Origin of the sequence: Nocardia sp. NPDC019395 (genome assembly GCF_040632335.1) — a bacterium.
In the GTDB taxonomy this organism is placed as follows: domain Bacteria; phylum Actinomycetota; class Actinomycetes; order Mycobacteriales; family Mycobacteriaceae; genus Nocardia.
The window spans coordinates 346030-403700 of sequence record NZ_JBEYBT010000001.1 but is presented as its reverse complement, the minus strand read 5'-3'; the positions used below and the strand labels follow the sequence as shown (position 1 = coordinate 403700).

Sequence of the window (57671 nt, the reverse complement as noted above, 5' to 3'; positions counted from 1 at the left end):
CGATCGTTCGCCGGATGGGCATACGGGACCCCGACAATGCTCCAACGGGCCCGGATCCCGGACAGCACCGAGTCCACCGCGCCCACGGACACGGCCCACGGACACGGCCCACGGACACGGCCCACGGACACGGCCCACGGACACGGCCCGTGCACCGGATGCGGTGCACGGGCCGGTGAACTCTCGGTCAGGTGCCGAACGTGACGCGCTGCTCAGTCCGTTTTTCCGCCGGTTTCGGGCTCCGCCGAGCCGGCTGCCTCGCCATCCGCACGGCCCGAACCCAGCAATTCCTCGAGGGCGCTACGGCCGATCCGGCGGAAGGCACGCCGGGGGCGTGCCCGCTCGAGGGTCGCTACCTCCAGCGAGCCGACACCGAGGACCCGTTTCTCCTTATCCGTTCCCTCGCTCGACTGCAGCGCCGCGACCGCGACCCGGATAGCCGAAACGAGATCGAGACCTGAGCGGTAGGACTCCTTCAGTGCCGCGACGATCGGCTCCGTGGTACCACCCATCACCACGTATTCGCGCTCGTCGACGATCGAACCGTCGAAGGTGATCCGGTACAGCACCGATTCCGGCTCCTGCTCGGCGTAGCTCACCTCCGCGACGCAGATCTCCACCTCATAAGGTTTGAGCTGGTCGGTGAAGATCGATCCGAGCGCCTGAGCGTAGGCATTCGCCAGGGCCCGGCCGCTCACATCGCGGCGGTCGTACTGGTAGCCCCGCAGATCGGCCTGCAGGATCCCCGCGCGGCGCAGGCTCTCGAATTCGTTGTACTTACCGACGGCGGCGAAACCGGTGCGGTCGTACAGTTCGCTGACCTTGTGCAGGGTGGCCGACGGATTCTCCGCGACGAACACCACGCCCTCGTCGTAGGCGAGCACGATGACACTGCGGCCGCGGGCGATACCTTTGCGCGCGAGTTCGGTCTTGTCGCGCATGATCTGTTCGGCGGACGCATACAGCGGCAGGGTCATGCCCGTGCGCTCCCTTCCTCAGCGGCCTCGCGGTCGGCCGCGATACCGCGGGCGATCTCCTCCAGCCGGGATTCGGCCACCTCGACCGCCCCCTCCTCGTCGACGAGGATCGCTGTGGGATAGATCCCGCGAAGCAGATCGGGGCCACCGGTGGCGGTATCGTCGTCCGACGCGTCCACCAGAGCCTCGACGGCGATCCGCAGGGCGCGGTCGGCATCGATTCCCTTGGTGTACAGCTTCTTCAACGAGGTTCTGGCGAACATCGAGCCGGAGCCGACGGCGGTGAAACCGAACCGCTCCTCGCTACGTCCGCCGACCACGTCGTAGGAGACGATCCGGCCGGCCCGGTCCGGATCCGTGGCCTGCTGATCGAAGCCGACCAGCAGCGGCACCACGGCCAGACCCTGCATGGCGGCCGGCAGATTGTCGCGCACCATCTTCGACAGTTTGTTGGCCTTACCGTCGAAGGTCAGCGAAACACCCTCGATCTTCTCGTAGTGTTCGAGTTCCACCGCGAACAACCGCACCAGTTCGATGGCCATACCCACGGTCCCGGCGATACCGGTCGCCGAGTAGGTATCGGTGATGTGGACTTTTTCCACATCACGGCCGGCCAGCAGGTTGCCCTGGGTGGATCGCCGGTCACCGGCGATCAGCACACCACCGCGATAGGACACCGCGACCACGGTCGTACCGTGCGGTGCGATATCCCCCGCGGCACCGCCGCCGGGATTCCCGGCGGCGGTGGGCTGGCCCAGCACGTCGAATCTGTTGCTGGGCAGCAGATCCGGCGCGTTCTGGCGCAAATGTTCGGAAAAGGATGACAGGGCGTACCCCAAATGGAGACGCGTGGGGTCACCTGCGGTCACTGGCCACCTTTCTGCACGTAGGCGCGAACGAAGTCTTCGGCGTTCTCTTCGAGCACATCGTCGATCTCGTCGAGCAGGTCGTCGGTGTCCTCCGCCAGCTTCTCGCGCCGCTCCTGACCGGCGGCGTCTACGCCGTCGACGCCGTCGTCATCGTCGCCGCCCCCGGCGCGTTTGGTCTGCTCTTGTGCCATCGCAGCCGACCTCCTCTGTTTCCACCGACCGGACGCTGGTGCGTACCGGACGAATCATGAGCAACCTCGTGTGCTCGTTCTTCAACACTACCCAGCCGGGCCGACACGTAGTCGGATTACGCCTCACCTCGAGGGCGGGATCCACCGCACGCCGACCGGCGCGACGCTCAGGTGGTGAGCTGTTTAACCAGTTCAGCGGCGGTATCGACACCGTCGAGGAGCTTGCCGACATGAGCTTTGGTCCCGCGCCGGGGCTCGAGCGTCGGAATCCGTACCAGCGAATCACCGCCCAGATCGAAGATCACCGAGTCCCAGCTCGCGGCCGCGATATCGGCCCCGAAACGGCGCAGGCATTCGCCGCGGAAGTAGGCACGGGTATCGGTGGGCGGTTTGGTCATGGCGTCCAGCACCTGCTGTTCGGTGACCAGTCGTTTCATCGAGCCCCGGGCCACGAGCCGGTTGTAGAGGCCCTTGTCGAGACGCACATCGGAATACTGCAGATCCATGAGGTGCAGTTTGGGCGCCGCCCAGCCCAGCCCTTCCCGGCTGCGCATCCCCTCGAGCAGGCGTAGTTTCGCGGGCCAATCGAGCAGGTCGGCGCATTCCATGGGATCGCGTTCGAGCTTGTCCAGCACCATCGACCAGTTGTCGAGGATATCGCGCACCCGCGCATCGTCGATGCCTTGGACCTCGACGAATTTGGCGACTCGTTCGTGGTAGAGCCGCTGTATCGCGAGGCCGGTCAGTTCGCGGCCGTCGGCCAGCGCTACCGTCGCGCGCAGCGTGGGGTCGTGGCTGATGGTGTGGACCGCGGTGACCGGGCGGGCCAGTTGCATATCGGACAGGTCGGCGCCGGATTCGATGAGATCGAGGACGAGCGCGGTGGTGCCCACCTTCAGGTAGGTCGACATCTCGGCCAGGTTGGCATCGCCGATGATCACGTGCAGGCGACGGTATTTGTCCGCGTCGGCGTGTGGTTCGTCGCGGGTGTTGATGATCCCGCGTTTGAGCGTGGTCTCCAGGCCGACCTCGACCTCGATGTAGTCCGACCGTTGCGATAGCTGGAAACCGGCATTGTCCCCGGACTGGCCCATCCCGACGCGCCCGGATCCGCAGATCACCTGGCGGGAGACGAAGAACGGCGTGAGGCCGAGAATGACCGCGTTGAACGGGGTTTCCCGGCTCATCAGATAGTTCTCGTGGGTGCCGTAGGAGGCACCCTTACCGTCGACATTGTTCTTGTACAACTGCATCCGGGGCGCGCCGGGCACGCTCGAAGCGTGCCGGGCGGCGGCCTCCATGACCCGCTCCCCCGCTTTGTCCCAGATCACCGCGTCCATCGGGTCGGTGACCTCGGGGGCGGAATATTCCGGGTGCGCGTGGTCGACGTAGAGCCGGGCACCGTTGGTCAGAATCATATTCGCCGCCCCGACCTCGTCGGCATCGATAACCGGCGCCGGGCCGTTCATCCGGCTGAGATCGAAACCGCGGGCGTCGCGCAGCGGCGATTCCACTTCGTAGTCCCACCGGGTGCGCTTGGCGCGGGGCACCCCCTCGGCCGCGGCGTACGCCAGTACCGCCTGAGTGGAGGTGAGGATCGGGTTGGCCGACGGTTCGGTGGGTGTGGATATCCCGTACTCGACCTCGATACCGATGATGCGCTGCATATCATCGAGCGTAGGCGACGATTCGCATCCGGCACGTGAGCGGCGCTTCGGCCCGCACGGATGAATCATCCCCCGAGTCGTACTTTCGGTGGATGCCGGCACCGGCCGTCGGCCGCATGCTCGGGATATGACCAGCACCGCAGCCGATTCCGCGACCGCCGGATCGACGCCCCGCCCCTCTCGGCTGGTGGCGCTCGATGTGCTGCGCGGTATCGCCATACTCGGCACTCTCGGCACCAATATCTGGATCCTCACCGACCCGGAGGGCATGGTCGGTTACCTGAACCGGCTCGCCGTCGCCCCCGAGGACGGATGGATGTGGCTCGAGAAGGTGCTCCAGCAGCTGGCTCAGGGAAAGTTCCTGGGCCTACTGACCGTGATGTTCGGTATCGGCCTCGCCATCCAGCAGACCTCGGCGCAGCGGGCGGGCCGGCCCTGGCCCGGCGGGTATCCCTGGCGGGCGGCACTCCTGTTCGTGGACGGCCTGCTCAATTTCCTCCTGATCGCCGAGTTCGACGTGCTGATGGGGTACGCGGTGACCGCTGTGATCGTCGCTTTCCTGCTCGGCCGCAGCCCCCGGGCCCAGGGCCGATGGCTGATCGGCACGCTGTGCGCGCACGTGGCGATGATCGCGGTCTGGGCCCTGAGCCTCGCGGCGCGGCCACCCGCCGATCCGCGCGCGACGGAAGCGCTGGCGCCGAACCCGTACGCCGACGGCTCCTTCTGGGACCTGGTGCTGTTCCGGCTCGAGAACGCCGGCCTGTTCCGGGTCGAACCCGTGCTGATCCTGCCGTTGTCGATCGCTCTTTTCCTGGTGGGCGCCCGGCTGTTCCGGGCCGGAGTGTTCGCCCCGGCGGGCGCGCGGTTGCGCCGGCGGCTCCTGATCGCCGGTTTCGGAATCGCCGCGCCCGTCGATCTACTGCTCGGTGTGCTCGGCGGCGGAGACTGGGTGCTGATCACCCGGTATGCGCTCGCGCCGCTGGTTTCCCTCGCCATTCTGGCCCTGGTCGCCGAGTTCTACCTGCACCGGCCGCGGACCGGTTTCGCGGGCCGTCGGCTGTCGGAGGTCGGCCGGACCGCGTTGAGCTGCTACATCCTGCAGAATCTGGTCGCCGCGATCCTCTGCTACGGCTGGGGGTTCGGTCTCGCCGCGCGGTTCACCCCCGACGCCCGGGTCCCGTTCACCATCGCCACCTATCTGGTGGTCGTCCTGGTGATCACGATATTCGCCCACTACTGGTTGCGCTGGTTCGACCGGGGCCCGGTGGAGTGGCTGTGGCATATCGGCTACCAGCGCATCATGCGGTAAACTTTCCCACCAGGTAATATTGCCCATCGAGCAATCTTGTGTCATTCTGGACGTATGGCCGACGAACCGAGTCTCGGACTCCGGGAACGCAAGAAACGCGATACCCGCAAAGCACTCAGCGATGCCGCACTGGAGCTGATGTTCGAACGCGGACTCGAGAACGTGGTCCGGGAGGACATCGCGGAACGGGCCGGGGTCTCGGTTCGCACCTTCAACAACTACTTCGCCGGAAAATACGAAGCCCTGGCCTACCGGCATATCGAACGCGTCCGCCGCAGTGCCGAACTGCTACTCGCCCGCCCTGATGACGAGCCGATCTGGACGGCGCTCACCGAAGCGCTGATCGAACCCCTGCGCGACGACGGCGCGGGGGGCCCGCCCACCGCGGCCATGCTCGCCGAGACCCGGAAATTGCAGGCCGCACCCGAGATGCAGGCCGTCACGGCCAAAGCGGTCGGTGACGATCTGGTCGCCGCTGTCGCGCAACGAACCGGCACAGCTCCGGGTGATCTCTACCCGAAGCTGGTCGCCGCCACCGTCAACGCCGCTCACCTCGTCGTACTCGAGTCCTACACACAATCGGATCCACCCGTCCCGATCACGACCCTGCTGCGCGAAGCCCTGACGCAGCTGTCCCGGGGACTCCCCGAACCCGGCAACTGACACCTCCCCGTCCTCCGAACGCCTTCCGACCGCAGGCGGAATCCCTCCTGCCCACATTCGGCGCGCCCGCAGTGCGCCGTATCCCACCGCACCGATAGAGGTTGCCCCACCATGCCCGAATTCAGAACCACCGAGCACCGGCACGACGTGATCATTTCCGGCGCCGGCCCGAATGGACTCATGCTGGCCTGCGAACTCGCACTCGGCGGGATCCACCCGATCGTCCTGGATGCGCTGCCCGGGCCGAGCGACGAACCCAAAGCCAACGGTTTGGTCGGACAGGTCGTGCGGTTGCTCGATATGCGCGGGCTGTACCCGGGATTCGCGGCGGAACTGGCCCGCCGGGGGTTTCCGGGCGAGCCCGAAATCCCGCAGCCGAGCCCGCACTACATCTTCGCCGGTATGCCACTGGACCTGGCCGGAGTACCGGACAACCCGCTCTACGGCCTGCCGGTTCCGCAACCGCTACTGGTGCGTCTCCTGGCCGACCGTGCCGTCGAACTCGGCGTCGACCTGCGGTGGGGGCACCGCCTCGACGAGGTCGCCGATCACGGAGAGTCGGTGACGGTCACGGTGTCCCACGCCGGCGGCACCTATCGCCCGACCGCACGTTTCCTGGTCGCCGCCGACGGCGGACGGAGTCCGGTGCGTAAACAGCTCGGCATCGCGTTCCCCGGCCTCACCACCGGCGACCGGATCACCCGGATGGGCCACGCCGAGGTACCGGCCGAACTGCGTACCGCCGACGGCGGTATCGAGATTCCGGGAGCCGGCCGGTTCCACTTCGGTCACAACAGGATCGAGCGCGGCGGAATGTTCGTATTCGCCGAACTGATCCCCGGCACACCGATGGTCGGCGTCACCGAGTACGACGCCGATCCGGTCGCCGAGGACACACCCATGACCTTCGACGAGTTACGCGCCGGTATCCGCCGTGTCCTCGGCACGGATCTGCCGATGCGTCCGCCCGCCGGCCCGGGTCCGCACGCACTGCGCCGCACCGTCGACCAGAACACCCGGCTGGCCGAGCGTTACCGGCACGGTCGCGTTTTCCTGCTGGGAGATGCCGCCCACGTGCATTCGGCCACCGGCGGCCCGGGCCTCAATCTCGGTCTGCAGGACGCGATCAATCTGGGCTGGAAGCTGGCGAAACACCTGCGAGGCACCGCACCGGACGCACTGCTCGACACCTACGAGAGCGAACGGCGACCGGTGGCCGAACGCGTCATCCTGCAGAGTCTCGCGCAGACCGCGCTACTCGCCCCGGGACCGGAGGTCACCGCCCTGCGCGGACTGTTCGAGGAGATCATGGGTATCCCCGGGGTGTCCGGGCATATCGCACACCTGCTGGCCGGCTCGGATGCGCGCTACGATGTCGGTGACGAGCACCCACTGTCGGGGTTCCTGGTCCCCGATCTCGTGCTCGAGACCTGCGACGGGCGCCGGCGGGTCGCCGACCTGCTGCACACCGCACGACCGCTTCTCCTCGATCTGGGCGCCGGAATCTCCCTCGGCACGGCATACCGGGACCACATCGATATCGTCTCCGCCACTACGACCGATACCGATGCGGCGGCCCTGCTGATCCGGCCGGACGGCTATATCGCCTGGGCCACAAGCGAACCCAGTGACACCGGACTGCACGCGGCCTTGGCGCGCTGGGTCCGCCCGGCACGCCCTGTGGCTGCGCGGATGGGATGACGACCGGGGCAGCGGGCGTCGGAGCCGCCCGGCGGAGCGTGATCGCTCGCACGACCGTCCGCGTCCGAGGTGTCCGACACACTTACGTGCTCTGCCTGTACTCGCCGGGTACCTGCGACCATGATCGGACCGGCACCGGTCGGCGATACCGCGGGCGGTCGGCCGGCGTCCGTTACCCGAAGGGAGTGCAGGGTGGAGCCGAAGCGCGCAGACGGCGAGGCGGATACCGATACCGCCTCATCGGCGCAGGTAACCGATGTACCGCCACGGCGCCTCACGGCGATCCGGACATGGGTCGGGCCGCTGGTGGTCGTCACCGCGCTGATGGCGCTGCTGTCGACCATGTATCTGGGCTATGTCATCGACCCGGAGAAGAATCTGCACGACTTCCCGATCGCGCTGGTGAATCAGGACGACGGCGATATCCGCGACGGCACCCCGATCAATATCGGCGATCAGATCACCGAGGCGCTGACCCAGCGGGTTCCGGCGGACAAGGTCGATCTGCGGGTGACCGGTATCGGCGAGGCGCAGCGACTGCTCGGAAACGGTGAGGTCTACGGCGCGATCCTGCTGCCCAGCGATCTGTCCAAGCGGTTATCGATTCTCGGCGCCGGTGCCGTGGTTCCCGGGGATATCGAACGGCCGGCCATTACCGTGATCACCAATCCCCGCACCGGTACCTACGCCACCCAGATCGTCCAGATCGTGGCCCAGCAGGCGCTGACACAGGTCGACACCGAGGTCGGCAAACAGCTGACGGCGGCGGTCGAGGCCGAACTCGATTCCGCTCCCGCCGGTGGTACCGAGCTCACCGGCGCCGCCCGCCTCGTCCTGGCCGACCCGATCGATGTACTGATCGACCCCTACCGGCCGCTACCGGACGGCACCGGCCGGGGCCTATCGGCGTTCTTCTACACCCTGCTGGTGGTCCTGGCGGGGTTCACCGGAGCCATGATCGTGCACACGATGGTGGATTCGGCGCTGGGCTTCATACCGGCCGAATACGGACCGTGGTTCGTGCACCATCCCACCGCGCCGCATTCCCGATTGCGCACACTGCTGTTGAAATGGGGGGTGATCACGGTGGCGGCACCGATCGTTTCCGGTGTCTACCTCGGTATCGGGACACTCCTGCATATGCCGATCGACCACGCCTTGGCCCTGTTCCTGTTCACCACACTGGCGATCGTGGCCGTGGGTGTGACCGCACTCTCGATCCTGGCGGCGTTCGGTTCGGCCGGTCTGCTGGTGAATCTGGTGCTGTTCATCGTGCTGGGGCTGCCCTCGGCCGGTGCCACCATTCCGCTGGAAGCCTCCCCGCACTACATGGCCTGGCTGGCCGCGTTCGAGCCGATGCACCAGATCTATCTCGGGGTCCGCTCGATCCTCTACTTCGACGCCCACGGCAACCCCGGACTCGCGCGTGGCGTCGGGATGAGCCTGCTCGGGCTCGCCGTGGGGCTGGTACTCGGCGCGGTGACGACGTCCGTCTACGACCGGAAAGGCCTGGAACGCCGCAGCCGGTGAGCGGCCCGGGATCACGCAGCCGCTGCGCGGCCCTGATTCGCTCCACAACACCACCGTCCCGGCCACGCCGACTGCGCAAGATCGGTCAAGCAGGTCCGCGGCCCAGCAGCCAGACTCGGTAGGTGACCACCCGACGTGACCGACTGCGCGAACTGCTGGATGCCGTTCTCGACGAGGACAATGCGACCCTCGGCCAGATGGCCGCCGGCGTCTACTCGTCCCCGTTCCATTTCGCCCGGCAGTTCAGCCGCGGCACCGGTGAATCACCGGTGAGCCTGCGGCGGCGCGTGCTCCTCGAGCGGGCCTGCTGGCAACTCGGCGGCGGTGCCTCCGTGACAGAGGTGGCCATCGCTGCCGGGTACGACACGGTGGAGGGTTTCAGCCGAGCTTTCACCCGCGCCTTCGGCCATCCCCCGAGCGCCACCCCGCCACCGATGACCAAGACTCCTCGATGGCTGCCGTCGGTGAACGGGATCCATTTCCATCCCCCCATATCGCTGTGGGTAGAGGGGGAACCGAAGGGACGTTCCGATATGGACCCGACCGCGCTGCTGCTGCACCACGATCTCGACGACACCCGGCTGCTCCTGAAGGCGGCGGCCGGGTCGAGCGAGGAGCAGTACCGGCGAACGCGGGCAGGCGCGGCGACCGTACTGCCGTGGGACGGACCGGAGGATTCGATCGCCACGGCCCTCGACCATCTGATCCGGACCAAGGAGGTGTGGCTCGCCTCGATAGACGGCGCCGATACGCCCGGACACGGTGGCGACGATGTGCCCGCGCTGCTGGCACGTCTCGACGAGGTGGGACCGCGCTGGCTGGATACGATTCGCGAGATCGATCGCCGCGGCGGCTGGGGCGACACCCTGATCGACGCACTGTGTGAACCACCGGAGAGCTTCGTACTCGGCAGTGTGATCGCCCATGTGCTCACCTACTCCGCGTATCGTCGCCAGCAGGTGCGGTACTGGATGCGCGAGGATTCACCGGAGAACGACGCCCTCGGCTGGGGCGATCCGATCGACTGGCTGCGCAGACGAACGTGAGACGACCGGACGGCTCCGTTCGAACCCCGGTGACCGCGCCCGGCTAACCCGAGGAAACCGACGCGGTCCAGGAGGCGAAGGCCCTGGGGTTGCGGGTCTGCAGCAGTACGCGCCCGGGTCCGGTGAAATCGAAAACCAGCCCCTCACCCGATTTCAGTGATTGCAGGGACCGGCCGGAGACCGCTCGGCGGATGGTGAACTGTATCGAGAGATCGTAGGCAACGACGTGCCCGGTATCTACGGTGACGAGTTCGCCGGGAGCCAGATCGACGATATCGATGGCACCGAAGACCCCGACCACAACATCCCCCTCTCCGTGCGCGCGGAGGCCGAATCCGCCTTCGCCGCCGAAGAGGTTCGCGAAACCGCCCCATTGGCTCTCCACTCGCACACCGGCCGAATTCGCGATCCAGCCGCCGCGGCTGATGAAATACGGCCGGTCCGGCGATATCGGGAGCGCGAGCATGTCACCGGGCAGCGAGGGTGCCACATCGACCCAGCCACCGGCCTCGGGTGCGGTGAATGTGGAGACGAAGAACGATTCGCCCGACAGCACCGAACGTTTCAGCCCGGCGAGGATCCCGCCCTCGGCTTTGGCCTCCAGGGTCACTCCGGCCGAATGCGCCACCATGGCACCGGTTTCCACCCGCACCGGCTCACCCCCCGCCAGAACACACCGCGCCATGGTCGACGACGGATTGTGCCGCAGTTCAACTTTCATGAGCCGACACTACCGCCCCCGTGAGTCACCGTCCGATGTTCGGTCCGCGGTCCATCGAAAGGGCCACCTACCGTTGTCCGCCACGGTTTCGCGGGTGGATCCGCGGGCGTTCAGTGGCCGACCATATGCCGGGTCTGCCCCGGAAATGGCCGATATCGACCGGTTTGCCCGGTGCGGTGGGGCCCGGGTAGCCACTCGCTGTGTGTCCGGGTCACCCGGAACGCACCCGCGTTACTTCCCGGCAAACGGGAGGTGAATCAATCCAGCAATCGCAGGGCATCCGCGTCGCGGGCGACGAGCGCGCGCCCGTCGGCGGTGAAAACGATGGGACGCTGGATGAGACGCGGATGCTCGGCGAGCGCGGTGATCCAGCGTTCCCGGTCCGCGGCGGTGCGACCCCAGCCGGACATACCCAGTTCCTTGGCGATGTCCTCACCGGTCCGCGTGATCTCCCACGGTTCGGCGCCCAGCCGATCCAGGACTGCCCGCAGTTCCGCCGCGGTCGGTGGATCCTCCAGGTAGCGGCGGACCGTATACGCGGCGCCGACGGCATCCAGATGTGCCAGCGCCGCCCGGCTCTTGGTGCAACGCGGATTGTGCCAGACCTCGGCTTCCGGAGTACTCATACAGCGAGCGTAGCGGTCCGCATCTCGGTTATCGGCACCACCGGCAGATGCGGCCGTTCCGGCGCGCACCTGCCGTCGCCACCACTACATATGCATCCACTCCGGCCATACCCGCGACCACGATTCGCGTGGTTGGGCGCATTTCCACAGCGTGAGATCGCGGGTGGTGCCGAGGAACCCGAGCCGGGTGTCGACCCGCCCGATCGGTTCGAGTACGGCGAATTGGCTCCGCAGCCGGTCCTCGTCACCCCCCACGCACACCATGGTGGTCGCGGTATCGGGAGGTGCGCCGAAGTATCCGAACCCACGGGCGGGGCTGTACACCCCCGGCAAATCGTCACCCGCCAGGTGGTCCAGTGCGCCCGCCTGCCAGTAACTGTCGGCGATGACGGCAGACGCCGCCTGTTCTCGCGGCGTGAGCGAATCGTGGGCCGCGACCACCGCGGCAGCCAGCTCGGGCCACCCGAATTCACCGTAGAGCCCGATCTGGATCGCGGCCGCGGCCTCGTCCTCGGGCATGACTATGTCCTCCGGGGGCTGCCAAGGCGTCGATATGAGCACAACCAGTATCGATACGGCGGCCAGCACCGCCCCGGATCCGATGAGGACGCGTCGGCGCCATCGCGACGCGGAACGGGTCACCACCTCGGTCAGCCCGACGGCACCCGCGGCGAATATCACCCCGTACATACCGGCCACGTAGTAGATCCGGCCGCCGGATACCAGGAAGACGATAAGCAACAGCAGGGCGGTGGCACCGAGGAAGCGGTACGGCCGCAGCGAATCACGCCGCAGCAGCGCCCAGACCCCGTAGCACAGGAGCACCGCGCCCAGCACACCCGCGATCAGCACCGCCAGCGGAACGAATGCGACCGGCCCGCCGGTGGCCTGCTGCTCCTGCCGCACCGCGGCGGTCAGCGCCAGCTGCGGCCACCCGCGATCGGCCTGCCAGAGCAGCAGCGGGGCCGAAACGAGCAGTACGCCGAACCCGCCCAGCCACAGCAGCGGCCGGCGCACCAGATCACGGGGACCGAAAAACAGCGAACTGACTGCCACGGCCAGCCAGAAGAACGGGATCAGCCATTTGACCTGCATATCTACGGCCGTCGCCGCGGCCGCGACCAGGAGCAGGCCGTCGCGCCGGGTCCGTACCCAGCGCACGACCAGCCAGGTGATCAGCACCCACAGGGCGGTATCGATGGCGTTCGTCGACAGATTCTTGGCCTGCAGCAGCAGGAACGGCGAGGTAGCGTAGCCCACCGCGGTCAGGACCTGCGCGACGCGACCGCCACCGAACTCCCGGGCGATCTGCGCGCTCACCACGATCGCAACCACGGTCAGCAGGATGGCCGGCAGCCGCAATGCCACCAGCGATCCGGGAGCGACGGTATCCATCGCCAAAGCGAGAAACGGCAGCACCGGCCCCTGATCGGCGTAGCCGATCGATAAGCGCCGGCCCGCTGCCAGAAAATACAGTTCGTCGCCGAAATAGCCGTAGCGGGTCGCCGAGAGGACCAGTACAACGGCCGATACGGCGGCGACGCCGAGCACCGGGGCCGTGGCGAACGAGCGGGCGGCGGGAGCCTCCGGCACTGGATCGGTAGCGAGGGTCGTCGTCGTCACGGGCACTCCTGACTGTGGGCCGGGTAATCCAGAACATATCGGTGCCACAACCGTGCTGCCGTCCCCCTGACGAACGATTCCGGAATGAGCATTGCGGGGTAGCGGGCTCCACCCGCAGACCTACCCGCACTCGGCCGAAGTGCCTGTGGCCCAGTACAGACGAGGGCCGCGCTCCCGATGGAAGCGCGGCCCTCGCAGCAGTGCCGTTACAGGTACTGGCCGGTGTTGGATTCGGTATCGATCGCCCGGCTCGCGCTGGCGTTCTTACCGGTGACCAACGTACGGATGTAGACGATCCGCTCGCCCTTCTTACCCGAGATACGGGCCCAGTCATCGGGATTCGTGGTGTTGGGCAGGTCCTCGTTCTCGGAGAACTCGTCCACGATCGAATCGTAGAGATGCTGGATCCGCAGACCCGGATTGCCGGTATCGAGCACCGCCTTGATGGCGTACTTCTTGGACCGGTCCACGATGTTCTGGATCATGGCACCGGAGTTGAAGTCCTTGAAGTACAGGACCTCCTTGTCACCGTTGGCGTAGGTGACCTCCAGGAAGCGGTTGTCCTCGCTCTCGGCGTACATCCGGTCCACCACCCGCTCGATCATCGCGCGGATGCAGGCCACCTTGTCGCCGTTGAACTCGGTCAGATCGTCCGCGTGCAGCGGCAGATGCTCGGTGAGGTACTTCGAGAAGATGTCCTGCGCGGATTCGGCGTCGGGACGCTCGATCTTGATCTTCACGTCCAGCCGGCCGGGCCGCAGGATCGCGGGGTCGATCATATCCTCGCGGTTGGAGGCGCCGATGACGATGACGTTCTCCAGCCCTTCCACACCGTCGATCTCGCTGAGCAGCTGCGGCACCACGGTGGTCTCCACATCCGAGGAGACACCGGAACCGCGGGTGCGGAAGATCGAATCCATCTCGTCGAAGAACACGATCACCGGGGTGCCCTCGGACGCCTTTTCCCGGGCCCGCTGGAAGATGATCCGGATATGGCGCTCGGTTTCACCCACGAACTTGTTCAGCAGCTCGGGACCTTTGATGTTCAGGAAGTAGGACTTCGCTTCCTTGGCATCCTCACCTCGCGCCTCGGCGATCTTCTTGGCCAATGAGTTGGCGACGGCCTTGGCGATGAGCGTCTTACCGCAGCCCGGCGGGCCGTAGAGCAGGACGCCCTTCGGCGGGCGCAGCGCGTATTCGCGGAACAGGTCCTTGTGCAGGAACGGCAGCTCCACGGCGTCGCGGATCTGCTCGATCTGCCGGCCGAGACCGCCGATATCGTTGTAGCCGACATCGGGCACCTCTTCCAGCACCAGATCCTCGACCTCGGCCTTCGGAATCCGCTCGAACGCGAAACCGGCCTTGGTATCGACCAGCAGCGAATCACCCGGCCGCAGCTTGCGCACCGGGGAGTCCGGATCCTCCATATCGTCGGCATCGGCGAGTTTGGCCAGCGGACCGGACAGCCAGACGACCCGCTCTTCGTCCGCATGGCCGACGACCAGGGCGCGGCGGCCCCCGTCGAGGACCTCGCGTAGCGTGCCTATCTCACCGATGGCGTCGAACAGACCCGCCTCGACAACCGTCAGCGCCTCGTTCAATCGGACGGTCTGGCCGTACGCGAGCGTGCTGGTGTCGATATTCGGCGAGCAAGTCAGTCGCATCTTGCGGCCGGAGGTGAATACGTCGACGGTCTGATCCTCGTAGACACCGATCAGAATCCCGTAACCGCTGGGCGGCTGACCGAGCCGGTCGACCTCCTCACGCAACGCGACGAGTTGCTGCCGCGCTTCTTTCAGGGTATCCATCAGCTTGGTGTTGCGAATGGTCAGCGAATCGATACGGGCTTCCAATTCCCGTGAGCGATCCGGTGAGTCGGCGAGTTGCCTCCGGAGTGCAGCCGCTTCGGCGCGTACTGCCTCGAGTTCTCTCCAGGCCGCCGAATCCGAATTCTCGATGGGGCTCATGTGCTGCTCCTCCCAGTCCCGGTCTATCAACGCTACCGGGCGCGACCCGTTTGCGCTGTCCGACATGGTTTCGTCGTGATCACATATGGTCCGCGGCGGTTCGCTGGTCAAACCATGTTAGCCTCCCCTAACCCTAATTCGGTGGGCATCCCCACCGACTAGCCGAAAGGTTGCCAGCTATGCACCTTCCCGCACGGACGCTGTGGTTGTCCCGAGCCGCGGCGACGACGGTCGCGGCCGCCGCCCTGGCGGTGGGACTGACGGCATGCGGATCAGACGACGGCAGCGGTACCCCCGAGACGAGCGCGGCCACCAGCAGTGCCGCGGCCCCCACCACGGCCGAACACGACCACGGCGATTCCGGGGACGCGCCCACCGCGGAGAGCCTACAGGCCACCCTCGAACAGATCACAAACCCGGATGTCTCGGTCGACGACAAGGTGAACCTGATCGTCGACGGCGAGAACCGGCGTGACCTTCTCGACAAGCTCAACGCGGCATTGCAGTCCTACCGGGGCATCACCTACCAGGTCGCCGAGGTCACCGTCGACGGGGATACGGCCACCGGTCAGACCACCATCACCAGCCCCACGGGCCAGACCGCCCCGCCGATGCCGATGACCTGGCAGCACCAGGACGGCACCTGGAAACTGTCCGACGACGCTGCGTGCGTCCTGCTCAGTTTCGCGCAGCTCCCCTGCACTCCCGCCTGACAGGGCGCAGCCGGCCGGCGCCCCGTACAGACCGGGCACGGCCGGTGCCGGCGGTCGGCGAAGCGCGTGGCCGGCCGCCGGCGCGGGGGATCCGTAGCACCGCTCAGGTCCGGGACCCGCGGTGAAGTGCCGTACACCGGCCGTCCACCACGGGTGCCGCCGTTCGAGCCGAGAAACGGCCCGTCAGCCCTTCGAGGGCCGGCGCTGGGGCTTCGGGGTCACCACACCCTCGGCGAGCCGGCGAGCGCTCACCAGGAACGCGGTATGCCCCTGCATCCGGTGTTCGGGCCGCACCGCCAGACCCACGACATGCCAGCCGCGCACCATCGACTCCCAGGAGCGCGGTTCGGTCCAGCACTGCTGTTCGCGCAGGGCTTCGACCAGCTTCGACAGCTGGGTCACCGTCGCGACGTAGACCATCAGCACCCCGCCGGGGACCAGGGCTCGGGCGACGGACGGCAGCGCATCCCACGGAGCCAGCATGTCCAGTACGACCCGGTCCACCTCATCCCCCGGGTAGTCGGCCACATCGGCGACCGTCAGCTCCCAGTTCTCCGGCCGCTCGCCGAAGAACCGTTCCACATTCCGCACCGCGTGCTCGGCGTGGTCCTCGCGTATCTCGTAGGACACCACGGACCCCGTCGGCCCGACCGCACGCAACAGTGAGCAGGTCAGCGCTCCGGAACCCGCGCCCGCCTCCAGGACCCGGGCGCCGGGGAACATATCGCCCTCGTGCACGATCTGGGCGGCGTCCTTGGGATAGATCACCGCCGCGCCGCGGGGCATGGACATCACGTAGTCGGTCAGCAGCGGGCGCAGAGCCAGATACGGGGTGCCGTTGTTGGAGTGCGCGAGCGTGCCCTCCTCGGCGCCGATCAGATCGTCGTGGGCGATGGCGCCGCGGTGGGTGTGGAACTGTTTGCCCGGCTCCAGCAGCACCGTGTACAACCTGCCCTTGGCGTCGGTCAGCTGCACCCGGTCGCCGACGACGAATGGCCCGGTCCGTCTGGCCGTCATGGATCTCCGTTCCCTGTTCCGCCTCCGCGCGCGATTGCGCGCGTGGGCACCGTGTCGGTACCGACGGATAGCCTGCCAGGTATGGCAGCGCCCCCGAGCACACCCCCGTCGAGTCGCGGCCCCGAGGCGGCTCCCCGGCCCGCACGTCCGGCGCTGTCGCCTTCGCGCGCAGCGGATTTCAAACAGTGCCCGCTGAAGTACCGCCTCCGCGCCATCGACCGGATCCCGGAAGAGCCCACCCGTCAGGCGGTACGCGGCACGGTGGTGCACGCGGTCCTCGAGGATCTCTATGCGCTACCGGCCGCCGAACGCGATCCGGAACGAGCGATGACACTCGCCGGCCCCGCGTGGGTCCGCGTACTCGCCGGACAACCGGATGCGTCACGACTGATCGACGGCGACGAAGAACTCGAGGAATTCCTCGACGAGGTCCGGGCGCTGGTACGCACCTACTACCGGCTCGAAGATCCGCGGCGCTTCGAACCGGAATCCTGCGAAACCCGGCTCGAGGTCGAACTGGCCGACGGCGCCCCACTGCGCGGTTTCGTCGACCGCATCGATGTGGCACCCACCGGGGAGCTACGGGTGGTGGACTACAAGACCGGCCGGGCGCCGGGCCCCGACCGGGAAACCCGGGCCCTGTTCCAGTTGAAGTTCTACGCACTGATGCTGCTGCGCAGCCGCGCGGTGGTGCCGGCCCAGCTACGACTGGTGTACCTGGCCGACGCCCAGTTGCTCACCTACACCCCGGACGAGCAGGAACTGCTCCGATTCGAGCGCACCCTCATGGCCCTGTGGGAAGCGGTGCGTGCGGCGGGCAGCACCGGAGATTTTCCGCCGAATCCGGGTTGGCTGTGTGATTACTGCGCCTACAAATCCCTCTGTCCGGCATTCGACGGAACACCGCCGCCGTACCCCGGCTGGCCCGCGCACGAAGAATCCGCCGCCGAAACCTTCGCCGAATCGATATCGGACTGAAATTTGCGCCGGCGCCGCGCACGCGGGGTTTCGACCCTTCCGGGCGGTGTTTCAGCACAGATGGGCCCCGACCTCCCGGGGGCCCCGCTGAGCGAGGCACCACCGGTGGGCACGAGCCGGGGTCGGCCGACTCCTGTCAAAAAGCGCGGCAGGAGCGGATATCGGTGGCGAGGATCGCGCGGGCGCCCAGTTCGGCGAGCTGGTCCATCAGTTCGTTGCCCTGTTTGCGCGGGACCAGCGCGCGGACCGCTACCCAATCCGGGTCGGCCAGCGGGGCGACGGTCGGTGATTCCAGGCCCGGGGTGAGCTGTGCGGCCGCCTCCAGCAGACTCTTCGGGCAGTCGTAGTCGAGCATCAGATACTGCTGAGCGAACACCACACCGCGGACCCTGGCAATGAGCTGGTTACGTGCCCGGTCGCGCTGATCGGAATCGGCCTGTTCGACCAGCACCGCCTCGGAATCGCACAGCGACTCCCCGAAGGCCACCAGGTTGTGCTGGCGCAGGGTCCGCCCGGAACCGACCACATCGGCGATCGCATCGGCCACGCCGAGCTGGATCGAGATCTCCACCGCACCGTCGAGCCGGATCACCTCGGCCTGGATCCCGCGCCGGGACAGATCGGCCAGTACCAGGTTCGGGAACGAGGTGGCGATCCGTTTGTCCTGCAGATCCCGGACCGTCCAATCCTTACCCTGGGGCGCGGCATAGCGGAAGGTGGAACCGCCGAACCCGAGCGGCAGGCGTTCGGCCACCGGCGCCCCGGAGTCGAGGGCCAGGTCACGGCCGGTGATACCGAGATCCAGTTCCCCGGAACCGACGTAGATGGCGATATCTTTCGGCCGCAGGAAGAAGAACTCCACCTGGTTGGCCGGATCGAGGACGGTGAGGTCCCGGGAATCGGTGCGCTTGCGATAACCGGCCTCGGAGAGGATCGCGGCGGCGGATTCGGAGAGTGCGCCTTTATTGGGTACTGCGACGCGCAGCATGGCTGGTCCTTTCGGCTTCGGAGGTATGGGCGGGGCGTCTACAGATGTCGGTAGACGTCCTCCAGCCGCAGCCCGCGGCCCACCATCAGCACCTGCACCCAGTAGAGCAGCTGCGAGATCTCCTCGGCGAGCGCCTCGTCACCCTCGTGTTCGGCGGCCAGCCACACCTCACCGGCCTCCTCCAGCACCTTCTTGCCCTGGGTATGGACGCCCGCGTCCAGTGCGGCGACGGTACCCGACCCGGCGGGCCGGGTGGTTGCGCGATCCTGGAGCTCGGCGAACAGGGCTTCGAAAGTCTTCACGGCAGGTCATTCTTTCAGACCACCGCGCCGCGCCTCCGCTCGAGTGCGCGCGGCTGTGCCGTGGCCCTCATTCCGGCCGAGCCGGCTCGTCCGGCGCACCGCACCCGGAGCATCTCCGGGTGCGGTATCGGTACGGCGTTCACGCTATTGCTCGGCGAGCAGCGCTTCCAGCTCGGCGACCGCGCTACGCAGATGGTCGGCGAACGCGTACATCTCGTCGGCCACCTGGGCCGGCGTCGCCAGGTAGAGGTTCCATCGGTCCGGCAGCAGGACGTAAGCGACGCCGATGCATTTCGGGCTGGTGGAACCGAAACCGAAGTAGCGGATGTTCACCGATGGTGCCGAACTGGTGCTGAGGTAGTCGTCGCGCATGATCGTCCACCCGGGGCTGCCGTACAGCGGGATGGGATCGGTGATACCGAGTTCGGCTCCCCGGCGCCGCTGGATCCATTCGAGCTCCCACAGGTGCTGCTCCGGCGCCGCACCGGACTGGCACTGTTTGGCCCGCGCCACATGTGCACCCGCGGCGGCACGGGCAGCGGCGAGCTTCGCTGCGGTATCGGCCGCCGGATCCTGCATGGTGTCGACGAACGCGATCATCTCCGGAGTGATCACCCGCATGGCCTCGGTGCGGCCGTTGCGGTACTGCCGGGTCGCGATGGATTCGTAGGTGGCGCCGGTGAGCCCCTTGCTGCGGCGGTGCGCGAGCTGGTAGCTGAGCTGGGCGAATGCATCAGGGGAGATACCGAGCTGTTTGGCGCGGGTGGTCCCGAACTCGTCGAACGACACCGTGGTAGTGGCATTGTCCGCGGCGTACTGCGCGAACGCCGCACCGGCGGCGACCACCGCGGCGCGCTGCGCGGCGTCGAGCCGGAATTCGATCTGCTCGACCGGGGCGAGCCCCTGCCCCCGCGCCCCGGACCGCTCGGTATGGCCGGCGACCGGCGTCTCCAGCAGCGCGTCGACGAAGGACAGAACGGTGGTTCCGTCCAGCCCGCAGTGTTCGATATTGATCCCGGCCTGGCCGTCGGCGAACACGACGAACGACACCGATTTGTCGAACCAGCGATTGGCGCTGTCACCGTGCAGCAGGGTATCGCCGGCGTGGAGTTCGTCGCGGGGCGCGAAGTCCTCGAGGCAGACGCAGAACAGCGCCGTTTCGATCGTATCGAGCGCGGCGGCATTGTGCGGGTCGGTCAGCAGTTCGGCGCGGGCGTGCGCCCAGTCGGCGCGGGCGGCGGTGGTCAGATGCCCGACCGATGTACCGGCGGGCGCGGGCTCGGTGGCCGATTTCAGGATCACGCGCAGGCCGGCGACCAGATCCTCGAACGCGTACGGGTCGCCGTCGGGGCCCAGCACGTCCATCCGGAACATACTGCCGCGGTGCAGAACCAGGATATGGCGGGCGGTGGAGGGCCCCGGCCATTCCTCGCTGTAGGGCACGCGCACGGTGTCCTGTTCGGCACCGGGTATCCGGGTTTCGGAGAACAGATACTTGTTCTGCCACATCGACAGCCGCTGTCCCCGCTGGGTGACCGGGGGGATCTCCTCCCGGTCCAGCGCGACCTTGTAGTCGAGGGCGGCCGAGACCAGCGCCGCTGCCCGATCGGCCTGCCCCGCCGCGGTGGAAGCCGCCAGCGCGGTGTCGTTCCGGAACAGGAAGAAGAAGTTGGCGTTCAACGCGATCCGGTCGCGCCTGCCCAGGTACCGGGAGGGCCAGAACCGGTCCAGCCAGCTGCCCACACCCGGGGTCTCCTCGTATTCGCGCAGAGCCGCGTGCAGGGTCCGTCCGGCGCCGCCGGGGCGCAGTAGGTCGGCCACGGCTTCCTCGGTGACCGCCAGTTCCTCGGCGGTCAGCAGGGGCGAACACCATTCGACGAAGCGCTCGCAACTGTCTTCGAGGGTCGGCAGCGGGACCCTGGGCAACTGGTCCTCGGCGGCAAAGGTGCTTTCGGTCAAGTCGTCTCCTGTATTTTTGGCGCGCCTCCGGCGCGCGGGGTTTCGGCCCTCCTTGGGCCCTGCTTTCAGCCCTCGAGACTCGCGGCTGCGCCGCATGCGCTTCGAGGGCTGAAAGCAGGGCCGGGCCGAAACCTACAAGGGCCTCGTAAGACTCGGCACCGCCGCTGGGCACGTTCAGGTCGGCACGGGCCCGGCGGGGCTGGGGCTACGAAATCGGGCGGGACACATATAGGTTGGCATACAGCATGCCCTCGTCCTCCAGGCCGGCCGTATCGATGCCGTTGGCGGTGAGGTTTTCCAATACCTGTGCGCGTTCGGCGTCCGATGCGAACCGGCGCTGGGCGAACTCGCCCGGCATCCGCTCCGTGCGGTAACCCAGTGCGGCCAATTCCGCCTCGATCGGACCGAAACCGTACATACGCAGGACGAAGTGCGCCATCCAGGGTCTGCGGTCCGGGTGGGCGGTGGCGATTCGGGCGATGGTTTTCTCGGTGACATAGCCGATACAACCGGTCGAGATCACCAGATCGGCCGAGGCGAGGATGGCGCGCTGCTCGTCGGTGGGGTCGGCGGCCTCGAGATCGGCGTGCACCACGGCATCCAGCAGTCCCGCCGCGTAGCCGTATTCCAGGGCCGGCCCGGAGGCGTCCATTCCGATGAACCGGACCCCCGGCAATGCGTCGGCATCGCGGATGCGGTCGCGGTCACGGTCGATGAGATCCTCGGTTCCGAGGCCGGGTTCGACATAGGACCGCGTCAGCTCGGCGAGGCCGGTATCCAGGCGCAGCAGCGCGGCGTTCACACCGTACGAGCAACCGATATCGAGCACCGCGGGTGCGGTCTGCGTGGCCACTTGGTATGCCAGGATCTGCTCTCGCAGATAAGGTTTCGCCAATTCCGGTATGCAGTAGCCCAGTTCGGACATCCGGGCGTAGTAGTCGCGGGGATCGGGCCTCGAGTAGATATCGTCGAAGGAAGCTTTCCCGGTGGTGTGCAACGGCACTGGCACGTTGTGTTCCTCTCGGTAGGGCGGTACCCACTCGATCGTGTACCTGATCAATCGAGCAGCCGGTCACCTCGGACGGCATCCGCCGCCGCGTGATGATCCGGGAGCACCCGCCCGAACAGCTGGCGGGTGCGTTCCACGGTGCCGATGACACCGGGGCGGTCACTGTAGGCGAAGATCGCCGTATGCCGAGGGGTTGTGCCCCGCACCGGGGAAACCCGGTGCAGCGAATACCTTCCCTGGAAAAGCTGCAGATCGCCGGGCCGCAACTCCAGCCGCCGGACCAGCCTGTCGCCCGACCCGGTCAGCACCGCGTGGACGTCGTCCAGGTTCTCGGTGCGCGGGGACCGGATGTTCGGGCAGTATTCGAACACGCCCCCGGACTCCGGCGCCGCCGTGAGCATGCTGACAGTGAACTCGTTGGTATCGAAATGCCATGGATGCGCGTTGCCCGGTGCCACCACATTCAGGACGAGACCGGCCAGCGGATCGGCGAATTCGTGCAGTTCCTCCCGGCCGAAGCAGTCGGCGAGGAATCGCTGGAACTCGGGCGTGGTGTACAGCTGCTGGATCAGTGAATCGGCGGGAATCCGATCACGCGGGACGAAGGCGTTACCGCGTTCGAAGATGATCCGGCCGGGATGATCCGCGGGTAGATCGGTATCGAGCGGAATGTTGTAGGCGTTGACCCGTTCGGTGCGGTAGTAGGCGTGCGGCGCCATCCGCTCGCCCTGGCCGGACAGCAACGCGTGCAGCTCCGGTCTGATGAACTCACGCAGTACGGTGCACCCGTCCTCCGCGAGGTCGGCTCGCGCGGCGGCCACCGCGGCACGCCAGCCGGGCGTACCGGGCTCCGCGAGCGGATAGCGGGAGGTATCGACGATTTCGTCCAAGGTCACCGTGGCGGCCATAGCGATATTGTTATCGCGGAATGCGCGACACGCCCGGCGAATGCCGGATATACCCGGTGAGACCGGTCACGGACCGTTCGGTCTTGTTGATTCGCAACACTATTCGTTCGAAAAGACTGTCATTCCCCACCACGGGGTCCGAGTTGTCATCGGAACAGCCGGCGTTCGGGCACCCGGCCTCCCGGTCCGTCCGGGACCGATCACTCTCCGACGGGTTGCCGCAGACGCCGCGACAAACACGTCTCCAAGTCGGTTGCGGCCAATCCGATCAGGCTGTCCCGATGCACCCGGGACGGGTCGAGGGGGACCGGAATCTCGCACGGCACCACCAGCACCCCGCATCCCGCCGCCGCGGCCGCCGCTACTCCGGTGGCCGAATCCTCGACCGCCACACAGTCGCGCGGGTCCAGTCCGAGCAGTTCCGCCGCCCGCAGATAGACAGCCGGGTCGGGCTTTCCGCGCGGTACCTCGTCGCCACACACCGAGACGTCGAACCGGTCCCGTCCCAGAGTTTCCAGGGCCAGTTCGGTGAGCGAACGCTTGGTGTTGGTCACCAGTGCGCAGGGCAAGCCCGCGGCGCGGACCATATCCAGCGCCTCCGCCGCACCCGGCCGCCACGGAATAGGCCCGGTCATGAGTTCGGTGACCCGCCGCTCCAGAAAGTGCCCGGCCTCCTCCACCGCCGAAGGATATGGCTCGAGCCCCAGCTCGGTGAACATGATCCGCAGGGCATCGGCCCCCGACGCGCCGATGAGCGCGTGCCGGATCTCCTGGGTCATCTCCCGCCCCAGTTCCCGGGCCAGCTCACGGACGCCGATATCCCAGAGCTTCTCCGAATCGAGCAGGGTGCCGTCCATATCCCACAGCACCCCGGCGAGCTGGGCCATACCCTCGGACCTTTCGTTCACGATGGATCGTGCCGGGTCACGGCATACGCCGGAAACCCCCGGCCGACGGTAGGCCGATCAGGGCGGCGGCGGCAAACCCGGTTGCCCGGATCACAGCAGCTCGGACGCGGTGATGACCAGATGCCCGCCGGCGGGCACCACCCGGAAGGACCGGCTCTCCGACTGCACCGATCCGTCGCTCATCGTGTACGTCACCGTCGCGACCGCGGAGCCGTCGCCGGACGGGCGGACCGAACCGATACCGACCGAGCCGATGGTCGACCAGAACTGGGTGTATGCGGCGAAACCGCCCGTGGCGGCCTGGTATTCGGGAGACAGCTGCGCCCACGCGGCCGACGGGTTGCCGGGCAGCATGCCGTAGTAGCCGCGGACGAACTGTTCCACGCGCGCGGCCGAGGGCGGGCCGGTTTCGGTGGTGGTCGTCGTGATCGTGGTGGTGGGCGCGGCACTGGTGGCCGACGGCCGGTCACCGGGCTCGGGCCCCTCGTCCGCCGAATCGGTCACCTGTGGGGCGGCCACCTCGCTGGTGCCCGGGGTCCCGGCGGTGGTCTCGCCGCCGTTGTTGGCCAGCGCCAGGCCCACCACGACCACCAGTACGAGCGCCGCGGCCCCCGCCAGCACGGCGGTCCGGGTCCTGGTGCCCGACCGGGAGCCGGACGCGGGACTGCGTGACGCGGACGGAGGGCCCGCATATGCGGGACCGGAAGCGCGCGGCTGCCCGCCGCGGAAAGCGGCCGGTGCGGCCGCGGGAACAGGAGCGTCCGGCCGGGGCGCGGCCGGACCGGGATCCGGATCGTGCTGCGACAGTGGGGTCGTCGCGGCGAGCGTGGGCGGCAGCACCTTCGTCACAGCGGGCGGCGGCGCATCGGCCGGTTCCGGCGCCCGGCCGGTGGCCACCTCTTCGAGCATGACGCGCGCCTCGTCCATGGTGGGCCGGTTCGCCACCTCGGTCTCCAGCAGCCGCATCAGCACCGGCCCCAGCGCACCGGTACCGGTGGGCGGTTCGACCTGTCCCCCGGCGACCGCGTGCAGCACTGCCAGCGGATTGTCACCGTCACCGAAGGGCGGGCGTCCGGTGGTCGCGTGATAAAGCGTCGAACCGAGCGCGAACACGTCCGACGCGGGTATCGGCTGTTCCCCGCGCGCGACTTCGGGGGCCAGATAGGCGGGGGTACCCGCCAGGAAACCCGTCGCGGTGACAGTGACGTCACCGGTGGCCCGAGAGATTCCGAAATCGGTGATCTTCACGGTGCCGTCGTCACCCACGAGGATATTGGCCGGTTTCACGTCCCGGTGCACGATGCCGGCGTCGTGGGCGGCGGTGAGGGCGGCGGCCGCCTGGGCACCGAGTTCGGCCACCTTCAGCGGTGCGAGCGTGCCGTCGAGATTCAGCCTGCTGGCCAGGCTGGGCGCGTTCATGTACTCCATCACCAGCCACGGCTGGCCGTCCTCGTCGGCCACATCGAAGACCGAGATGGCGTTCGGATGGTGCAGGCGCGCGGCGATGCGACCCTCGCGCAGTGCGCGTTTGCGCGCCTCGGCAGTCTGCTGTTCGGTCAGGTTCGGTCCGAGCAGCACCTGTTTGACCGCGACGGTGCGCTGCAGCCGGATATCGAGGGCACGCCACACCACACCCATGGCGCCGGTGCCGATGGGATCTGTGAGCCGATACCGTCCGGCGATCAGCCGATCCTTGCTCATCTCTGTCGTGGCCCCTTCTGTTCGCCGCCGAGTCGTCCAGCACTCCGCGTATCACAGGCGGCTGCCTACGGTCCCGCTTCGACCCGGCGCGTACTTCGCACCCGAACGGCACGGTTCGGACTTCTGGTTCCGCGGGAACCTCGGCGGAAATTCCTGGAAATCGTACGCTTTGGTACCGGGAACACCTGCGGGCAGTACGCGATTACAGACCTGCTCACGCGCCGGTTACCTGCGGTTTCCGGATCTTGCCCCGGCACGGACGGCATCGGCCGCGCCGGTAAGTGACCACAATCACATAGGCCGAGGGTTTAGTTCGGCTCAGGCATTGAAGTATTTCGCCTCCGGGTGTAGAAGGACGAACGCGTCGGTGGACTGTTCCGGATGCAGCTGCAGTTCCTCGGACAATGTCACCCCGAGCCGCCCCGCGTCGAGCAGATCCACCAGCTTGGCCCGATCCTCGAGATCCGGGCAGGCGCCGTAACCGAAGGAATAGCGAGCACCCCGGTAACCGAGTTTGAAGTAGTCGGCCACATCGGCCGGATCGGATTCGGCGACGGCGTGCCCGTCCAGCGTGAGTTCTTCGCGGATCCGGCGATGCCAGTACTCGGCGAGTGCCTCGGTCAGCTGGACTCCGATTCCGTGCACCTCCAGGTAATCCCGGTAGTTGTCGGCGGCGAACAACTCGTTGGCGAAGTCGGCGATCGGCTGCCCCATGGTGACCAGCTGGAAGGGCAGCACATCGACCTGCCCGGTCTCCCGGGCGTGCTCGCGGGACCGGAGGAAATCGGCGACGCACAGGAACCGGTCCCGCTGCTGCCGCGGGAAGGTGAACCGGTACCGCTGCGGCGCATCGGGTTCCGGTTCGGTGAGCACCACCACATCGTCGCCCTCGGAGACCGCCGGGAAGTACCCGTACACCACGGCGGCGTGCTGCAGGACGCCCTCGGTGCTGAGCCGGTCGATCCAGGCCCGCAGCCGCGGGCGGCCGTCGCTTTCCACGAGTTCCTCGTAGCTGGGCCCGTCGCCGCCGCGCTGGCCGCGCAGCCCCCATTGGCCGAGGAACAGCGCCCGTTCGTCCAGCAAACCCGAATACTCGTGTACCGGCAGGCCCTTCACCACGCGGGTACCCCAGAACGGCGGCACCGGGACCGGCACATCGGCGGCCACATCCGAGCGGGCCGGGACCTCGATCGGAACCTCGGCGGCCCGCCGCTGTTCGGCGATGCGCTGCGAACGTTCGTGGCGGGCTTTGCGTTCGGCGGCCTTCTTGCGCTGCGCGACGGCTTCGGGACTGTCGGGGTCGAGGCCCGCGCCGCGTTTGACGGCCATGATCTCGTCCATCAGCCGCAGGCCTTCGAACGCGTCCCGGGCGTAGTGCACATCGCCGTGGTAGACATCGGTGAGGTCGTTCTCCACGTAGGAGCGGGTGAGCGCGGCACCGCCGAGCAGGACCGGGAACTGATCGGCCACTCCCCTGGTGTTGAGCTCCTCCAGGTTCTCCTTCATCACCACGGTGGATTTCACCAGGAGCCCGGACATTCCGATCACATCGGCCTTCTTGTCCAGCGCCGCGTCGAGAATGCTCGCGATGGGCTGTTTGATACCGAGGTTCACCACCTCGTACCCGTTGTTGGACAGGATGATGTCCACCAGGTTCTTGCCGATATCGTGCACATCGCCCTTGACCGTGGCCAATACGACGCGACCCTTGCCGCTGTCGTCGGTGGCCTCCATATGCGGCTCCAGATGCGCCACGGCGGCCTTCATGACCTCGGCGGACTGCAGTACGAACGGAAGCTGCATCTGCCCCGACCCGAACAGTTCGCCGACGGTCTTCATCCCGGACAGCAGGGTCTCGTTGATGATCTTCAGCGGCGGTACTTCCCGCATCGCCTCGTCGAGATCGGCGTCCATCCCGGCCTTCTCACCGTCGACGATGCGCCGCTCGAGTCGTTCGAACAAGGGCAGCGCGGCCAGCTCGTCGGCGCGCGAAGCCCGGGAATCGGCGGCCGATACCCCCTCGAAGAGTTGCATGAGCTTCTGGAGCGGGTCGTATCCGTCGCGGCGACGATCGTAGACCAGATCCAGGGCGGTATCGCGCTGTTCGTCCGGTATCCGGCTCATGGGCAGGATCTTCGAGGCATGCACGATGGCGCTGTCCAGGCCGGCCTGGACGCATTCGTTCATGAACACCGAGTTCAGGACCTGCCGCGCGGCAGGATTGAGACCGAAGGAGATATTCGACAGACCCAGAGTGGTCTGCACCCCGGGGTGGCGGCGTTTGAGTTCCCGGATCGCCTCGATCGTCTCCAGACCGTCGCGCCGCGATTCCTCCTGGCCGGTGCCGAGAGTGAAGGTGAGGGTGTCGATGATGATATCGCCGACGTGCAGCCCCCAGTTGCCGGTGATGTCGGCGATCAGCCGCTCGGCGATGGCGACCTTGTGCTCCGCGGTACGGGCCTGACCCTCCTCGTCGATGGTCAGCGCGACCACCGCGGCACCGTGTTCGGCGACCAGGCTCATGGTCTGCTGGAACCGCGAATCGGGGCCGTCGCCGTCCTCGTAGTTCACCGAGTTCACCGCGCAGCGGCCGCCCAGATGTTCCAGCCCGGCGCGCAGCACGGGCGTTTCGGTGGAATCGAGCATGATCGGCAGGGTGGAGGCGGTGGCCAGCCGTGAGGCCAGCTCCGACATATCCGCGCTCCCGTCGCGGCCGACGTAGTCGACGCAGAGGTCGAGCATATGGGCGCCGTCGCGGGTCTGGTCCTTCGCGATATCGAGGCATTTGCCCCAGTCCTGGGCCAGCATCGCCTCACGGAACGCTTTCGACCCGTTGGCGTTGGTCCGTTCCCCGATCATCAGCACGCTGGCGTCCTGCCGGAACGGCACCGCGGTGTACATACTGGCGATACTCGGCTCCGGCTGGGGTGCGCGGCGCTGCCCGACAGGCGGCAGCGTCGGTTCGACCTCGCGGACCGCCGCCGCGACCTGCCGGATATGTTCCGGCGTGGTCCCGCAGCAGCCGCCGACCAGCGCCAGGCCGTAATCGGCGACGAAACCGCGCAACGCCGCGGCCAGTTCCTCGGGAGTCAGCGGGTACTCGGCACCGTTCGCGCCCAGCACCGGCAACCCCGCGTTGGGCATCACCGACACCGGGATCCGGGAATGCTGGGACAGGTAGCGCAGATGTTCGCTCATCTCGTCCGGCCCGGTGGCGCAGTTGAGACCGATCAGATCGATCCCGAGGGGTTCGAGCGCGGTGAGCGCCGCGCCGATCTCGCTGCCGACCAGCATGGTGCCCGTGGTCTCCACGGTGACGTGGGTGATGATCGGGATCCGGCGCCCGGCCTGCTCCATCGCCCGGTGGCTACCGGTGATCGCGGCCTTGACCTGCAGCAGGTCCTGGCAGGTCTCGACGAGCACCGCATCGGCTCCGCCGTCGAGCATGCCCAGCGCGGCCTCGGTGTAGGCGTCGCGCAAACTCGCGTACGGGGCGTGCCCCAGCGTGGGCAGTTTGGTCCCCGGGCCCATCGAGCCGAGTACATAACGCGGCACCCCGTCGGGGCCCGGCCCCATTTCGTCGGCTACCTCGCGAGCCAGCCGGGTGCCCTTCTCGGACAGGTCCCGGATCCGGTCCGCGATATCGTAGTCACCGAGGTTGGGCAGGTTGCAGCCGAAGGTGTTGGTTTCCACGGCGTCGGCGCCGGCCTCGAAATACGCCCGGTGGATATCGCGCAGTACCTCGGGGCGGGTGTCGTTGAGGATCTCGTTGCAGCCTTCCAGACCGCGGAAATCGTCGAGGGTGAGGTCCACTGCCTGCAACATCGTGCCCATCGCACCGTCGCCGATGACGACACGCTTGCTGAGCGTGTCGAGCAGGGTGGTATCGAACTCGGCGGGGCGGAAGGCAGACATGGTCCCAGAGTAGTGGGCGCCACCGACGGCCTGTTCGCCAGTTCACAACCCTGTGCGGCCGGCCACAGCCGATCGTGCCCTCGCGGAGCGGCCGCGACAGGCGCGGGGGCACGATACTGCGCGCCGGTTGCTACCCGCACCGTAGGCTCACTGGGGTGAGCTCGAGTGAATCTCCGGTGGATCGGGAACTGCCCGCGTTGCGTAGCCCGGTGCTCGTTGCCGCCTTCGAGGGCTGGAACGACGCTGGTGACGCGGCCAGCGGGGCGGTCGAGCATCTGGAGTTGATCTGGGATGCGCGGCCGCTGGCCGAACTCGATTCCGAGGACTATTACGACTATCAGGTGAACCGGCCGATGGTCCGCCAGGTGGAGGGAGTCACCCGGGAGATCGTCTGGCCGGCGACGGTGTTGTCGGTATGCTCCCCGCCCGGCAGCGAACGCGATGTGGTCCTGCTGCGCGGTATCGAGCCGAATATGCGGTGGCGGCGTTTCTGCTCGGACCTGTTGGAGCTGATCGATCAGCTCGGAGTGGAGACGGTGGTCATTCTGGGCGCGCTGCTGGCGGACACCCCGCACACCCGGCCGGTGCCGGTGACGGGTTCGGCCTACAACCAGGAAGCGGCCGAGCGGTTCAACTTGGAACAGACCCGCTATGAAGGCCCCACCGGTATCACCGGAGTGCTCCAGGACCAATGCGTGAAGGCCGGTATCCCGGCCGTCTCGTTCTGGGCGGCGGTACCGCATTATGTCTCGCAGCCGCCGAACCCGAAGGCGACTATCGCACTGTTGCACCGGGTGGAGGACGTCCTCGATATCGAGGTGCCCCTGCGCGAACTTCCGCAGCAGGCCGAGGAGTGGGAGTCGACGGTGAACGAGATGACCGAGGCCGACGACGAAATCGCCGAATACGTCCGCTCGCTGGAGGAGCGGGGTGATGCCGCGCTCGATGTGAACGAGGCCATGGCCAAGATCGACGGTGATGCCATCGCGGCCGAATTCGAGAAGTATCTGCGCCGGCGGGGGCCCGGCGGCTTCGGGCGCTGAGGGGGGTACGCCGAGCCGCCGGGCCGCCGGTTCAGCCCGCTACCGACCAGATTCGGGCGGCAGCGTCACTGGCCAGTTTCGCGATGAGCAGTTCGCGTGGAATGGTCTGGCCGGTGAGGTGATCGAGCGAGGGCACCACCACATGGTGGGCATCCGCTCGTTTGAGTTCCCGGGTCAGTTCGGCGAATGCCGTTCCGTCACCCGCATGTGATTCGTGGAATGTCGCGGCGAAGCAGAGTCCGTGGGCATCGGCCAGCTCGCGTAGCGCGGCCTCCATATCATCGCCGTCGCCCGCGGCCAGATCGTCGCGTAAATACCCATATACCAACGCTTCCACCCGAACCTCCTGAATCCTTCCCCGCACGAGGCGGGGAACCATTTCCTGCTCCGGGATCTCGACCCGCATTCGCGGGGGTGTTGCTTGAACCGGCACAGAGTCGGTCCGATTCGAGCATGACCGACGGTCACAGGGGGCAGAAGAGGTCATGCGGGGGACATCTGGATGCCCTCAGGGGTCCACGAAAAGTTTGCTGGTGCAATACTGGCGGCGTGACTGCTGCTGAAGATCGTCCGCTGTGGGCCATCCGGATGCGCTCGGAACGCGATGCGCGTGGGTGGTCACAAGCCGAGGCGGTACGCGCGCTACGCGCCAAATCCTCCCATAACCTTCCGACCGACAGCACCCTGCTACGCAATTGGCGGCGTTGGGAATCGGGCGAATCCCGCCCCGACGATTTCTACGCTCCCCTCATCGCCGCCGCCTTCGATACCGCCGCCGCGGCCTTCTTCCCCAAGGCCCGGCCGAGCCGCGACGACGAATTGCTCACCGCCACCGGGATGGACACGCTCGAGTTCATGGGCCGGCTACGGATGTCCGATGTTTCGACCGCCACCCTCGACGCCGTCCGCATCACCGCCGAACGACTGTGCCGCGAATACGCTTCGACCGACGCGCACGAACTCCACCGCGAGGCATCCGGGTGGCTACGCCGGATCGCCGCCCTGCTCGACAGCCGGCTGACCCTCGCCCAGCACAAGGAGGTGCTGGAACTGGCGGGCTGGGTCGCACTGCTACTGGGCTGCCTCGAATACGATCTGGGCCGCCGCGGCGGGGCCGAGGCAACCCGGCGGGCCGCCCGCTCTCTCGGCCTGGAATCCGGACATCCCGAAATCATCGGCTGGAGTTCGGAATTGGCAGCCTGGTTCGCACTGACCCAGGGCAACAATCGCGGTGTCATCCAGGCGGCCGAGGCTGTACCACCGGAATGCGCGAACACCGGTGTGGGAGTGCAGCTCGCAGCGCAGCGCGCCAAGGCCTGGGCGCGGCTCGGCGATCGCACCGCGGTGGACGCGGCCTTGGCGGAAGGCCGGACGCTGCTGGACCGGCTCGGCCATCCGGAGGACCTGGAGAATCATTTCGTCGTCGATCCGCAGAAGTTCGATTTCTACGCGATGGACTGCTGCCGGGTCGTCGGTGACGATGTGCGGGCCGAACGTTTCGCCCGCGCGGTCCTGGCCGATTCCACCACCCTGGACGGCACCGTCCGCAACCCGATGCGCGTCACCGAGGCCCACCTCACGCTGGCGATGGTCGCCGCCCGCGGACGCGACCTGGATCTCGCGGTCTCCGAGGGCCTGTCCGCGTTCGAGGCGAAACGCCGGTCACTGCCCTCACTGTTGAGCATCGGCGGGGAGGTCGGCCGCGAACTGCTCGCCCATTTCCCGGACGACCCGCGGACTCGCGAATATCTGGAAGAACTTCGGGCCCTCTCCAGCGCCTGAGACCTGTCCCGCCGGAGCCGGATCCGTACCGGCGGGTCAGCCGGATTCGGTACACCCGCAGCGGTGTGCCGAATATCGGTGCGCACCCACGTTCCGACTCGAACCCACACCTCAGCGATGGGCGGCATCCGGCACCCGGGGTGGGCAGGCCGTACCGGGAACGGTGACCAGCTCGAAATGCCACCACTCGTTGTCGAAGGTGCGGCACAGACCCCAGCGGTTGCCGTTGGCCTCCAGCCAGGCCGCACCCTCCCGCGGCGCAACGTCGACCGCCCGGCCGGTGACATGCGTGGACTCCTCCGGCGGGAGCACCCAGCGGCGGGTCTCCTCCGGCGTTCCGTAGGTACGCAGCCCGTCCTCCCACATCGCCTGCTGGTCGGCCGGGCTGCGATAGCCGGAGTTGATCGTCATCGGCACACCGCCGGCGTGCGCTTCCTGCTCGGCCATCGTGTACGCGAGGGCCAGCAGCGGGTCGAGTCCTTCGGTGCCGGCCGCCGCCACCTCGGTGAGCGGCGGTACCGGGAACGGGGAAGCGGCAGCTTCGGCACCGCCGAAGGCGAGACCACCGAGTGCGACCGCTCCCGATACAACCGCCGCGGCGGTGCGGCCGGATAATGCGCGCAAGCGGAGGGGCATGCGGATGATCTTATCGACCGCGGCGCTCCCGACCAGCAGCGTTACCCATGCGCTGCACAGATGAGACCCATCCTCGCTCCAGAAATCCCGGCGTGCGATCGGGTAGATCGTCCTATCCGGTCGGGACGCCACGCCCGTTCAGGTCCGAACGACGCGCCGAAAATCGAACACGCCGAAAATCGAACACACTTTCTAACGTAACCCCGAGTAACTCGGATACGTTCCCCGCATGGTCGGCTCCTCACATGAGGCGATGCACCGCCTCATCCAAGACAACCCCGGCGTTTTCGCACGAGCGTTCCGGGCCCTCGGGCTCCCCTTCGACGACCCCGCCGAAGTCACGGTCTTCACCAACGACCTCACCGAGATCCGTCCCCTCGAACGCAGAGTCGACACGCTGCTCCAGATCACCACCGTGCGCGAGGGCCCATTCCTGCTGCTGGTCGAAGCACAGAACAAGAAGGATCCGGACAAGCCCAGCGCATGGGCCTACTACCTGGCCCATCTGCACGAGAAATACCGGCTACCGGTCGTGCTGCTCGTCGTCTGCCGCGACACCACGACCGCCGAATGGGCCACCGAACCGATCACCATCGGTCTACCGCAATGGACCAGTATCACCGTTCACCCCCTCGTCCTCGGCCCCCACAACGTCCCGATCGTCACCGACATCGCCGTCGCGGCCGCCGATATCCCCCTGGCCGTACTATCGGCGATCACCCACGCCAAGAACCGCAGTATTGATGCGATACTGAAAACACTCGCCGAGGCCCTGCACGAACTCGACAACGAAGAAGACTTCCACGTCTTCGCCGAACTCACCGAACTCGGTCTCGGCGCGACCCGAGCCGCGAAAACCTGGAGCAAACTGATGAGCGTGGACCTGTCGTTCTACCGATCACGGACCTCCCAGCGCCTGCGCGCGGAAGGACGCACCGAAGGACGTGTAGAAGGCCGCGTAGAGGGACGTGTCGAAGGCCGTGTAGAGGGACGTGTCGAAGAGGTGATCGACAAAACCCTGCGCCTGCTGGAAGCTCGCGGAATCGATATCCCCACCCCGGCCAGGCAACGTATCCGCGCCTGCACTGACCTCGAGGTGCTCGACAGCTGGTTCGACCGGGCCATCATCGCCACCGATATCGATGAGGTCTTCGCCGACTAGCGCCTGGTTCGGGAGCCGGCGGCGGCTGGCCAGTCCAGGACGTGAGCGAGGGTCGAGCCTACAGTGAGCCGGCAAGTTCCCCGGCCAATTTCAGCGTCCTGGCGCGGGCGAACTCGCCGACGGCACGGACGCGCAGCGCGAAGGCGACCTGCGTGCAGATGTTCCGCCGGCCGAGGTGGTGGGGGTGCTCAATGTGGCGGTCTGCCGCTGCGGCGCCCGTGCCGACGATCACCTGACCCGCGTACTGCTCGACGGTTTGCATACACGTCCGTCCGCCTAGCTCATCTCAGCAGACCGTGTGCCGCGGCAGGGGACCGCACCGGGCGACACACGCCGCAAAGGGTCACGACTTCCGGCGGATGGCTGCCAGCACCGTGTCCACCGACTGGTCGGCGAGCGTGTCGGGGAGCGGCAGGTGCCCGAACAGCGCGCGGAAGTAGATCGGCGCGGCGACCGCGTCGAGCACGAAGCCGATATCGATATCCGGGTCGATTTCCCCGCGGTCGATTGCCGAGCGCAGTGCGCGGGCCGTGGTGTCGCGCCGTGGCCCGAAGACTCTGGACCACAGTCGTTCACGTAATTCGGGGTCGGCGGAGAGGTCGGCGACCAGCGCGGGCAGCACACGACCCAGCGAGGTGTCACGCACCGCCACAACGAGTTCGCGCATGGAACCGACGAGATCCGCGCGGAGATCGCCGGAATCGGGCGTGGGTTCGAGCCCGAGGAGGTCGGCGACGACATCGACCACGAGATGCCGCTTCGACGGCCATCGCCGATAGATCGCCGGGCGATGGATACCGGATTCGGTGGCGACCCGGCCGATGGTCATCCCCGTGTACCCCTCGGCGTCGAGGAGGGCGCGGGCGGCGGCCAGCACCGCCGTATCGATCCGGTTGTCGCGGACTCGGCCCGCCATCAGAACACCGGCTGCGGCATCAATACCACCTGCCAGCCGTCGGGGTCCGCGAAGGCGATCGCGCCGTTGGCGGCCCAGTACGGATTCTCGGTCGGCACCGGTTCGGCGCCGAACTCCCCCAGCCGCTGCACGGTTTCGTACATCTTTGCTTCCGAGGCGAAGTACAGCACGAGCAGATTGTCGGCGCTCGGCGCGTCACCGGGACTGCCGTCGGTGTGAGTGGTGAATTCGAGATGATAGTCCGCGCCCGGCAGTCCCAGCATCACGCCGTCGTAGCCCTCGTGGTTCTCGAATCGGTGCAGTTCGTTCAGGCCGAGACCGTCCGCGTAGAAGCGGATCATCGCGTCGAGGCGATCGGTAGGACGGGCGAATCTGACTTGGACCACACCCAAGGTGCTGGACCAGGTGTCTGTAGTCATACCTATTACAGTACGGTACGTACCGTAATATTCCTGGGCGCAGGCACGAGCCGTTCGATTGCCGAGCCCGGATTCCGGACGGGAAGGGCCGGCACCGTCACGGCCATCGCAGCACCGGGCAGTATCGAGCTGAGCTCTCGGGACAGCGTGACTATGCGAGGCGGACTTCGGCGGTGGCGAGGCCGAAGACTTTGCGGCCCGCCGATTTGGCGACGATGACGACCACAGCGCTCTTGGTCTCGGGGTCGACCGATTTCACGCGCCCGGTGAACTCGAGGCTTCCGGCGGAGCCGGATTCGACGACCGTGTAGTTCGACAGCCGGACCCCGTACCGGATGATCGCTCCAGGGTCGCCGAGCCAGTCGGTGACGAATCCCGCTCCCAATCCCATGGTGAGCATGCCGTGCGCGATCACATCCGGCAGACCCGCGAGCGCGGCGACCCCGTCGTGCCAGTGGATCGGGTTCGCGTCACCGGAGACTCCGGCGTAATTCACCAGATCCCCCCGCGTCAGCCGTACGGTGCGCGTGGCGAGCTCGTGCCCGACCGTGATGTCCTCGAATCGGATCGTGGTGCGCGGGATACGCGTCCGGGAGATCGTGGAAAGTCGCGGGCCGATCGCCGAGACCGGATTCTCGGCCGAGAGAGTGTCCACATCATCGGGCGTGACCGAAGCCCAGGCGGGCGTTCCGACACCGTGCATGATCACGCGCTCGATCGTGGCGCTGACGCCGGCGTCGACCTCCTCACCGGTGATGCCGACGACCGTCGTGTGCATGATGTGCACGACGTCGCCGGATTGATCGGTAAACGTGTTGGTGATGGTGATCAGGTCTTTGCCCGCTATGCGGCGCACCGACGAGAGTTCGACATCACTGATCAACCGGTCGCCCATAAGGACCGGTTTGTGCAGTTCGAAGACCTGATCGGTCTGCACGAAAACGTCGTAGCCGGTCATGACGGTCTCGAAAAGTCTTCGGTTCGCCAGCATCGCGGCGATCGAGATGAACGTGGTCGGCGCGACCAGGCCGTCATGCCCGAGCTCCCAGGCAGCGTCCTCGCTCCAGTGAGCCGGATGGAAGTCCTGGACAGCTCGCGCGTACTCACGGATCTTCTCCCGCCCCACCTCGTAGTAGTCGTCCGCACGGTAGCGATACCCCACCAGCCCAGCGATATCGAACGCTGCTTCCACCAAGGCCCTCCTCGGTCCAGGATTCCTGCGATACTCGTAACCGCCGCTACGAGCGCCCTCACCCTTCCATACGATTCGGCGCGCGGGGGCAGGAAAAACGATTGTTGCGATACGTTCGCTACGCACGGAAAAGGGCGCCCAGCGAACGGCCGGGCCGGCACTCGCCTTCAGCGCCGGCCGAAGGCGAGGGCGACGTTGTGGCCACCGAATCCGAACGAGTTGTTGATCGCGTAGTCGATCCGGCCGTGCCGGGGTGTGCCGGTGACGATATCGAGATCGACGGCGGGGTCCTGATTGTCCAGGTTCAGCGTCGGTGGGATGACTTCGTCGCGGATGCTGAGAACAGTCAACGCTGATTCGAGGGCACCGGCGGCTCCGATCGAATGGCCGAGCGCCGATTTCGGCGCGTACACCGCAGGGTGGGTACCGACCGCCTGATTGATCGCGGAGGCTTCGGCGGTATCACCGATCGGTGTCGCGGTGGCGTGCGCGTTGATATGGGTGATGTCCTGTTTGTTCAGGCCCGCGGTATGCACAGCGCGGGTGATCGCGCGTGCCGCGCCGGTACCCTCCGGGTCGGGCGCGACGAGATGGAATCCGTCGGAGGTGATACCGGCGCCGAGCAACCGCGCGAGTACGGTAGCGCCCCGCGCCCGGGCATGTTCCTCGGTTTCGAGGATCAGGAGCGCGCCGGCTTCGCCGAAAACGAAACCGTCGCGGTCGGAATCGAAGGGCCGCGAGGCAGCTTTCGGATCGTCGTTACGAGTGCTCATCGCGCGCATCATCGTGAATGCCGCTGTCGGGACAGGATCGATATAGCCTTCGACGCCACCGGCGACGACGATATCCGCATCGCCCATGACGATCATCTGCCATGCCCGCGCGATCGCTTCCGAACCGGACGAGCAGGCCGATACCGGGGTGACCACCCCGGCGCGGGCCCGGAGTTCGAGACCGACCACCGCCGCCGGGCCGTTGGGCATCATCATCTGCACAGCGAGCGGCGAGACCCTCCGATAGCCCCCGGCCTCGAGCGCGTCGCGAGCCTCCACGAGAGCGTCGCCCCCGCCCTGCCCTGTGCCGATCGCGACCGCGAGTCTGTCCCGATCGACCTCCGGGCTGCCCGCGTTTCGCCACACTGTTCGCCCGAGCACCGTAGCCAGCTGTTCCACATACGCCAGGCGGCGCAATTCGACCCGGGTCAGCAGGGTTTCGGGCTTGACCTTCAACGGCCCGCCGATCCGCACCGGCAGATCGTGTTCCCGCACCCACGGCTCGTCGAGCCGGCCGATACCGGACTCGCCGGCCAGCAGACCCGCCCAGGTGCCGTCGATATCACCGGCGATCGATGTCGAGGCTGCCAGCGCGGTGACGACGACGTCCGGGAATCTGCCGTCGACCGCGAACGGATTACGAAGCTGCACTACGTACCTCCTGGTTCGCCGCAGCAGGCGGAGTCGGCCATGCCGCGATCTCCATCATTCGAGTTCCCGCGAAACACTTCTCACCACACTCATGCCGAATCGGCCGGAGGAAACCGGTCCACCTATCGGGAAGCGATCGTCCGGATTGTCCGCCCGGACACGGCGCCGGTCCGGCACCGCCGCCGCACCAGGTACGCCGAAAACCTCGCGGCCCGTGGGGTATGTCGTTCTCCCATTCGGAGGCAGCACCGCACGCCCGGCGCCCCGGAACCCCTGCGCCGCCGGTTCACCGATAACCGAACAGCCGACCGTATCGGGGGCACCGCCTGGCACAACCGCCACCGGCGAAGACGTCCTCGACGCCGCACCATACCGTGCCCGCCGCGGAGCGTCGGGCGGTTCCGCACTTTCCGGGATCAGATGCTCCGGCAGCGGAGGCGATCAGTGACGGGCCGGCACCCGTCGAGCGGGGCGAGTAGGCCCGGATCGTCGGCGGTGGCAGCGTCGACGGCCCACGGAAGCTGTACCCGGCCGTCGCGCACGGCCCGGGTCGCGACAATCAGGCGAGCAGTGCTTTCGTATGCGACGTACTGGGGTCGGCCAGGATGGTGGCGGTATCGCCTGCCTCTACCACCGTCCCGGCGGCGAGGACGAGCATCCGGTGAGTATGTCCGGCCACTACCGACATGTCATGGCTGATGAGGACAACACCGATGCCGCTGTCGGTGCGCGTGCGTTCGACAACACCCATGATCGCGGCGGCCGTTTCGGCATCGAGCGCGGAGGTGATCTCGTCGCAGATCAGGACCTCCGGCGCGGCGGCGAGAGCGCGGGCGATCGCGATCCGCTGTCGCTGACCGCCCGAGAGTTCATCCGGGTAGCGACTCAGTAGGCCCGGGTCGAGGTCGACAGTGTGCATCAATGTTTCGGCGCGCGCGGCGATTTCACGGGAGCGTACGCCGATCATCCGCAGCGGACGCGATACGGCCTGCAGCACAGTATGTTTCGGGTTGAGTGTGGAGAGCGGGTTCTGCGGGATGAGCTGGATGCGGCGGCGGTCGCGACGGGATCGGCGCGCACGCCCGACACCCAGCCCGCGGCCGTTCACCGCGAGGGTCCCCGACGCCTCGGTGTGCAGGCCCGCGAGGACCCGCGCGAAGGTCGTCTTACCCGCTCCGGAGGGACCCACGATCGCGACCGATTCCCCGGCTCCGACAGTGAGATCGACCGATTCCAGCAGTATCCGGCCACCCGCTCGCGCGGATATCGTCTTCGCGCGGAGTGCGATCTCGTCGCCCGCGGGGCGATCGGGTAGCACCGATATCGTCCGGAGCAGTGTGGTTGCCCGGGGCTCGCCCAGGGAGACCACGTCATCGGCCAACCGGTGCAAGGTCGCGGTGTCGTGGCCGGATACCAGCACCGCGACCTTTTCCTCGGCGGCCAGCGATCGCAGCAGATCCGCGATGTCGTTGCGCAGTTGTCCGTGCAGGCCGGCGAGTGGTTCGTCGACGACGAGTACACCGGCCGCGCGAACCAGCGCCAGCGCCAGCGCCAGCCGGCGCTGTTCACCACCGGACAATTCGCCAGGCCGGCTGCGCAGCAGACGCTCGGGCAGACCCACTCGCTCGAGCGCCGCGACCTGTTCGGCGCGGGTAGGCCGATACGCCGCCTCGGCGAACAGGGAACGGATCCGCATGGCCGGGTTCAGCGCGGCGCCCGGATCCTGGCCGACATAGGCCAGATGCTCGCGGCGGAAGGACTGCAAGCTCTCGCGTTCCAAGGCGAAGACATCCTGACCGCGGACGTGAACCGAACCGCTCGCCCGCACCGTGCCCGCCGCCAGGTGGCCCAGTACCGCCCGCATGAGGGTCGTTTTACCCGCTCCGGACGGACCGGTGAGCGCCGTGATCGCGCCCGGCGGAACCCGGAGCGAGGTGGGTGCCAGCAGTTCGGCGCCGGCGACCGTACGCACCGCGAGTTCCTCGACGATCACCCCGGTGGTCATACGCTGCGCCTCCCCCGGCCGAACGCCGCCACGGCGCAGTTCACGCTCACCGCGAGCAATCCGATGGCCAGGCTCGGTGCCAGCACCGCCGCGGGGTTGAGCAGGATTCCGGAGGCGTTCTCACGGACCATGACCGCCCAGTTGGCGTCGCCGAGGGTGGTCGGCAACCGCAGAAACGCCGCGGTGCTCACCAGATACATCGCCTCTACGAAACGCAGGCCCAATTGGGTGAGTAGCGTTTCCCGCAGGTTGGGCAGCAGCTCCCGGGCCACGAGATAGGCCACACCCTCCCCGCGGCCACGAGCAGCCTCGATGAAACCGGATGCCGCCACCCCGGCGGCGGCCGCCGCGAAAACACGTGCGGTGTAGGGCGTCCCGGCGATCACGCATACGGCGATCAGCCCCACCGCACCGGATTCCGGCCAGGACAGCATGAACAACAACATCGCCAGCACGGGCGGTAGGAGCATGCCCAGGTCCGCGGACCGCTCGATCCACGCACCCACGCTGGGATACAGCGCGGCGACGGATCCGAGCACTGCCGCGCATCCCGTCACCAGCAGGGCGATGATCACCGCGACCAGCAACAGGCCCCAGCCGCCGTGCAGCAGCTGACTCAGCACATCGTGGCCGAGCCGGTCCCCGCCGAGCCAGGCATCTCCGGTCGGTTCCGCGAAGGTGATACCCACCGCGTGATCGACGGTATGCGGGGCGAAAACAGGGCCGAGGATCGCGAGGGCGACCACGAACGCGGCGGGCAGCGCGGAAAGCCGAATCCGGCGGGAAACCGCCGGGGAACGGAGCCGGCGCGATGTGGTCGGAACTGTCACCGTCTACCTCGGTTCGACCAGGCCCGGATGGCGTCGGCCACCAGCAGAATGCCCATGATCGTCGCCCCCGTGACGGCGACGACGGCCGCGACCAGAGCGGTATCCCGGTCGGATACCGACCCCGCGACCAAGGCACCCATACCCGGATAGTTGAAGATCGTCTCGACGACGAGCGCTCCGCCGAACAGGGTGCCGACAGAGGTAGCGAACGATATCGCGATGGTCGGCAACGCGAACGGCAGTACGTGGCGCAGCAGCACCGTCCGCTCCGGCAGTCCGTTCAGTACCGCGTTTTCCACATGCGGTGCGGAGGCGGCATCGGTGACCGCGCCCCGCACGACCCGGAGGTTCCAGCCCGTCTGCGGTATGGCCAGGGCCAGCACGGGCAGGATCAGCATTTCCGCACCGGCCGGGTATCCGGACCGGCCGGTGAAGGTCACCGCGGGCAGCCAATCCAGCCACAGGGAGAAGACGAGTACGAGCAGTGTCGCTGTGACGAATTCGGGCACCGCGATCACGAAGGCCGATCCGGGCCGGAGTGCGCGCGCGGCGATTCCGGTGGGCCGCGCGGCCCACCACAGGCCCAGCAGTAGCGCGACCGTCACCGTGACCAGCAGGGCGATCGAAGCCAGCAGCAGAGTTTGCGGGAACGTGTCCGCCAGCAGATCGTTCACCGATTGCCCGCGCGCAGTGGTCCCGAAATCACCCGTAACCGCACCACGGAACCAGTCCCAGAAGCGGGCGGGCAGCGGCCGATCCAAGCCGAGTTCGTGCTCCGCGGCCGCCACCCGCTCCGCGCTCGCATCCCGCCCCAGCACGGCCCGGGCCGCGTTACCGGGCAGCAGATCGACGACCACGAACACCACTGCGAGCAAGGTGATCAACAGGCCGATCCGGCGCGCCACCACCGCGGCGAATCCGATCAACTCGACAACCACGCCCGCTCGAGCTGTACCCGGCCGTATCCGCCCAGGGTCGGCAAGCCGTGCACGGACCGAGTAGCGATATCGATACCGTCGGCCATCCCCCACACGATGTATCCGCCGTGATCGTGCTGGATCTCCTGGATCTCCCGGCAGGCCGCGGTGAACTCCGCACCGGGCGGCGCGGCGAGGGCGGCGGTATAGGCCTTGTCGAACGCGGGGTCGCGAAAGCCGGTCTCGTTCCATTTCGTACGCGAATACATGACCTTGCTGGCGAAGAATACGACCGAATCGTTGGTGCCCCAGTTCACCGTGTACAGCGGTGCCGTCAGCCAGGTCTCGTCGTAGAACGCGTTCGCCTCCTGCACGACGACCTCGATCTGCACCCCGATATCGGCCGCCTGGCTCGCGAAAACCTTCGCCGATTCGACCTCGCCCACCGCTTCCTGTTTGGTCAGCAGGCGATAGGTCTTCGCGGTGTCGAATTTCGCGTCGGTGAGCAGTCGCCGGGCGCGGTCGAGGTCGCGAGGGCGCTGCGGGATCGACGTATCGTATTCCGGGTCGGCGGTGCCGAGGATATCGTTGGCGACGGTGCCGTACCCCGACAGCACCTGCGCCACCATCGCTTCGCGATCAACCGCGAGCCGCAGCGCCTCCCGCACCCGCGGATCGGCGAAGGGCCCGTCGGAGGTGCGCATGGCGATCGCCACCGCGATATCGTCCGGACGCCGGATCACCTCCAGCCCGTCCCGCGATTCCGCGGCCCGCCCGGCCACGGCGCCCACGCCGGACGCGAGATCGATCTGCCCCGCCATGATCGCGTTGGCCATCGAGTCGGGACTTTCGAACAGCGTGACCTCGATGGCGTCCAGCAACGGCGCCTCCCGGTACCAGTTCTCGTTGCGCACCAGACGAGCGTTGCCGTTGTCGTAGGACTCCAGCCGGAACGGTCCGGTGCCCACCGCCGCGGTGAAATCGGTGGTCCCCGCGGGCACCACGAACGTCATCATGCGCAGCAGCAGCGGTAATTGACTGTTCGGGGCCGCGCAGGTCAGCACCACCGCATTCGCACCGGCGGGCTGGATATCGTCGCCGGACGGCACGGGCACCTTGGTTTCGCCCGCGATCTCCCGCAACCGGCGCAGTGACCAGACGATATCGTCGGAGGTCACCGGCCGTCCGTCGTGGAAGCGCGCCCCCTCCGCGATCGTGAAGGTCCACTTCCGCTGCCGCGCATCGGCTTCCCACCGCGACGCCAGCCGGGGAGCTACATTCGGATCCGCGCCGGGAACGGTCAGCGGATCGTAGACGAGCGAGGCGATCAGGAAATCGCTCTCGTTGCTCAATGTCTGATGCGGGTCGCGCTCGATTTTGGACACTTTCCCGATCGCACCGACCCGCAACGTTCCACCTCGCTGCGGCGGACCGTCGAACCCCTCGGCGGGTGACGAACCGTCACCACAGCCGGCAACCACAAGTACCGCGCCCAACCCCAGGCCGACCTTGAAGATATGACGTCTGTTCAAATCCACAGTTCGACCTCATCCAGCGCGATCCAAGGTTAGCCTCTGCTAACTGGAATGAGGGTATCGCCGTGACTGCAAGCCGGGCAACACTTCACCGGATCCCGACCGCGCCCCGCCCTGCCGGGAGTTCCAGGACCGACCGGCCTCAGACCCGTTCTTTGGACCGGGTCCGCACGCGCAGCGCGATCGGCTTCTGGGTTTCGGCGAAGAAATCGTTGCCCTTATCGTCCACCACGATGAACGCCGGAAAATCCTCGACCTCGATCTTCCAGACCGCTTCCATCCCCAGCTCGGGATATTCGAGGACCTCCACCGATTTGATGCAGTCCAGGGCGAGCCGGGCGGCGGGGCCGCCGATCGAGCCGAGATAGAAACCGCCGTGTTCCTTGCACGCCTTGGTGACCTGCGCGGAACGATTTCCCTTGGCGAGCATCACGAACGACCCACCGGCCGCCTGGAACTGGTCCACATAGGAGTCCATCCGGCCCGCGGTGGTGGGGCCGAAGGAACCCGAGGCATAACCGTCGGGAGTTTTCGCGGGCCCGGCGTAGTAGACGGCCATATCGCGCAGGTACTGCGGCATCTCCTCGCCCGCGTCCAGCCGCTCCTTGATCTTCGCGTGCGCGATATCGCGGGCCACCACCAGCGGGCCCGACAGCGAGAGGCGGGTCTTCACCGGGTATTTCGACAGTTCCGCCCGGATCTCGTCCATCGGCCGGTTCAGGTCGACCTTCACCACATCGCCGCCGAGGATCTCATCGGTCTGCTCCGGCAGATACTGCGCGGGTTCGCGTTCGAGCTGCTCCAGGAAAACACCCTCGGGCGTGATCTTGGCCAATGCCTGCCGGTCCGCCGAACAGGAAACCGCCAGGGCGACGGGGCAGCTGGCGCCGTGCCGGGGCAGGCGCACCACCCGGACATCGTGGCAGAAGTATTTGCCGCCGAACTGGGCGCCGATCCCGAAGGATTGGGTGAGTTTGAAGACTTCCTGTTCGAGTTCGAGATCGCGGAAGGCATGCCCGGCCATCGACCCCTCGGTCGGCAGGGTGTCCAGGTAGTGCGCGGAGGCGTACTTGGCGGTTTTGAGCGCGAATTCGGCGCTGGTACCGCCGATCACCACCGCGAGGTGGTACGGCGGGCAGGCCGCGGTACCCAGCGAACGGATCTTCTCGTCCAGGAACTCCAGCATCCGGGTGGGATTCAGGATCGCCTTGGTCTCCTGGTACAGGAAAGACTTGTTCGCCGACCCGCCCCCCTTGGCCATGTACAGGAATTTGTAGGCCGGCGCGGCAGTATCGCCGGGGGTCGAGTAGAGCTCGACCTGGGCCGGCAGATTGGAGCCGGTGTTCTTCTCGTCCCACATGGTGACCGGCGCCAGCTGCGAATAGCGCAGATTCAGTTTCGTATAGGCGTCGAAAACCCCGCGGCTGATCCATTCGGCGTCGTCGGCGCCGGTGAGCACACCCTCGGATTTCTTACCCATCACGATCGCGGTGCCGGTGTCCTGGCACATCGGCAGGATGCCACCGGCCGAAATGTTGACGTTCTTGAGCAGGTCCAGTGCGACGAACCGGTCGTTACCGCTGGCCTCGGGGTCGTCGATGATCCGGCGCAGCTGGGCGAGATGCGCGGGCCGCAGGTAATGGCTGATGTCGTGCATCGCCTCGGCGGTCAGCATCCGCAGTACCTCGGGATCGACCTGGAGGAAGGTCCGGCCGCCGGATTCGAAGGTGCTGACGCCCTCGGTGGTGAGCAACCGGTACGGGGTGTCGTCGGCGCCGATCGGGAGCAGGTCTGAATAACGGAATTCGGGAGCGGTCACCGATCGCACTCCTTCGGAGGTGGGCTGCGGGTAGAACAGGGCACAGCCACGGTGAACGCCGCTGTACCGGGGGTCGAGCACAGCGAGCCTAGCGCCAGACCACCACAGCACCCCGGGTAAGGCAAACCTAAATCGTAACCCGGGCGGGCCCGCTATGTGTGAAGCTTCAGCAGGAGGTACGCGGCCAGTGACGGGCCGTCCGTGATCACCCCGCCACGCAACATATCCTCCACCTCCGACTGCGAAAACCAGCCTTGGCGCATGTCCTGCTCGGTGTGTTCACGATTCGGCTCGCCGGGCGACAGCTCGGTCGCGAGGAAAACGTGGCAGCCCTCCCCGGTCATCGCATTCGCGACCTGTATCCGGCCGAGCCGTTCCATCCGCCCGGCCGTGAAACCGGTTTCCTCGGCGAGTTCGGCCGCGGCCAGCTCCTCCGGGCTTCCCGTCTTCCCCTCGGGGAACGCCCCCGAGGGGAACTCCCAGGTCCGAACCCGCACCGGGTACCGGTACTGCTCCACGAGGTGGAAGCCATCGTTGTCCATCGGGATGACGAGCGCGAAGTCGGGTTTCTCGATCACCGAGTAGAGGCCGGGCGACCCGTCCGCACGCTCGATCCGGTCCTCGCGCACCGTCATCCACGGATTTTCGTACGCGACCCTGGATGACACCGTTTTGATACTCACGTCTCCAGTGTCGCGCCACGGCTACCCGACGATGGTCAGACCGCTTCGGCAGCCGATTCCGGAACGCGCAACGGTGCCGGCTCGCCGACGCCCAGCCGGCGTTCGAAACCCTCCGGGATCACGATATCCGAGCGATCCAGTTCGGTGATCGAGGTCTTGCGCAGCCCCAGCAGCGCGGAATCGACCCCGCCGCGCAGGATGTCCAGGACGTTCTCCACCCCGGCCTGCCCGTTCGCCGCCAGGCCCCACAGGTAGGCACGGCCGATCATCACCGCGCGCGCACCGAGCGCCACGGCCTTGACCACATCACTGCCGCGCCGGATACCGCCGTCGAGCAGGATCTCGATCTCGTGGCCGACCGCATCGGCCACCACCGGCAGCGCGCGGATGGACGCCGGGGTGCCGTCGAGGTTGTTGCCACCGTGGTTGGAGACCGAGATGGCGGCCACACCGGCGTCGACCGCGCGCCGCGCGTCGTCGACCCGCATAACACCCTTGAGCATCACCGGCCCGTCCCATTGCTCGCAGACCCACGCGACATCGGCCCAGTCCGGTGCGGTGGTGCCCATCCATTCGCCGTAGGCCCCGAAGAATCCGGGTGCGGGGGCCTCGCCGAGCGCCATATTGGGCGCGGTGAGGTCGGGGAGGCTGCCGGACCGCAGGTAGCGGGTCAGCCAGCGCGGTTTGGTCATCACCTGCGGTGCGAAACCCGCCATGGTGCGCAGATCCAGTTTCTCCGGGATCACCGGCGAGCCCCAGTCACGGCCGTGCGAGAACGACCAGTCGAGCGTGAGGATGAGTCCTACCGCGCCCGCCGCCTTCGCGCGCGCCATACGCGCGGAGATATCGTCCTTGCTGCCGCACCAGTACAGCTGGAAGAACGTCGTGGGGTTGGCCGCGGTGACCTCCTCGACGGATTTGCTCGCGAACGAGGACAGCCCCATCGCGGTGCCGCGGGCGGCGGCGGCCCGCGCCACCGCGACCTCACCGTCCGGGTGCACGGCCTGGACACCCGTCGGCGAGATGATCACCGGCATCGAGATCTGCTGGCCCAGTACCGTCGTGGACTGGTCACGTTCGCCGATCGGCCCGGCGACATGCGGGGCGAAACCGAGTTCGGCGAACGCGGCCTGGTTGTCGTCGATGGTCTGGCCACGCTCGGAGCCGGCGACGAGGGCGCCGTACACCGATTTCGGCAGCCGCTTCTTCGCCCGGCGATGAGCCTCGGCGACGGTTTCGAACCACGGGTTCATGGTCGGATCCTTTCCACTGGTTCCGGCCACCATTGCCGGACCTGTTCGAACAATTGAGAGACGAGATCGGTGAGCAGCCGCTCCCCCTCGGCCGCGGTGGCGCCGGTTGGGTCACCGAGGATCCCGTTGGCACTGACAGCCTTGATCCCGCCGGCACGCAACTGCGGCAGCACATCGGCCAGTGGACGGGTATCGCCCGGTCGGGCACGCTCGATCCGGACACGATCCGGTGAAAGACTCAGTTGCAGCGAGGTTTCGGTGCGGCCGGCATGGGCGTCACCGGCGTAGCGAGGGAGGAACAACCGGATATCACGGGATTCGCTACGCAACAGGGTCACCGCCCGGCGTAGCGGCTCCACATTCCCGCCGTGACCGTTGACCAGCACGATCCGGTCGAAGGTGTCGGTGGCGGAACGGCACAGTTCGACGATCAGCAGTTCCAGCGCCGCCTGCCCGATCGAGAGCGTCCCGGGGAAACCACTGTGCTCACCGCTGGCGCCGTAAGCCACCGGCGGTGCGACGAGGGCATCCGGACAGCGATCGGCCAGACCGGCGCACAGCGCGACGGCCATGTCGGTATCGGTGGATAACGGCAGGTGGGGCCCGTGCTGCTCGGTCGACCCCACCGGCACCGCCAGCAGAGCCCCGCCGTTACCGAGGTCACCCGCCTCCGGCCATGTGAGGTCCGCCACTGCCATGCCGCCGACATTAACGTCACCCACTGACAAAATCAACAGCTGTGTCTTCGGCACGCCGACGCGCGGGGTCCACCCGCGGGCCACGTTGGATTACCGGGGTCCCTGCGTACAGAATCTTCCTGTGACGGCACAGCATCCGCGGGGGCGCCCCCGTGGCACCACCAAACGCGCACTCGAACTGATCGCCATGCGGTTGTTCAGCGAGCAGGGGTTCGACGAGACCACCGTCGAACAGATCGCGGCCGCCGCCGGGATCAGTGGCCGTACCTTCTTCCGCTACTTCCCGGGTAAGGCCGAGGTGCTGTGGTCGTCGTTCGACGACGAGGTCAGCGGGTTGCGGGCCGCGTTCGCGACCGTAGCTCCCGACGAGCCGATGATGGCGGCCGTCCGGCGCGTGGTGGTCAACGCCAACCGCTATCGCGCCGAAGATGTCCCCGAACTGCGTACCCGGATGAAGTTGGTGGCCGACGTCCCCGCCCTGACGGCGACCGCGGGCACCCACTACGACGCCTGGGAGCGCGCGGTCGGCGAATTCGCCGCGGCACGGCTGGGTGAATCCGCGGACTCGTTGATCCCGATGGCTGTCGGCCGGACCACCCTGGCGGCCGCCCGGGCCGCGTTCGATGCCTGGCTCGCCCGCGCGGACGCCGACCTGACCGTCTATCTCGATCGTGCGCTGGCCGGATTGGAGCAGGGTTTCGCCGCGCAGAACGCGAAACCGGTCACAACCACCGGATGAACCGGACCGGCAGGTTTCACCGGCGTATCCGCAGGGGTATGACTAGGCTCGGTATCGGCACGACCGCCGAAGTAACTACGATGTACCGGACCGCCGTCGAAAGGGGCACAAGTTACATGTCCGAGGTGTCCATGGGCCTTTCGGCGGACTCATTGGCCGAGGTATCGGTCGACAAGCTGCTTCCGCAGCTCGTCGAGCACCTCCGCCAGAACCGCACCGCTCTGCGGGAGGAGTGGGCGCGGCGAATAACCGAGGCCCGGCTGCTCACCGCCATGACTCCCGAAGAGGTCTTCTCCGAGGCCACGTCGGTGTACGACAACTATGTCGAGGTGCTCGAGACCGGCAGCGTCGAAGCGCTGCAGGCCTACGCCCGCGATCTGTCCGAGCGCATCATTCCCCGTGGGGTCGAGACCGACGAGGTCCTCGGCATGGTGCTGCTGCTGCGCGATGTGCTGGCCCGCTCGCTGTTCGAGAAGTACCAGTCGAATTTCGAACTGCTCAATGCCGTCCTCGACGCCTACGAACCGGCCGCGAACCGGATCGCCAACACCGTGGGTGTTTCCTTCGTCCAAGAGCGCGAGCGCGTCATCCGGCAGCAGCAGGAGGCCATCCGCGAGCTGTCCACCCCGGTTCTCCAGGTGCGCGAACAGCTGCTGATCCTGCCGATAATCGGCGTGCTCGACAGCCAGCGCGCCCGGCAGCTCACCGAACAGCTGCTGCGCGCGATCCGGAACAACCGAGCCAAGGTGGTCGTCATCGATATCACCGGTGTGCCCGATATCGACTCCACGGTCGCCAACCACCTGGTGCAGACGGTGGACGCCTCCGGGCTGATGGGTGCCAGCGTCATCATGACCGGCCTGTCCTCGGAGATCGCGCTGACACTGGTGACCATCGGCCTCGATCTGTCGAAGATGAACGCGGTCGGCGATCTGCAGGGCGGTATCGAAGAAGCGGAGCGGTTACTGGGCTATGAAGTGTCCAGAGTGACCGAGCGCAGCGAACGCGATTCGCGCTGACGGAACAGTTATGCCAGTACCTATCCTCAAACAGGGCACATATCTGATCGCGTCCGTGCAGTCCGCGCTGACCGATGCCGATACCGAGCGCCTGCAGGACGACCTGATGAACCAGGTCAGCAAATACCGCGCGCAGGGCATCATCGTCGACGTGACGGCCATCGACGTGATGGATTCCTTTGCCGCCAGATCCTTGCGCACGATCGCGCATATGACACAGCTGCGGGGCGCCGAGACGGTGATCGTCGGGCTGCAGCCCGAGGTCGCATTCGCTATGGTGCAACTCGGCCTCACCTTCGAGGATATGCACACCGCACTGGACCTCGAGGAGGGCTTGGCTTGGCTGAACCGGAAGGCTTCGGCCCGGCACCAGCACCGAGATGGTCGTGACAGTGGCCGCTGATCGGGTGGTAATCGCGGTGAAGATGTCGAACGACATCGTGACCGCACGTCAGGCCGGGCGGGAGCTGGCCGAGGAGCTCGGCTTCACACTCACCGACCGGACCATGATCTCCACCGCGATCTCCGAGGTCGCGCGGAATATCACCAGCTACGCCGGCAGTGGCGAGATCCGGCTGCACGTGGACGAGCGCGACGGACGTCGCGCTCTCGTGGTTCAGGCCAAAGATCAGGGACCCGGCATCATCGATATCGCCCGGGCCATGGAAGACGGTTATTCCACCGGCCTGGGCCTGGGTTTGGGCCTACCCGGCGCCAAACGGCTGATGGACGGTATGGCCATCGACTCCGCACCCGGCCAGGGCACGTTGGTCGAGATGTGGAAGTGGGTACCCCACGGTGCATGAGGACGGGTTCATCGGCCGGATCGAATGGGCAATGGCCGGCCGCGCCCTCCCCGGACAGGATGTTTCCGGGGACCGCTGCGTTGTTCTGGACACCGGCACCGGCTCGGTACTGTTCGCGGTGCTCGACGGTCTCGGCCACGGCGCCGCCGCCGCCGCCGCGGTGGATCGCGCGTCCCGGGTACTCGCCGAGAATCGCGCCGAACCGTTGGATGTGCTGATGGTGCTGTGTCATCGGGCGATGTCGGACACCCGCGGTGCCGCCGTGACGCTGGCCCTGTTCAGCACACAGGAGGCGCAGTGGCTCGGGGTCGGCAATGTGGATTCCCTGGTACTCACCGCGGGACCGACCGGGCCGCAGGTCAGCGCCACCGTTCTGCAGAGCGGCGGAATCGTCGGATACCGTCTGCCCCCCACCCTGCAACCACAGTCCGTCACAGTGCGGCCGGGTGATCTTCTGCTCATGTCCACCGACGGCGTGGCGGTGGAACCGGGCGCGGGTATCGACCTGGCGAAATCGACGGCGGATATAGCCCGGGAACTGGTGGACCGGCACGCCAAGGACAGCGACGACGCACTCGTGCTCGCCGCCCGGGTGCGTGGCGTTTCGAATGGAGCCGCTCACGAGTGAGAAGCGTCGTGATCCCCTTGGGCAGACCATGAGCGAGATACTGGCGGCGTTCCTGGACGCCTATGCCGACGCGCTGCGCCGCCATCTCGCCGCGCCCGAGCGCGACGGGCTGGCCGAGGCCCACGAACTCGGCCGGCGCGCGCTGGTCGAAGGAATCAGCCTGCTCGATCTCACCGAGCACCACTTCCGGGTCGCGAAGCAGGTGCAGATCGAAGCGGGTGAACCGGAGGACACCGCCGCCTCCGCCCGCCCGGACACCCCACTGGCCGAGAACGCGCTCGAATTCCTCCTGCAGACCCTGATCACGCTGGACGTGGCCACCCGCGGCTACCTCGACGGCACCCGCCGCTACGAACAGCAACGATCCCGCGCCGACGATCTCGCGGGCCGCGACGAATTCCGCACGGCCCTGGTGGAATCGCTGCAGGACGGATTCTTCGTCGCCGACGCCCATGGCACGCTGATCGAGGTCAACAAGGCATTCGGCGAGCTCACCGGCTACGGGGCGACGGGAGTCCCCTATTCCCTGCCACACCCCTGGGCGATCCCGGAGGGCCCGCGCTACCCCGATCTGGGCACCGAGGCCTCACGTTTCGTCATACCGATCCAGCACCGTGACGGCCGGCGCCGCTGGATCGGGGTGAGTACCAGCGCCCTGGTGAAACCGGACGGCGAGGAACATATATTCGTCGGTACCGTCCGCGATGTCACCGCCGAACACGACGCCCAGGCCCGCGACCAGGCCGCCAACCGGCTGGCCACGGCACTCGCGGCGGAGACCACGGTGGCCGAGGTTCTCGAGGTCGGGCTGGACGAGCTGCGGCGGACGGTCGGCGCGGAAACCGCGGTCGTGGCCGTATGGGCCGGCCATGCGGCGCCGGAAGTGTATATCTCCGGGACTCCGCCCACCGGATCGTCGGAGTCGACCGGACTCGAACCCGCCACCGAGGCGATTCTCAAACGCGCGCGCCTGCGCCCCGGTCGTACGCTCATCGCCGTCCCCGAGAGCACGGGCAGCGCGGAGGGGATCGTGGCCCCGCTGGGCGAAACGGGTGATTCGGCGCTGTGGTTGCGCTTCGCGGTACCACGGGTTGTCGACGCGGCCGATTGGACGCTTTTCTCGCTGCTCATCGGTCATTTGAGCCTGGCCGTGCAGCGGGCACGCAACTTCGACCAGGCCCGCTCCACCTCGCTGACCCTGCAGCGGGCGATGCTCGGTCCGATCGAACTCCCACCCCGTTTCTCGGTGCACTACGAACCGGCACTGCCGCCGCTCGAGATCGGTGGTGATTGGTACGACGTGGTGCCGCTACCGGACGGAACCATAGGCGTCGTGGTCGGCGACTGCGTGGGTCGTGGGCTGTCCGCGGCCGTAGTGATGGGTCAGTTGCGGACGGCGGCCCGGGCATTGCTGCTGCGGGGTGCGGGACCGGCCCAGTTGCTCTCCGAGCTCGACCCGGTGGCGGCCCGGATTCCGGGTGCTCTCTGCACCACTGTCTGCGCGGCGGTTCTGGATCCGGTGCGCGGGCTGGTCCGCTACAGCAACGCCGGCCATATGCCGCCCATCCTGGCCGATGTCGACAAGACAGGGCGGCTGCTCGAGGGGGGCCGGTCGGTCCCGCTGGCGACCTTCGAGACGCCGCGGCGTCCCGAGGCCACCACCCCGCTGCCGCCGGGCTCGACCCTGGTGTTGTTCACCGACGGGCTGGTGGAACGTCGCGGCGAGGATATCGACGAAGGTTTCGCGAAGATCGCCGTAACCCTGGCCGATACCGCGGCGAAGCTACCCCGGGAGGTGGCCGATTCGGTGCTGTCGGCCTTGCGCCCGGAGGGCGGGTACGACGACGATATCGCCATGGTGGTGTATCGGCAGCCACCCGAACCACTCCGGCTGGACCTACCGGCCCGGCCGGACCGGCTGACCATGCTGCGTCGCACCCTCACGGCCTGGCTGTCGGCCGCCGGAGTACCGCACAATATGACCGCCGATCTGGTGGCGGCGACCAACGAGGCGTGCACCAACAGTATCGAGCACGCCTATCTGGAGGGCGCCGCGGAGACGGACCGGGTGATGCTCACCGCCGAATGCGACGGCGACAGGGTCGTTATCGAGTCGACCGATACCGGAACCTGGCGTCCCCGCCCGGCCGATCCGGGACCACGGGGCCGGGGAATCGATATGATGCGGGCACTCACCGAGGAACTCGAAATCGATCATCCGGGGCCCGGAACGCGTGTCCGGATGTCGGTGACCCTGCCGGCGATAACGTTCCCGGTGGCCAGCGCCCTGCGCGGGACGAACAACCGGTCCCGCGGGGGCTCGATGCAGCGAGGTCGAGAGGCTCATGGCAGATTGTGACGATGTGACGAACTCTTCTCCAGACGCGAACCCACTCACGGATACGATGACGACTTCGGTCGCCGACCACGACGGCGTCACCGTGCTCACGGTGACCGGGGAGGTCGATCTCGCCACGGCCCCCGCCCTGGAGACCGCGATCGACGCGGCACTCGACGCGGGACCGGCCCAGCTGGTCGTCGATCTGGCCGCCGTGAGCTTCCTGGCCTCGGCCGGAATGGCCGCGCTGGTCGCCGCACATCAGCGAGCCGGAGACAAGACGACCATCGCCCTGGTCGCCGAGGGCCCGGCCACCAGCCGCCAGCTCAAGATGACGGCACTGGACACGGTCTTCGATCTACACACCACCCTGGACGACGCGCTCGCGCGTTTCCGGGACAACTGAGCCGCCGGCCTGGGGCCGCCGGACCGGCATCGCTTCCGAGTTACCCGGGGCGATCGAACCGGCGGCATCCAGGAGTCCCGGCCCGGTCAGTCGCAGAGGGTGCGCAATTGTTCGATCAGCGCGACCCGTTCGGCCGGTGTCGCGGCCAGCGGCGCGACATTGAGCACCGTGACCCCGGCTTCGGCGAACGCGGCGATCCGCTCCTTGACATACCCCGCGGGTCCGATCAGCGAAACATCCCGGACCAGCTGATCGGGCACCGCCGCGGTCGCCTCGTCCTTCTTCCCGGCCAGGTACAGCTCCTGGATCCGGTCGGCCTCGGCGCCGTAGCCGTACTTGGTGGCGAGGGTGTGGTAGAAGTTCTTCCCCTTTGCGCCCATACCACCGATATAGAGCGCGAGCATGGGTTTCACGAACTCCAGCAGCGGTTCGACGTTCTCCCCGATGGCCAGGGCCGGACCGGCATAGACGTCGAGCGTGCCGAGTTCGGGTGCGCGCCGTTCCTTCCCGGCGCGCAGGGCGTCACCGAAGACCGCGTCGGCGCGTTCGGGCAGGAAGAAGATCGGCTGCCAGCCCTCCGCGACCTCCGCCGCCAGGGCGACATTCTTCGGGCCGAGCGCGGCGAGAAGCACCGGAATCCGTTCCCGTACCGGGTGGTTGATGAGTTTCAGCGGTTTACCGAGTCCGGTGCCCGCGCCCTCGGGCAACGGGATCTGGTAGTACTTGCCCTGGTAGGTCAGCCGTTCCCGTCGCCACACTTTGCGGCAGATCTCCACGAGTTCGCGAGTCCGCCCGATCGGCGCGTCGTAGGGAACACCGTGAAAGCCCTCGATGACCTGCGGGCCCGAGGCGCCGAGCCCCAGCACGAAGCGGCCGTCGGACACGAAATCCAGTCCCGCCGCGGTCATCGCGGTGAGTGTGGGTGTCCGGGTGTAGAGCTGCATGATTCCCGAGGCCAGTTGTAGCCGGGAGGTCTTGGCCGCGAGGTATCCCAGGGCGCTCACCGCGTCGAACGAGTACGCCTCGGGAACGAACACGATATCCAGTCCGGCCCGCTCCAAATCGGCCACTTCGGCCGCGGCCTCGGTGAAGCCGCCCGAATAATTGATACTCAATCCGATCCGCATGCCCTCAACATAAACCCGGCTACGGGGTGGCCCGGCATCGGCCACGCCGGGTGACGCGGTAGGTTGAAGGCAGCAACATCGTGCGCAGTACAGCTAACTTCGAGCTATCGTGTCGAGAAAGGCCTGATCGTGTCGCAGCCCACCCAGTCGCCGCAGCCCACCGCCACCGGTTTCGGCAGCTCCCCGATCGGCGACTACCTGGGCGAACTCGCGGCGAAGCTACCCGCACCGGGCGGTGGCGCGGTCGCCGCACTGCACGCCGCACAGGGTGCCGCACTGGTGGCCATGGTCGCGCGGTACACCACCCGCGCCAAGGACGCCGAACATCGGCCGGTCATCGACCGGATCATCGAATCCGCCGACGCGGCCCGCGATCGCGCCCTCGCCCTCGCCGATGCCGACGCCGCCGCCTTCACCGCGGTGGGGGCGGCCTACAAGCTGCCCAAGGAGTCCGACAGCGAATCGGCCGACCGGGGCGCGGCGATCGAGAGCGCACTGCTGGAAGCCGCGCGGGTGCCCGCGGCCGTGGTCGACGAGGCCGACGGGATCCTGACCCTGGCAGCCGAATTGCTGCCGATCGGAAACACGAATGTAGTCACCGATATCGGCGCCGCCGGTGCGGCGGCACGGGCCGCCGCGGTGACCTCACAACTGAATATCGAGATCAATCTGGGTTCACTTCCGGCCGACCGCACCACGGCATTCACCCAGGTGCTGGACCGGATTTCGGAAATCACGGCGCGCGCTGATTCGCTACACGAGGAAGTGCTCCATACGGTCCGCACCGGCTGAAACAGGTGCACATATCAGCACGCGCGAATTAACCATGTATATGCCGAACTGGGATTATTCGAGATTCTACGAAGAACGCGGAACGCGTAGAATAGGCGGCGTTCGGAGATAATCATCCTGCTCCACCGCTCGACCCAGGCGACATCAGCTAGACCGGCCGGCGGGGGTACCGGCGGCCGGGGAACTGTTTGCTCCAGCTCGACGAGTGCAGGAGGTAACGGTGAGGATCGGGTACACATCGGCGCCGGCGGCGGCGGAAGTCCCTCAGCCGGGTATCGATGTCATCACCGAACACGGAGTCCTATCCAATATCGCCGACTGCTCGGCGGATCCGGGCGCGTTGACACCGGGCCAGGCCCGGCGCGCCCACGATATCCACAGACTCTGTTCTCCCGAATGTCTGGTTCGCAGACATGCCGGTCTGATCTTGGCTCTTGCCGCACCACCGGACCGGCACAATCCCGATATTTCGCCCGGCCGCTCGGCCCATCGCGGCGATTGATTCCCGCGCGGCGGATAGGTAACCCCGCCTGCGCGTCTCTTTCTGCCCGCCGGCGTATTCCGGCGTGCTTCCATTAGCTTCACCGCGCTCTCAACGAATGGTTCTTGATCAGCTCCACCCATTGGCCGGGCGGCGATCGGCACATGTCGTGTGGCCACTAATCGAGGAGGGAAAGTTGAGCACCATATTCACGAATGAGGAATCCGAATCGGATACTCCGGCGCGAAAACCCCGGCGCGCCCGGTTCGGCGGAGCCGGACGTAACCACCCGCTGAACATCGTCCTGGTCGCGCCCCCGTACTTCGATGTTCCCCCGGCCGGTTACGGCGGTGTCGAGGCGGTAGTGGCCGAACTCGCCGACACCCTCGTCGCGCGCGGGCACCGGGTGACGCTACTCGGCGCCGGAAAGCCCGGTACGGAGGCTGAATTCGTACCGGTCTGGGAGACCACCCAGGCCGAGCGGCTGGGCGACCCGTTCCCCGAGGTCGTCAACGCGCTGAAGGTGCGCCGCATGGTGGAGAAACTGGCCCGCTCCCGGCATATCGACATCATCCACGACCATACTTTCGCCGGCCCGCTGAATGCCCCCGCCTACGAGAACCTGGGTATTCCGACCGCGGTCACCGTGCACGGGCCGGTCGACAACGATATGTGGGAGTACTACGGCGCGCTCGACGAGCACACCCGCCTCGTCGCGATCAGCGACCGGCAGCGGGAACTGGCGCCGAGTTTCAACTGGATCGGCCGAGTCCACAATGCGCTGCGCCCCAGTGAATGGCCGTTCCGCACCGAGAAGCAGGACTACGCACTGTTCCTCGGCCGCTACGCCTCCTACAAGGGGCCGCATCTCGCCCTGCACGCCGCGCACGAGGCCGGTATCAAGCTCATCCTGGCCGGTAAATGCAACGAGCCGCCCGAAAAGGCGTTCTTCGCCAAGGAAATCGAACCGCTGCTCACCGATACCGACCACGTCTTCGGGGAAGCGGACGCGGTCGCGAAACGAGAACTGCTCGCGGGTGCGCGCTGCCTGTTGTTCCCGATCCAGTGGGAAGAGCCGTTCGGCATCGTGATGATCGAGGCGATGGCCTGCGGCACACCGGTGGTGGCGCTGCGCGGCGGTGCGGTGGAGGAGGTCGTCGAAGACGGTGTCACCGGCATCCTCTGCGACCATCCGGACGAATTACCGGCCGCGATCGCCAAGGCGAGCGAACTCGATCCCCATGCCTGCCGGCGCCGTGTCGAGGATTATTTCGGCGTCGATCAGCTCGGTGCGGGCTACGAAGCCGCTTATTACCGCATACTCGATGCGTGGGACGAAGCCCACAGCATGGGGCAGGCATTGACCGCCGTCGGTACGCGCCGCAACGCGGTACCCGCGATCCGCGCCGACGCCGGCACGACACCGGTATGGAGTAGGGCATGAACGCACCGCCGAGAATTCTCAACTCCGGCCAGCCCGCCGCCGTCAACGGCGGCGGGGGGACGGTCACCCTGGTCGAGGCGAGCACTTTCTGCTTGTCCGACCCACTCGGCGATATCCATTCCGGTACTTCGCAAGGCCTGTTCTACCGTGATTCGCGGGTGATCTCCCGCTGGGAACTGCGCCTGGACGGCCAACCCGCCGAACATCTCACGGTGCTCACGCCGGAGGCGTTCAAGGGCCGGTTCATCCTGCGCAAACCGCCGCGCGCCGGGGTCGCCGACAGTACCGT

Annotated in this window: 54 protein-coding genes (1 of these 54 running past the window's edge); 21 read left to right on the top strand and 33 right to left on the bottom strand. The window is 67.2% G+C overall.

Translation table 11 applies throughout. From position 1 onward, the window contains the following. Nucleotides 1-212 precede the first annotated feature (212 nt). The 4 genes from prcA to dop form a co-directional block, all read right to left on the bottom strand. On the bottom strand, nt 213-977 hold the full coding sequence (prcA, locus tag ABZ827_RS01860) for a proteasome subunit alpha (RefSeq protein WP_357231391.1): 765 nt from the start codon (nt 975-977) through the stop codon (nt 213-215). After that, on the bottom strand, nt 974-1846 hold the full coding sequence (gene prcB / locus ABZ827_RS01855) for a proteasome subunit beta (RefSeq protein WP_357231388.1): 873 nt from the start codon (nt 1844-1846) through the stop codon (nt 974-976). Before prcB ends, prcA begins: the two co-directional genes overlap by 4 nt. Continuing rightward, nucleotides 1843-2037 (bottom strand): ubiquitin-like protein Pup, encoded by a 195-nt coding sequence (locus ABZ827_RS01850; protein WP_357231385.1) that lies wholly within the window; start codon nt 2035-2037, stop codon nt 1843-1845. The genes prcB and ABZ827_RS01850 overlap by 4 nt, the downstream gene beginning before the upstream one ends. Nucleotides 2038-2204: 167 nt before the next feature. Continuing rightward, entirely contained in the window at nt 2205-3704 is a 1500-nt protein-coding gene (gene dop, locus ABZ827_RS01845; protein WP_357231382.1) for a depupylase/deamidase Dop, read from the bottom strand. 127 nt (nt 3705-3831) lie between these two features. Here dop and ABZ827_RS01840 point away from each other — a divergent pair, with 127 nt between their 5' ends. The 5 genes from ABZ827_RS01840 to ABZ827_RS01820 all read left to right on the top strand — a co-directional run bounded on the left by ABZ827_RS01840 (nt 3832) and on the right by ABZ827_RS01820 (nt 9953). Beyond that, nucleotides 3832-5013, top strand: coding sequence for a DUF418 domain-containing protein (locus tag ABZ827_RS01840; protein ID WP_357231379.1), 1182 nt, complete (start codon nt 3832-3834; stop codon nt 5011-5013). Nucleotides 5014-5067: 54 nt separating this feature from the next. Beyond that, nucleotides 5068-5676 (top strand): TetR/AcrR family transcriptional regulator, encoded by a 609-nt coding sequence (locus ABZ827_RS01835; RefSeq protein ID WP_357231376.1) that lies wholly within the window; start codon nt 5068-5070, stop codon nt 5674-5676. A 111-nt stretch (nt 5677-5787) separates the two neighbouring features. After that, nucleotides 5788-7377 (top strand): FAD-dependent monooxygenase, encoded by a 1590-nt coding sequence (locus tag ABZ827_RS01830; protein WP_357231373.1) that lies wholly within the window; start codon nt 5788-5790, stop codon nt 7375-7377. 324 nt (nt 7378-7701) lie between these two features. Then, nucleotides 7702-8907 (top strand): DUF3533 domain-containing protein, encoded by a 1206-nt coding sequence (locus tag ABZ827_RS01825; protein ID WP_357234369.1) that lies wholly within the window; start codon nt 7702-7704, stop codon nt 8905-8907. 122 nt (nt 8908-9029) lie between these two features. Continuing rightward, on the top strand, nt 9030-9953 hold the full coding sequence (locus ABZ827_RS01820; RefSeq protein WP_357231371.1) for a helix-turn-helix domain-containing protein: 924 nt from the start codon (nt 9030-9032) through the stop codon (nt 9951-9953). Between the two features lie 43 nt (nt 9954-9996). Here the strand turns inward: ABZ827_RS01820 and ABZ827_RS01815 are convergent, their stop codons facing one another. The 4 genes from ABZ827_RS01815 to arc all read right to left on the bottom strand — a co-directional run bounded on the left by ABZ827_RS01815 (nt 9997) and on the right by arc (nt 14890). Further along, a complete protein-coding gene (locus ABZ827_RS01815; RefSeq protein ID WP_357231368.1) occupies nt 9997-10674 on the bottom strand; it encodes a TIGR00266 family protein in 678 nt (225 codons plus the stop codon). 257 nt (nt 10675-10931) lie between these two features. Continuing rightward, entirely contained in the window at nt 10932-11300 is a 369-nt protein-coding gene (locus ABZ827_RS01810; protein WP_357231365.1) for an arsenate reductase family protein, read from the bottom strand. An 84-nt stretch (nt 11301-11384) separates the two neighbouring features. Next, on the bottom strand, nt 11385-12923 hold the full coding sequence (locus tag ABZ827_RS01805) for a glycosyltransferase family 39 protein (protein WP_357231362.1): 1539 nt from the start codon (nt 12921-12923) through the stop codon (nt 11385-11387). 206 nt (nt 12924-13129) lie between these two features. Then, entirely contained in the window at nt 13130-14890 is a 1761-nt protein-coding gene (arc, locus tag ABZ827_RS01800; RefSeq protein WP_357231359.1) for a proteasome ATPase, read from the bottom strand. Between the two features lie 179 nt (nt 14891-15069). Here arc and ABZ827_RS01795 point away from each other — a divergent pair, with 179 nt between their 5' ends. Continuing rightward, nucleotides 15070-15603: a nuclear transport factor 2 family protein gene (locus ABZ827_RS01795; RefSeq protein ID WP_357231356.1), complete on the top strand. Its 534-nt coding sequence runs from the start codon at nt 15070-15072 to the stop codon at nt 15601-15603. A gap of 183 nt (nt 15604-15786) precedes the next feature. On the opposite strand, the gene ABZ827_RS01790 is transcribed toward ABZ827_RS01795, so the two are convergent. After that, nucleotides 15787-16620, bottom strand: coding sequence for a tRNA (adenine-N1)-methyltransferase (locus ABZ827_RS01790; protein WP_357231353.1), 834 nt, complete (start codon nt 16618-16620; stop codon nt 15787-15789). 81 nt (nt 16621-16701) lie between these two features. Between ABZ827_RS01790 and ABZ827_RS01785 the strand changes: the two genes are divergently transcribed. Next, nucleotides 16702-17598, top strand: coding sequence for a RecB family exonuclease (locus ABZ827_RS01785; RefSeq protein ID WP_357231350.1), 897 nt, complete (start codon nt 16702-16704; stop codon nt 17596-17598). Between the two features lie 136 nt (nt 17599-17734). Here ABZ827_RS01785 and hisG read toward each other — a convergent pair whose 3' ends face one another. The 8 genes from hisG to metH form a co-directional block, all read right to left on the bottom strand. Further along, the gene (gene hisG, locus ABZ827_RS01780; RefSeq protein ID WP_357231347.1) at nt 17735-18586 is read right to left on the bottom strand and encodes an ATP phosphoribosyltransferase; all 852 of its coding nucleotides are present in this window, start codon (nt 18584-18586) and stop codon (nt 17735-17737) included. A gap of 38 nt (nt 18587-18624) precedes the next feature. Beyond that, the gene (locus tag ABZ827_RS01775; protein WP_357231344.1) at nt 18625-18888 is read right to left on the bottom strand and encodes a phosphoribosyl-ATP diphosphatase; all 264 of its coding nucleotides are present in this window, start codon (nt 18886-18888) and stop codon (nt 18625-18627) included. 144 nt (nt 18889-19032) lie between these two features. Then, complete coding sequence (locus ABZ827_RS01770; RefSeq protein WP_357231341.1) at nt 19033-20847, bottom strand: choline/carnitine O-acyltransferase; 1815 nt, start codon at nt 20845-20847, stop codon at nt 19033-19035. Between the two features lie 205 nt (nt 20848-21052). Further along, nucleotides 21053-21856 carry a class I SAM-dependent methyltransferase gene (locus tag ABZ827_RS01765; protein ID WP_357231338.1) on the bottom strand — a complete coding sequence of 268 codons (804 nt, stop codon included), beginning with the start codon at nt 21854-21856 and terminating at the stop codon, nt 21053-21055. 47 nt (nt 21857-21903) lie between these two features. Then, on the bottom strand, nt 21904-22764 hold the full coding sequence (locus ABZ827_RS01760; RefSeq protein WP_357231335.1) for an arpA protein: 861 nt from the start codon (nt 22762-22764) through the stop codon (nt 21904-21906). A gap of 200 nt (nt 22765-22964) precedes the next feature. Next, entirely contained in the window at nt 22965-23651 is a 687-nt protein-coding gene (locus tag ABZ827_RS01755) for an HAD family phosphatase (protein ID WP_357231332.1), read from the bottom strand. Between the two features lie 111 nt (nt 23652-23762). Then, on the bottom strand, nt 23763-25373 hold the full coding sequence (locus ABZ827_RS01750) for a serine/threonine-protein kinase (RefSeq protein WP_357231329.1): 1611 nt from the start codon (nt 25371-25373) through the stop codon (nt 23763-23765). A gap of 318 nt (nt 25374-25691) precedes the next feature. After that, a complete protein-coding gene (gene metH / locus ABZ827_RS01745; protein ID WP_357231326.1) occupies nt 25692-29288 on the bottom strand; it encodes a methionine synthase in 3597 nt (1198 codons plus the stop codon). 155 nt (nt 29289-29443) lie between these two features. On the opposite strand from metH, the gene ABZ827_RS01740 reads away from it, so the two are divergent. After that, complete coding sequence (locus ABZ827_RS01740; RefSeq protein ID WP_357231323.1) at nt 29444-30331, top strand: PAC2 family protein; 888 nt, start codon at nt 29444-29446, stop codon at nt 30329-30331. 31 nt (nt 30332-30362) lie between these two features. Here ABZ827_RS01740 and ABZ827_RS01735 read toward each other — a convergent pair whose 3' ends face one another. After that, a complete protein-coding gene (locus ABZ827_RS01735; protein WP_357231320.1) occupies nt 30363-30668 on the bottom strand; it encodes a hypothetical protein in 306 nt (101 codons plus the stop codon). 212 nt (nt 30669-30880) lie between these two features. Here ABZ827_RS01735 and ABZ827_RS01730 point away from each other — a divergent pair, with 212 nt between their 5' ends. Then, nucleotides 30881-32113 (top strand): XRE family transcriptional regulator, encoded by a 1233-nt coding sequence (locus tag ABZ827_RS01730; RefSeq protein ID WP_357231317.1) that lies wholly within the window; start codon nt 30881-30883, stop codon nt 32111-32113. Nucleotides 32114-32224: 111 nt separating this feature from the next. On the opposite strand, the gene ABZ827_RS01725 is transcribed toward ABZ827_RS01730, so the two are convergent. After that, entirely contained in the window at nt 32225-32749 is a 525-nt protein-coding gene (locus tag ABZ827_RS01725; protein ID WP_357231314.1) for a M15 family metallopeptidase, read from the bottom strand. A gap of 229 nt (nt 32750-32978) precedes the next feature. Here ABZ827_RS01725 and ABZ827_RS01720 point away from each other — a divergent pair, with 229 nt between their 5' ends. Further along, on the top strand, nt 32979-33911 hold the full coding sequence (locus ABZ827_RS01720) for a hypothetical protein (RefSeq protein ID WP_357231311.1): 933 nt from the start codon (nt 32979-32981) through the stop codon (nt 33909-33911). A gap of 58 nt (nt 33912-33969) precedes the next feature. Here the strand turns inward: ABZ827_RS01720 and ABZ827_RS01715 are convergent, their stop codons facing one another. The 13 genes from ABZ827_RS01715 to mftE all read right to left on the bottom strand — a co-directional run bounded on the left by ABZ827_RS01715 (nt 33970) and on the right by mftE (nt 47602). Continuing rightward, nucleotides 33970-34173, bottom strand: a complete 204-nt coding sequence (locus tag ABZ827_RS01715) for a hypothetical protein (protein ID WP_357231308.1) — start codon at nt 34171-34173, stop codon at nt 33970-33972. Between the two features lie 81 nt (nt 34174-34254). Beyond that, complete coding sequence (locus ABZ827_RS01710; protein ID WP_357231305.1) at nt 34255-34827, bottom strand: TetR/AcrR family transcriptional regulator; 573 nt, start codon at nt 34825-34827, stop codon at nt 34255-34257. Continuing rightward, entirely contained in the window at nt 34827-35246 is a 420-nt protein-coding gene (locus tag ABZ827_RS01705; RefSeq protein WP_357231302.1) for a VOC family protein, read from the bottom strand. The genes ABZ827_RS01710 and ABZ827_RS01705 overlap by 1 nt, the downstream gene beginning before the upstream one ends. Before the next feature lie 151 nt (nt 35247-35397). Then, complete coding sequence (locus tag ABZ827_RS01700; protein WP_357231299.1) at nt 35398-36441, bottom strand: fused (3R)-hydroxyacyl-ACP dehydratase subunits HadA/HadB; 1044 nt, start codon at nt 36439-36441, stop codon at nt 35398-35400. 164 nt (nt 36442-36605) lie between these two features. Beyond that, complete coding sequence (locus ABZ827_RS01695; RefSeq protein WP_357231296.1) at nt 36606-37862, bottom strand: KasA/KasB family beta-ketoacyl-ACP synthase; 1257 nt, start codon at nt 37860-37862, stop codon at nt 36606-36608. A 559-nt stretch (nt 37863-38421) separates the two neighbouring features. Next, entirely contained in the window at nt 38422-39867 is a 1446-nt protein-coding gene (locus ABZ827_RS01690) for an ATP-binding cassette domain-containing protein (protein WP_357231293.1), read from the bottom strand. Continuing rightward, the gene (locus tag ABZ827_RS01685; RefSeq protein ID WP_357231291.1) at nt 39864-40697 is read right to left on the bottom strand and encodes an ABC transporter permease subunit; all 834 of its coding nucleotides are present in this window, start codon (nt 40695-40697) and stop codon (nt 39864-39866) included. The genes ABZ827_RS01690 and ABZ827_RS01685 overlap by 4 nt, the downstream gene beginning before the upstream one ends. Beyond that, complete coding sequence (locus tag ABZ827_RS01680) at nt 40694-41635, bottom strand: ABC transporter permease (RefSeq protein ID WP_357231288.1); 942 nt, start codon at nt 41633-41635, stop codon at nt 40694-40696. The genes ABZ827_RS01685 and ABZ827_RS01680 overlap by 4 nt, the downstream gene beginning before the upstream one ends. Next, complete coding sequence (locus ABZ827_RS01675) at nt 41620-43152, bottom strand: ABC transporter substrate-binding protein (RefSeq protein WP_357231286.1); 1533 nt, start codon at nt 43150-43152, stop codon at nt 41620-41622. The genes ABZ827_RS01680 and ABZ827_RS01675 overlap by 16 nt, the downstream gene beginning before the upstream one ends. Before the next feature lie 139 nt (nt 43153-43291). Beyond that, complete coding sequence (locus ABZ827_RS01670) at nt 43292-44968, bottom strand: fumarate hydratase (protein WP_357231283.1); 1677 nt, start codon at nt 44966-44968, stop codon at nt 43292-43294. A 152-nt stretch (nt 44969-45120) separates the two neighbouring features. Beyond that, the gene (locus ABZ827_RS01665; protein WP_357231280.1) at nt 45121-45603 is read right to left on the bottom strand and encodes an NUDIX hydrolase; all 483 of its coding nucleotides are present in this window, start codon (nt 45601-45603) and stop codon (nt 45121-45123) included. A gap of 83 nt (nt 45604-45686) precedes the next feature. Further along, nucleotides 45687-46904, bottom strand: coding sequence for a pre-mycofactocin synthase MftD (gene mftD, locus ABZ827_RS01660; RefSeq protein ID WP_357231277.1), 1218 nt, complete (start codon nt 46902-46904; stop codon nt 45687-45689). Beyond that, nucleotides 46901-47602 carry a mycofactocin biosynthesis peptidyl-dipeptidase MftE gene (gene mftE / locus ABZ827_RS01655; RefSeq protein ID WP_357231274.1) on the bottom strand — a complete coding sequence of 234 codons (702 nt, stop codon included), beginning with the start codon at nt 47600-47602 and terminating at the stop codon, nt 46901-46903. Before mftE ends, mftD begins: the two co-directional genes overlap by 4 nt. Before the next feature lie 121 nt (nt 47603-47723). Between mftE and mftR the strand changes: the two genes are divergently transcribed. The 7 genes from mftR (at nt 47724) to ABZ827_RS01620 (ending at nt 53538) form a co-directional block, all read left to right on the top strand. Then, nucleotides 47724-48341, top strand: coding sequence for a mycofactocin system transcriptional regulator (gene mftR / locus ABZ827_RS01650; RefSeq protein WP_357231271.1), 618 nt, complete (start codon nt 47724-47726; stop codon nt 48339-48341). A gap of 116 nt (nt 48342-48457) precedes the next feature. After that, nucleotides 48458-49360, top strand: a complete 903-nt coding sequence (locus ABZ827_RS01645) for an STAS domain-containing protein (protein ID WP_280399396.1) — start codon at nt 48458-48460, stop codon at nt 49358-49360. Between the two features lie 10 nt (nt 49361-49370). Next, entirely contained in the window at nt 49371-49763 is a 393-nt protein-coding gene (locus ABZ827_RS01640; RefSeq protein ID WP_357231267.1) for an STAS domain-containing protein, read from the top strand. Then, complete coding sequence (locus ABZ827_RS01635; protein WP_357231264.1) at nt 49753-50166, top strand: anti-sigma regulatory factor; 414 nt, start codon at nt 49753-49755, stop codon at nt 50164-50166. Before ABZ827_RS01640 ends, ABZ827_RS01635 begins: the two co-directional genes overlap by 11 nt. Next, nucleotides 50159-50794, top strand: coding sequence for a SpoIIE family protein phosphatase (locus tag ABZ827_RS01630; protein ID WP_357231261.1), 636 nt, complete (start codon nt 50159-50161; stop codon nt 50792-50794). Before ABZ827_RS01635 ends, ABZ827_RS01630 begins: the two co-directional genes overlap by 8 nt. A 28-nt stretch (nt 50795-50822) precedes the next feature. Beyond that, nucleotides 50823-53153 (top strand): SpoIIE family protein phosphatase, encoded by a 2331-nt coding sequence (locus ABZ827_RS01625; protein WP_357231258.1) that lies wholly within the window; start codon nt 50823-50825, stop codon nt 53151-53153. 46 nt (nt 53154-53199) lie between these two features. Beyond that, entirely contained in the window at nt 53200-53538 is a 339-nt protein-coding gene (locus ABZ827_RS01620) for an STAS domain-containing protein (protein ID WP_357231255.1), read from the top strand. Between the two features lie 86 nt (nt 53539-53624). Here ABZ827_RS01620 and ABZ827_RS01615 read toward each other — a convergent pair whose 3' ends face one another. Further along, entirely contained in the window at nt 53625-54665 is a 1041-nt protein-coding gene (locus ABZ827_RS01615; protein ID WP_357231252.1) for an LLM class F420-dependent oxidoreductase, read from the bottom strand. Between the two features lie 129 nt (nt 54666-54794). On the opposite strand from ABZ827_RS01615, the gene ABZ827_RS01610 reads away from it, so the two are divergent. The 4 genes from ABZ827_RS01610 to ABZ827_RS01595 form a co-directional block, all read left to right on the top strand. Continuing rightward, nucleotides 54795-55457, top strand: a complete 663-nt coding sequence (locus ABZ827_RS01610) for a cyclodeaminase/cyclohydrolase family protein (RefSeq protein WP_357231249.1) — start codon at nt 54795-54797, stop codon at nt 55455-55457. A gap of 220 nt (nt 55458-55677) precedes the next feature. Continuing rightward, nucleotides 55678-55959 carry a hypothetical protein gene (locus ABZ827_RS01605; protein ID WP_357231246.1) on the top strand — a complete coding sequence of 94 codons (282 nt, stop codon included), beginning with the start codon at nt 55678-55680 and terminating at the stop codon, nt 55957-55959. Between the two features lie 271 nt (nt 55960-56230). After that, a complete protein-coding gene (locus ABZ827_RS01600; RefSeq protein WP_357234366.1) occupies nt 56231-57382 on the top strand; it encodes a glycosyltransferase family 4 protein in 1152 nt (383 codons plus the stop codon). Continuing rightward, nucleotides 57379-57671 carry the start of a glycogen debranching N-terminal domain-containing protein gene (locus ABZ827_RS01595; protein ID WP_357231243.1) on the top strand. It continues 1819 nt past the right edge of the window, so the window shows 293 of its 2112 coding nt (coding positions 1-293); its start codon is at nt 57379-57381; its stop codon lies beyond the right edge, outside the window. Before ABZ827_RS01600 ends, ABZ827_RS01595 begins: the two co-directional genes overlap by 4 nt.

Coding starts and splice junctions, on each gene's coding strand:
- arc (WP_357231359.1), bottom strand. CDS start 14,890: ATGAGCCCCATCGAGAATTCGGATTCGGCGGCCTGGAGAGAACTCGAG.
- ABZ827_RS01640 (WP_357231267.1), top strand. CDS start 49,371: ATGCCAGTACCTATCCTCAAACAGGGCACATATCTGATCGCGTCCGTG.
- ABZ827_RS01760 (WP_357231335.1), bottom strand. CDS start 22,764: ATGGCCGCCACGGTGACCTTGGACGAAATCGTCGATACCTCCCGCTAT.
- ABZ827_RS01725 (WP_357231314.1), bottom strand. CDS start 32,749: ATGCCCCTCCGCTTGCGCGCATTATCCGGCCGCACCGCCGCGGCGGTT.
- metH (WP_357231326.1), bottom strand. CDS start 29,288: ATGTCTGCCTTCCGCCCCGCCGAGTTCGATACCACCCTGCTCGACACG.
- ABZ827_RS01830 (WP_357231373.1), top strand. CDS start 5,788: ATGCCCGAATTCAGAACCACCGAGCACCGGCACGACGTGATCATTTCC.
- ABZ827_RS01625 (WP_357231258.1), top strand. CDS start 50,823: ATGAGCGAGATACTGGCGGCGTTCCTGGACGCCTATGCCGACGCGCTG.
- ABZ827_RS01620 (WP_357231255.1), top strand. CDS start 53,200: ATGACGACTTCGGTCGCCGACCACGACGGCGTCACCGTGCTCACGGTG.
- prcA (WP_357231391.1), bottom strand. CDS start 977: ATGACCCTGCCGCTGTATGCGTCCGCCGAACAGATCATGCGCGACAAG.
- ABZ827_RS01645 (WP_280399396.1), top strand. CDS start 48,458: ATGTCCGAGGTGTCCATGGGCCTTTCGGCGGACTCATTGGCCGAGGTA.
- ABZ827_RS01825 (WP_357234369.1), top strand. CDS start 7,702: ATGGCGCTGCTGTCGACCATGTATCTGGGCTATGTCATCGACCCGGAG.
- ABZ827_RS01835 (WP_357231376.1), top strand. CDS start 5,068: ATGGCCGACGAACCGAGTCTCGGACTCCGGGAACGCAAGAAACGCGAT.
- ABZ827_RS01720 (WP_357231311.1), top strand. CDS start 32,979: ATGGTCGGCTCCTCACATGAGGCGATGCACCGCCTCATCCAAGACAAC.
- ABZ827_RS01690 (WP_357231293.1), bottom strand. CDS start 39,867: ATGACCACCGGGGTGATCGTCGAGGAACTCGCGGTGCGTACGGTCGCC.
- ABZ827_RS01750 (WP_357231329.1), bottom strand. CDS start 25,373: ATGAGCAAGGATCGGCTGATCGCCGGACGGTATCGGCTCACAGATCCC.
- ABZ827_RS01850 (WP_357231385.1), bottom strand. CDS start 2,037: ATGGCACAAGAGCAGACCAAACGCGCCGGGGGCGGCGACGATGACGAC.
- ABZ827_RS01795 (WP_357231356.1), top strand. CDS start 15,070: ATGCACCTTCCCGCACGGACGCTGTGGTTGTCCCGAGCCGCGGCGACG.
- ABZ827_RS01840 (WP_357231379.1), top strand. CDS start 3,832: ATGACCAGCACCGCAGCCGATTCCGCGACCGCCGGATCGACGCCCCGC.
- ABZ827_RS01755 (WP_357231332.1), bottom strand. CDS start 23,651: ATGGCCCAGCTCGCCGGGGTGCTGTGGGATATGGACGGCACCCTGCTC.
- mftE (WP_357231274.1), bottom strand. CDS start 47,602: ATGGCAGTGGCGGACCTCACATGGCCGGAGGCGGGTGACCTCGGTAAC.
- ABZ827_RS01715 (WP_357231308.1), bottom strand. CDS start 34,173: ATGCAAACCGTCGAGCAGTACGCGGGTCAGGTGATCGTCGGCACGGGC.
- ABZ827_RS01790 (WP_357231353.1), bottom strand. CDS start 16,620: ATGACGGCCAGACGGACCGGGCCATTCGTCGTCGGCGACCGGGTGCAG.
- ABZ827_RS01785 (WP_357231350.1), top strand. CDS start 16,702: ATGGCAGCGCCCCCGAGCACACCCCCGTCGAGTCGCGGCCCCGAGGCG.
- ABZ827_RS01810 (WP_357231365.1), bottom strand. CDS start 11,300: ATGAGTACTCCGGAAGCCGAGGTCTGGCACAATCCGCGTTGCACCAAG.
- hisG (WP_357231347.1), bottom strand. CDS start 18,586: ATGCTGCGCGTCGCAGTACCCAATAAAGGCGCACTCTCCGAATCCGCC.
- ABZ827_RS01815 (WP_357231368.1), bottom strand. CDS start 10,674: ATGAAAGTTGAACTGCGGCACAATCCGTCGTCGACCATGGCGCGGTGT.
- ABZ827_RS01710 (WP_357231305.1), bottom strand. CDS start 34,827: ATGGCGGGCCGAGTCCGCGACAACCGGATCGATACGGCGGTGCTGGCC.
- ABZ827_RS01615 (WP_357231252.1), bottom strand. CDS start 54,665: ATGCGGATCGGATTGAGTATCAATTATTCGGGCGGCTTCACCGAGGCC.
- dop (WP_357231382.1), bottom strand. CDS start 3,704: ATGCAGCGCATCATCGGTATCGAGGTCGAGTACGGGATATCCACACCC.
- mftD (WP_357231277.1), bottom strand. CDS start 46,904: ATGAACCCGTGGTTCGAAACCGTCGCCGAGGCTCATCGCCGGGCGAAG.
- ABZ827_RS01705 (WP_357231302.1), bottom strand. CDS start 35,246: ATGACTACAGACACCTGGTCCAGCACCTTGGGTGTGGTCCAAGTCAGA.
- ABZ827_RS01665 (WP_357231280.1), bottom strand. CDS start 45,603: ATGACGGTGCGCGAGGACCGGATCGAGCGTGCGGACGGGTCGCCCGGC.